Raw genomic sequence first — 57,671 nt, 5'->3', positions numbered from 1 at the left:
TGCCTATCACGAACAACGTTGGGAAGATATGATGCGTCAATCAGGAGTAGAAATGACTGATAAACGATATGAAATGAAGGCTTATGGCTATTTGAAGTTAGATAAAGTGAAGGAGGCCAAAGAAGAGGCAGCTCATATTCAAAACCAAGAATTGAATCAAAAAATAGAAACCTATGAAAAAACGAAAAATGAGGTAGAAGAAACAAAAAAACAAGTAGAGGAAGAGAACAAGAAGGACAAAAAAGATGAAAATAAAATTAAGTCGTTAACCGATCAGCAGAAGAAACAAGAAGAAGCTTTAAAGAATTTATGAGAAAGGATGGATAGGATGTATATGCAAACAAAAGTAAAAAACCAGAAGCAAGCCTTTGTCGTAGGGGTTGAGTACTATGAAGAAGATTTATTTTTGGAAATCGAATTAGGAACTTTTTACACGACTCAACTCCATGCCCAACGTATTGCAAACAGTGTTCATAATGTCATTCTTTTAGAAAATCAGATTGTACTTATCTTTAAAAATGCCGATTCAATCACTCTTACAGATGATTTGCTGAAATATGCGTTCAAGTTTCGATTATGCACGAAACCAACGATGCCTCCTCTTGATATCTCCAAGCTCACTCAACAAGAAAAAGACGACTTAGTTTGTAATGAAGCCTATATGGTGACAGAAGAGGATATGAAAGAGGTACAATGGAACATTAACACGGCTTTTCGTTACCTTCAGTATAAGTATGAGGCAAGAGATCAAACCTTCTCTTCTCTTTCATCTAGTGCCTATTATGTCATTCCTACTTCTGAAGAAATTGACCAGGAGGGAATGAGAAATGCAACCTAATAAATCCATCAAATATGTGTTCGCTGAAAAACAAGTACTTATTCCTTTAAGTGCTTGTTTTTTTGTGTCTATTCTTCTCATCTTGAACTTTTTTTTTAACATGATGCGAAACCTTGTTCAAACAACGTTTAGCGATGTATTTGAACCGCAGCCTTTTCATTTGGACAAATCTTTTTTGACAGAGATTCATCTTCAACAGTACTCGTCTTTATATGGAGCGATGTGTCTAGTAGCTGCCTTATTAACGGCAAAATTCGCTTACAACATTCGATCTAACTTTAAAGATTTAAACCACAATCAGAAAGGGTCGGGACGCTTTACAACAAGACGTGAACTAAAAAAGCAATATCGAAAAGTACCTGAAAAAACGACAACCTATCAAGGTGGAGGTGGGGTTCCTGTTTCTCGTATCCAAACGTATGACCTGATTCAAACCTGGAAAGAGTACAAAGCGTTAAAGGGAATACAGAAGCTGCTCCACACACATCGATTCTTTACAAAGAAAAGTTACATGCTGATTGATGACACACCCGTTAATAATTTAATCATTGGGATTACACGATCAGGAAAAGGGGAAACCTTTGTTTTTCCAACGATTGATATCTACTCACGAGCTGAAAAACAGCCTTCCCTAGTGTGCAATGATCCCAAAGGCGAGTTGCTTGCTGCTTCTAAAAACACGTTAGAGGAAAGAGGCTATCATGTTGAAGTTTTAAACTTACTCAATCCATTAGAATCGATGAGTTATAACCTTTTAGAAATGATAAAAGAAACGTATAAAGATGGTGATTATTCAACAGCTCAAGCGTTATGTAACACGCTATCGTATACGCTTTATTACAATCCAAATGCCAAAGATCCATTCTGGCAACAATGTGCCATGAGTTTATGTAACGCCATGATACTAGCTGTAACAGATAAGTGTATTAAGGAAAAGGAAGAAAATAAAATCACGATGTACACGGTGGCGAATATGTTGTCGGAGTTAGGATCGAAAGAGGTTGTGATTAATAAAAAAGGGGATACGCAAAATGCGTTAGACTTGTACTTTGATGGGCTTCCAACAGAGAGTGTCGCCAAAATGCAGTATGCGACTTCAAACTTCTCAAAAGGTACGACAAGAGGCGGGATCTTCACCCAAACGATGAATGGACTATCCATTTTTACGTTTGATGAAATCGCCAAGATGACCTCTAAAAATAGCGTCGATTTAAAGCGTGTGGGCTTTGGAAAAACGATCAAAGGAACAGCAGCACCTCTTACTCGCTTAGAGATGACCTTTCCAGATGGTCAAAAAGAAACGATTAAAACGGATGCCAAAGGGTTATTTGAGGTCAACTTTACAAGCGAAGTAAAGCAGAATGATGAAATTACGTTAACTGAAAAGCTGAGTGATAAAATTGTTACTTCATCGAGGCTTGAAACCGTTATATCGATTAATAAGATCACAAAAGAAACAGGAGCTACGACGTTTACGGTGGAGAAGCAACATCCAAGTATTCATGTAAAAGAAGTGACCTGTTTTAAAAAACCAATCGCTATTTTCATGGTCACACCGGATTATGATTCTAGTAATCACGTTATTGCCTCCATTTTTGTTCGTCAGTTGTATTATATACTCGCCAAAAATGCTTCATTAGCGAAAGGAAACAAGTGTCATCGAGAAGTCATTTTTTTACTCGATGAGTTCGGAAATATGCCGGCAATCGAGGGAATGTCCAACATTATCACGGTTTGTTTAGGACGAAATATACGTTTTAACTTAGTGATTCAAACCTTTGCACAACTAAAAAATAAATATGGTAATGATGCTGAAACGATTGAAGGAAACTGTGGGAATACGATCTATATTTTAAGCAATAACTACGAAACAGCGAAGACCATTTCACAAAAATTAGGGGACGGTACTATCAATTCTACCTCTCGAAGTGGGAAAGGGCTATCAACGGATAAAAGTAAAACAGAGGGAGTAGATGGAAAGCCTTTATTAACACCCAATGAATTAATGGAACTTAAAGAAGGAGAAAGTGTGGTTGTGCGTGTGGTAAAACGTCAAGATAAAGCACGTCAGAGAATTAAAGCACATCCGATTTATAATACTGGAAAAACAGCCTTGAAATACCGTTGGGAATACCTCGGAGAGGACTTTAATACGGATCGTTCGATTCTAGATATTGATATTTCGTCTTTACATGAACAAGTCAATCCAAGATCCTTGGTCATTCATAATTTCTTTCCTTTTCAATCACAAGCTCCATCAGTGGAAATTGAAGAGGAACTAACCGAAGATCCGTTTACTTCTCTAACGTATGAGAACTATAAAACTAAGACAGTCAAAGAGTTCTTCGGGGAAGATAAGAACGTTTCTACTGCTCTAAAAGTACACTTACCAAAAGCAATGAATAAAACGGTGGAAGAGATTGAACAACAGTCCATGAGTGAGTTTGAAGAGGAATTAAATATGCTAGGAGTTAGTGACCAACTAAGTAAAAATGTTCACCAACTTCTTCAAACGAAAATAAATACCATTATTAGGAATTTGAAACATGAGATGGAAGAACAAGAAGCTTAATATCAAAAGGAGGAGAAAGAATGACAAGTATTTCAAAGGAACTAGAGCGTATTTTAGAGGAATATGCACCGATTGTGAAGGAAGGGCATCAGGTGTTAATTGGCTTACTAGATGGCACTATACACTTGGAAAAAGGTCAGGAAGGAGAAGCACCTGTACAAATTCGTGTTTCTCCTCTGGATGAACGATTAGAAATAACGGTTGATACGTTGTTTCAAGGCATGTAATACGTGCATAAGGAGATGAGCAGATGAAAGATGAAGAAATTCTTGAAAAGCTCCATGAGTTTTCGGAGTACTTAGATGTTGGAAATATCCTTACTTATTTATTACGGAAATTGGGGTGGGGATGTATTCAAGTCCTCTCATTTCTAGTAGATGGACTAGAAGGGATTACAGACAGTGTATTAGGCGTTAAATCGTTTTTTAATTCTCCTGACATTCAAGATTTTATTACGAAGATTCAACCCTTTTTATATGTGTTACTGGCCTTTTCCTTTCTGTATATCGGCTATATGTTGATTATTCAGAAAAAAGTCAATCGTGAACAAATTATGATTAACATTTTTATCTCAATGGCAGTCTTACTTTTATTAAATACAAGTATGTTAAAAGCTGATAAGTTCACCGATCAAGCCATTGAAGCTGTTGATTTAAATGAAAAAGGAACCGTAAGTGAAAAGATTATTAAAAGTAATCTAACAGATGTAGCGCAATTTGATCTTACCAAGTGGAAGAGTCTAGAATTAAAAGAACCGAATAAAGTGCCTCAAAAAAATATTATGATGATCGATATTACCGAAAAGATGGATGAGGATTTTAAAGTGAGTGAGAAAGATAAGCTATCCGATGATGGACAAAAAATCATTACACATAAGGCAGCTCTTGCACCTAATGGAAAAGAAGGATTAGTAGAATTAGATAATGGATGGTTTGATTTCTTTCCCGAACTTTATTACCGATGGTCATGGAACTTCTGGACAATTGCCATCTCACTTTTTGTTATAGGCATGACCTTATTATTTACCTCTATTAAGTTAGCAAAACTATGTTACGAGCTAGGATTCAACGCGATTTTAGCTCAATTAGTTGCGCCTGCCGATGTAGCAGATGGGCAGAAATTAAAAGCTGTTCTAAAAAATATCCTGAATACATTTCTAGTGACAATTATGATCTTTATATCTATGAAGGTCTATTTAATGGGAACGGTCTTTATTAGCGATAAGCTAGAAGGTATTCCGTACCTTATCGCATTAATTGCCTTTAGTATTGCTGTCGTAGATGGCCCGATTATGTGTGAACGTCTCTTTGGGATTGATGCAGGATTAAAAAGTGGTTGGGGCGCTCTAGCAGGAGGGTTTGCGATGGCAAAAGGACTTGAAAGTGGCATCAACATGATGGGCAGAACAGCAAAAGGGGGAGCCAACCTTTCAAAAGGTATTGGTAATGTAGGAAAAGGACTTGGTAGTGGTGCTCTTCAGACAGCAGCAGGAGTTGGAGGTCTTGGTAAAGGGTTAGCTACACAAGGAAATAAAGAAAAACAGCCAGCTCTACATGAAGAAATGAAAAAGGCAGGAATGGCAGGTGAGAAAGGAAACGTTGCTTCTAAAGGTCAAAACGCAGGAAATGAGCAGAAAGCTCAACAACAAGGGTTATCTTCTACTGAAAAGCAAGAAGGGGGCAAAAATACTGAAGGAAATTCTTCGGAAGGAAAAGGAGCAGGTCAAGGTCAAGGAAGCTCTTTACAGGATGAGATGCAAGCAGCAGGTGTTTCTACTGATAGTCAGGGATCAACTTCCTCTGTAGAAGGTGGAAATATATCTCTCCATGATGAAATGCAAGCCTCTGGTTATGGTGAAAGTGCAAATGAAGGTATTGGATCTTCTGTAGAAGGTGGGAATGCTTCTCTCCATGATGAAATGCAAGCTTCTGGTCAAAGTGAAAGCACAAGTGAAGGTACTGGATCTTCTGTAGAAGGTGGAAGTGCTTCACTTCATGATGAAATGCAAGCTTCTGATCAAAGTGAAAGGGCAAGTGAAGGTACAGGATCTTCTGTAGAAAGTGGAAGTGCTTCTCTCCATGATGAAATGCAGGCTTCTGGTCATAGTGGAAACACAAATGGAGGCAGCTCCTCTGTAGGGAAGGCAAGTACTCCTCTACATGGTGAAATGCAGGCTTCCGGTCATAGTGGAAGTACAAATGGAGGCAGCTCTTCTGTAGGAAAGGCAAGTACCCCTCTACATGGTGAAATGCAAGCTTCCGGTCATAGTGGAAATACAAATGGAGGCAGCTCTTCTGTAGGAAAGGCAAGTACTCCTCTACATGGTGAAATGCAAGCTTCCGGTCATAGTGGAAGTACAAATGGAGGCAGCTCCTCTGTAGGAAGTGTGAGTACGCCTGTTCATGAAGAAATTCAAACTTCCGGTTACGGCGGAAGTACAAGTGAAGGCGGATCTTCTGTAGGAAATGTGAGTACACCTGTTCATGAAGAAATTCAAACTTCCGGTTACGGTGGAAGTACAAGTGAAGGTGGCTCTCCTGTAGAAAACGTAAGCTATCCTACACCAACAAGAGAACCGTCTGTTTCCATGCCGACAGGGATGGATCAAGCCCAAGCCCAAGTGGCAGCTACGCAGGAACCTCGCCAAGGAAAACAACCAATTGAAAAAGACACAGTTCCTGCTTCAACAAACGATATTCCAATGCCAGATCAGAACCGGATAGAAACACGCAATATTGCACAAGTGGTAAAAGATAACTTTAAGGGAGGGGTAGGAAAGGTAAAAGAACGTATTGATAATTCGCAAACAATCCATAAAACAAAACGTTCTTATCAAATTGGACGAAATACAGGGCGAGATTTACGAAACCTTGGATCAAAGAAACGAAATAAACCAGAAGAGAAGTAACAAGCGTTACTTCTCTTTTTTATAGGGAGGAGAAGAATCATGGCAAACTATAACATTCCGAAAGAAATCTCGACGGAATTAAAGATTAATAAATCACTTTATCTCTTCGATTTGTTGTTCATTATTGGCTTACTTATGGTCACGATGATGTTACGTTTTTTTATTCATCCTACACTTCAAATTCCCTTTTATATCTTCATGGGCATATTTGGGCTATTGATGATCGTTAGACCAAGTACGAACCCTAAAAAACGGATGTATGAAGCGTTATTACTTACATTGGTACGAAAGAAGAGCACGTATTGTGCGATAGATCGGGATCAAGAATAAAGGAGGGTAATAGATGGCATTATTTGATGAAAAAATCCTAGAAAAAGAGAAACCTATTTTAAAAGAAAAAAAGACAAGTAACTCCCTTCTCTTTGATGAAAAGGAACTGGATAAACAGATCGCTCGTACAAAGAAAAAGAATCCTTTTTCTCTGTTACAACTTCCAAAGGCTGAAAAGGAAAAAAAGAAAGAGAAATTACCGGAGGTGAAAAAAAGTGTCGCTGATATTATTCCCATTATCGATCAAACAGATAGTGGATTATTTCAGCTAAAAGATGATGGAGGCTTTTTTGGAATCTGGCAGCTTCAAAGTACAGATATCAATGCCATGCATGACCAAGAGGCAGGACGCAATATTTATACACTGGCTAAAACATACCAGGGCGACAAAGATCCATTTAAAATCATCTCATTAAACTTGCCTGTTTCAACACAAAAGCAACAACAGTATCTTGAAAAGAAGATTCGAGAGGCCAACAATGCGTTATCCCTTCGATTCTTACGAAAAAAGTTAAAAGAGCTTCAATATTTAGAATGGGGGCGAACCAATCGAGAATACTTTCTTTTCCTATATGGACCGACTGAACTCGCTGTAAAAGAGCGAAAAGACCAATTTATGCGAGATATTCAACTGGCTATCCCTCTGTTACCTGTTTCGGATGAAAAACAAATTAACCTTCTTTACAAACTCTACAATCAAAATGCCAAGCTTGGTAATAAACAATAAGAAAGGGTGAAAATAAAAGGTGATAAAATACGCTATCCGACTTCACAAAAATAAGCGTGACGCTGTTTTAATTTTTCATGCAGCACCCGATTCAGAGGGACATTTTCAGTGGTATATTACGGAACATAAAAATGTAGTAGGCCAACTAATTGAAGACGAACTGTATGAAAGTTACATTATAAATACTCAACGAATAAAAGAAGAAGGATATGAAGGGCTGTATCTATATTGTAAATTCACCTATCTAGAGGCCAATAAAGAAAATACAACAGAGTTTATAAAATTATCTTCTGATATTACTAAAATCATCGAGTCTGGTACAGTTTTTGACAAAATATCAACGTTTGATGAAAACGGTCAAATAACCTAATTTTTATAAAAATTCAATTTAAAAAGAAGAGAGGATGAAACATAGATGATGTCTTTACCTTTCCGTAAAAAAGAGAAAACACCTCAAGAGATTAAGCAGAAAAAAGGATACAATCCTTATTTTGTGGCGCAGATTCAACCACAAGGAGGCGTGAGCTTTAAAGAAAATCTTGTTCGAAATGGTGACGGGTATTCGACTTGTATTCATATTTATGAGTACCCAACGAACGTGAATGATTTTTGGCTGGAACCGATCATGAATATGCCAAATGCCATTACAACCTTAGATGTGGTAAGCGATGAGCGAAAACAAGTCGTAGAAGCCATCAATAAAAATATGTCGGAACAAAATGCACGGCATGTGAATGCCAAAGAAAACATTGATCGTATGGATGCACAAGAACAATATTTAGATATGAAAGAGCTATACCGTCAAGTCACAAATGGTGAAGTGATCAAACGAATACACCTTCGCATTTATATTGCAGAAAAAACGATTCCTGACTTAGAAAAGCGATTAAAAGAAGTCATTCATCACCTTGAAACGCATAACTTCAGAGGATCCATTTTCTTAAATGAACAAGAGTACGAGTGGGAATCGTTAGTGACGCACTTTGACATACAAAAGAAGTATCCCAATAAGCGAAAAGGAAAGGAAATCCCCGCATTAGCATTAGCCGGAGGGTTTCCTTTTCATTTTACCCACTTAGATGATCCATACGGTACGTATCAAGGGACAACTCGTACAGGTGGTAGCGTCATCTTTGATTTGTTTCACAAAGACCAACAACGTAAAAGTTATAATGCAGTGTTGATGGGCTTAATGGGCGCAGGTAAATCCACATTTTTAAAGAAAGTCACCACGGATAATGCCATTAAAGGCTATAAGATTCGAGGATTTGATATCGTAGGAGAGTTTGAAAGTCTCGTCAGAGAATTAGGAGGTAAACAGATTGCGCTAGATGGATCAGAAGGGCAAATTAATCCCTTACAGGTATTTAAAACACATGTACATGAGATTAATAGCTTTACGCAGCATTTATCCAAACTAACCGTTTTCTATCGCTATATTGCACCAGAAGCAAAAGATGATGAGTTAAAAGAGTATGAAAAGTTACTTCGCAAACTCTATATCCAAAAGAAGTTATGGAATGATGAAAAAGGCGCAAGCAATCATATTACAGGACTTTCACCAGAAGCCTATCCAACGTTTAGTGAGTTCCTACAGCTCATTCGGAAAGAGCTATATGCAAATGAGAAAACAAGAGAGCATCATCCGAACTTAGGAGAGTATCGGAAACGTCGTCTTGAACTCATTGAGCTTAACATTGAAAACTTGGTTGAAACGTACGCTCATTTGTTTGATGGCATTTCAACCATTGAAGATTTTAACGATGAACAAGTTGTATTCTTCTCCATCCGTCATTTATCCAAATTAAAAGATGAAATTGCACAAGCACAGCTTTTCAACGTCATGAGTTTATTGTGGGATGGGATGCTGCAGAATGGAGAAGCACAACTGGCAGCCTTTACGAAAGGGACATTGACCTTTGAAGATGCTGTTCGTTATCTCATTGTTATTGATGAGGCTCATCATTTAATTAACACGAAAAAAGGAAATGAACATACCTTAGATTTCTTAACTGAGTTTAGTCGAGAAGCACGAAAATACTTTGCTGGATTGATTTATGCGAGTCATTTAATCAGTGACTTTGTTCCAGATGGCTCCGAACAAACAGCGATTGAGAAAATTAAAAAACTCTTTGATTTAACGCAATATAAATTTATCATGCAGCAAGATGATAACAACTTAGATACCATTCAACGAGTCTTTAAAACAGGGATTACTGATAGTGAATTGGCTGAGATTCCGAAGTTGCCAATAGGAGATGTCCTTCTTTGTATTAAGTCCGTAAAAAACATTCTCTTTCATATTGAAATCGATGAGGAAGAAAAAGTGCTGTACGGTGGAGGTGCATAAGCCTTGCATATCGTTTTACAGCTCATTCCAAAGAAATATTTGATTGGAGGCACGTTGATCCTGTTAGGATTATCGGGCCTCTTAATCATGAGTACAATTGTAGCCATTACAGGTGAATTTGAAAAAGATAGTCAACAAAGTGAGGTAACAGAGATTGAAGGCGGAGGCATTGGTGTAGGAACGGCTAATGTGTCACCAGAGGTCATGAAGTATCAACCCTTGCTTGAAAAGTACGCACAAAAACATGGGTTAGATGCTTCGTATGTGCCAATTATGATGGCACTTATGATGCAAGAAAGTGGAGGAAAAGGCAACGATCCGATGCAAAGTAGTGAGTCTTATTGTGGATCAGTTGGGTGTATTTCTATCCCTGAATTATCGGTCGATAAAGGAGTTTTACATTTTAAAAGTGTCCTAGAAAAGGCTCATTATGATTTGAAACTTTGCCTTCAGTCGTACAATTTTGGCGGTGGATTTATCAATTATGTCATGAAAAATGGAGGCAAATATACACCAGAGCTAGCAATCTCTTTTTCACAATTGCAATATCAAAAGGTAAAGCATACAGGAAATTATCACTGTGTGCGTCCTGAAATGGTTCCTTATTCCGCCTGTTATGGCGACGCCTTGTACGTTAACGCGGTTTTAAAGTATTACACAGGAACAATCACAGCTGATGGGAAACCGGCAGCTCCTGCGAGTGGAGGAAGTGGTGGGAAATCGGGTGTGAAAGTGATTGACGCAGGCAAAACGTTGATTGGTAAAACACGATACGTCTTTGGTGGTGGACGCTCTCAATCTGATATTAACGCAGGACGTTTCGATTGTTCAAGTTTTGTCAGATGGGCATTCGAGCAAGTAGGAGTGAATGTCGGTCCGATGTCAGGAGTAACAACCGATACACTCAAAACACAAGGGCAAGCAATCAATCCAAAAGACATGAAGCCTGGAGATGTGGTGTTTTTTGATACCTATAAGATAGACGGCCACATTGGAATCTATGTTGGCAATAATCAGTTTTTAGGCTGCCAAGGAAAAACAGGTGTAGCCATCGCAAGTATGGCAAAAGGAACGTATTTTGGTGAACGATTTAATGGAAGAGTAAAACGATTTTAAAAGGAGAAAAGGCGATGAAAAATAAAGCAGCACTATTATTTGGAGCGCTTGCCGTTGTGGTGGCAGGCGTGACCATTTTCAATATCTACCTTAACCATAATATCTCCAACACAACAGCTTCGAAACAAATTCAAGTCACAAATGACAGCTTACAAGAAGAAAATAAAGAGCTAAAAAAACAACTAAGTGAAGTTCGCCCTTCTGCCCAAGAACAACAAAAACGAGATTACTTGAATACGGTGAATCAATTCATCGATGTGTCCTATCATCGTGAAAAAGATGGATTTGAGGAACGAAAAAAGGTTGCAAAATCCATCATGGACAAAGAGCTTTATGAGCAATTTTATCCTTCTGAAAAGTTCGTATATGGAGATAGTTACACCTCTACTCCAAACGATGTACAGCTTTATGTTCAACAATATGATGGAGGGCAAGAAGAGGTTGAAGTCATTGCAGAATTTACAAATCATCTTGTCATAAAAGATGAGAATGTCGACGATCAAACGCATGACATTATTAAAGTTTCTCTACGGAAAGAAGAGAATAAATGGGTGGTTTATAGTATTGAAGAATTGAAAACAGAAATCATGAAATGAGGTGGAGCAGATGGCATTTAAGAAGCAATTTGAAGATTATCGATTTAATTTAAATCGCAATCGGTCATGGAAGTATACAGCAATGTTGATCTTTTTCTTTATCGGTTTTTTATCCTTACTGACATCGAAATTCTATTTAAAAACAGAAGATCCTTTGTATCATACGAAAACCTATGAGGCCATTTCTTCTAACATAACAGGAACCGTAACTATTGAGAATCGTGTGTATCATCCGGCTAATGCCTCACTGGATATGGTCATCAAAATGGATCAAACAGATGAAGAAGAAGTAAGCTTTGTTGCACAAGAAAAAGCGAATCCAAACATCAAATTACCTGTTCATTTATTGTATGAAGATGATGGCTATTATGTGGTAAGAATCAGCAATCTATCTCCACATTGGGAAGCACTTGCCTTTGATCTATATCAAGAAAATGAAGAAAAAGAAACGATAAACGTGGATGATGTAACGAGTGATTCAGAAACAGATTCAACAGAAGAAATAGATGCTCATGGGTTAATTACGACGCTCTATTCTGACCAACGAAAAACGAAAAGTGAAGAAGGGAAAGAAACAAAAAACAAACAGGAATATGCGCTTTTGGTCAATGATTTAGAGAAACAGTTTGTCAAAAAGAAAATGAAAAACTATGAAAAAGCAATCACAGTAGAAGCCAAACATAAACGCCAAACGCAACAAGAAATGAACGAGTTACAACGTGATATGAAGTACCAAGTGAATGAGGAAAAAGCTGATACGGAATCAAAAATTGCGATGAAAAAGGATGCCATTCAGTCGAGTGATGCAAGCATTCAGCTCTATAAAGATGAACAAAAAAGTTTACAAGAAAAGCTCCAAAAATTGAATGAAAAGCAACAAGATTTAGCCATGAAGTGAAAAAAACAGGGGGACGCAAAGGGGACATGGCTCCAAAACAGGGGGACATAAAGGGGACATTGGGATTTTAAAAGGGGACGTAAAAGGGACGTACACCAAAAAAAGGGGACGCAAAGGGGACATTTAGCGATTTTCTTTGTACCCACGGTTTTGCTAGGCTCTGCCTAGCCCCACACCTATGGTGGGGGCAAAAACCCCTTATGCTCTTCTCTCTTTTTAGGGGGGAGAGCACTACTACAAAAGAGAGGTCGGATAAAATGGAAATTAAAATTCGATATATTGATCCAGTTGCACTAAAAAAAATTGATAAAATCGCAAAAGAAAAAAAGATTTCTCGACAGGAATTCTTAAAAGGTCAGATTGAAACACTCGCTGTTTTTCAAGAACAAAAAGATCGTGAAGCAGAGTTAGAACGTCTCATTGATCGAAACATAAAGATGATGGAAAGGTGTGCAGTTGCCATTGAAACCATCAATGGATTTATTCAAGATATGATGGGAGAAGATGAGGAGTGAGTACATCTTCTGTTATTCCAGGCGTGGTCTTGAAAACAAAATTTGTTACATCTGATAAAAAAGCTTTTCAAGATTATGTTGATTATGTAGATCGTGATGATGCGAAGAAAGATCAAGAAGCCCATGAGAAACTATTTACTCTTTATCAAGATTATATGGATAACCCTGATAAGACATCTTCTTTGTTCACCCAACAATCGAATCAATTGAATGACGAGGAGAAAAAGCAATTAAAAAAGTTGTTTGAAAAAGCGCAGAAAAATAACAGTACTATGTGGCAAGATGTTATCACATTTCATAATCCTTGGCTCCAAGAAAATGGTTTATACGATGCTGATACTCATACAGTGGATGAGAAAAAATTAATGGAGATTACCCGTCAGTCTATGAAGGAAATGCTTAAAAGGGAAAGGTTAAATGAGTCGGCTGTTTGGTCAGCTGCCATTCACTACAATACGGGAAACATTCATATTCATATTGCGACAGTAGAACCACAACCTACTCGTGAACGAGGCAAAAGAAAGCCTAAAACGTTGGATGCGATGAAGTCAACAGTCGTGAATCAAATTTTAAATCGAGGTGAGCAACACCAGAAAATAAATGAGTTGATTCGAAAGGATATGGTCGGAAAAAAGAAGCAGGATTCTTCATTAAGGTGGAAGAATCGTGACATTCAACCATTGTTTCTTCAAATTTATAATCATCTTCCAGAAGATAAAAGGCAGTGGCAATATAGTTACCGAACATTAAAACCAATGAAGCCATTTATTGATGTGTTAAGTCAAAAATATATTGAAAAGTATCATCGTAATGAGTACCAACAATTACTTGGAAAATTAGATAAGGAAGTAGAGGAATTAAAGAAAGCCTATGGAGAAGGAAAGGTTGATGAGAAACGATATAAGAACTATAAGCAAACGAAAATTGATGATCTTTATAAGCGAATGGGCAATGCTTTCTTAAAAGAAATGAAAGATTATGATAAGCAGCAGCAACAGATTAAAAGAATGATAGAAAGTAAGAAACAATCAAAACGTCCTGCAAGTTTTAACCAAAAGGTCTCTATGCATTTTGCATTAAAAAAGATGGAGCGAGCGTTTAAATCAGAATATGAAAGTTGGAAAAACCAACAACATTATGAACAATTACAAAAAGAAATTGAACATAATCGTCAGGAAGAGAGGAGTTATTAAATGAATAAACAACGTATGAAATTATCACTGGATGAGGAAACAAAACAATATATTCAAGCGTATATGAAAGAAAACAATATCGGATTTACGGGTGAAGCTATTGCTCAGATCTGTATGGAGCATAAAAAAACTAAAAGTAATGAATGGTCGTTGCAATATATTTCGGAAGTGGTCAGCAATAACTTACATCAGGTTTTAAAAGATGAATTAACAAGGATTCGTCTTGGTGCAAATAGTGCTGATAAAAACACACAAATTTTAATTGAATATATGAACGGTCTTTTCTTCCATCATGGTTTTGATGGATTAATGACAACAGATTTACAAGAGTTAGATAGCACAAAGGTTGCGAAGGAAGCTGTTGAGAAGCGTATTGCAAATCAACGTCAAAAACGGATTGATTGGGAAGAGTCCAAAGGGAAACAACCATCTTAATGATGGATTTATATAAAGGTAGTTTTAAACATGTAGAGGAGGAATCAGATATGTTTTTTAACAAGGATTTAGTGTTAGCTTCCATTAAAGCTGTAGGAGAGGATCATGCCATTGTACAGTATCAAGACAAAGAAGTAGAGGTGAATTTAAGTCCAGAAGAAGCGAAGGAGTTTCATCAATACGTGGTGCATCAAGAAAATATGTTGGTACCCATGAATATTAAAACACAGAAGCTTTTTGTGGATTTAGAGGAGCCTTGGTATGAACAGGAATTAGAAGAGCTTAAGGGGATCTCCTATCAAGAAGAGGAGGGAAAAGATGAGTAAAACCTATGCGAAAAAATCCGTCGAAGATAAGCGTAAAGAGGTTGAAGAGTTAACAAATGGGATGGAGAAGAAGGTCGAGCAGCATTTTCATTCTGCCGAAGAACTAAAAGACTATTTATCTTTTATGGGTAAGTTTTATCAATACTCGATGTCGAACACGGCTCTTATTCAAGAACAGTTTTTTGGTGCTCAAGCTGTTGGCTCATTTAAGTTTTGGAAAGATAAAGGGTTCTCTGTCAATAAAGGAGAGAAAGGCATTAAAATTCTTGTGCCAAACAAAACGGTTCCCAAATTCAAAGATGAAAATGGAAAATTAAAGTCCATTGCTAAAGCTACTCCTCAAGAAAAGAAGCTAATTCAAGAGGGGAAAAAAGAAGTCACTCAAGGCCGACTGTACTTTTCAGTCGGTCATGTTTTTGACGTGTCGCAGACAAACGCAAAAGCGAGTGATTTACCTAAGATATTTCCGAATCGTTGGTTAGAAGGCAATATAGAGGATTACAAGGCACTTTATAAAGGAATGGAAGCTATTGCAGAAAAGAACGGTATTTCCATCATTGCTCCTAAAGAAGAACTGGGCAGCGCAAAGGGCGTATCTTACACGTTAACAAAAGAAGTTGCGCTAAATCCTCGCAACTCTGAACGTCAAAATGTAAAAACTTTGGCACATGAATTAGCTCATGCGAAACTTCATACAAAGGAGACACATCTAAACTATACAGCTGCCGAAAAAGAATTTCAGGCAGAAATGACGGCTTACACCGTTTCTTCTTATTTTGGCATTGATACGAGTGAGTATTCTCTAGGATACCTGTCACACTGGACGAAAGGAAAGACCTTTGAAGATAAAACCAAGCTTTTAAAAGAAGTACATGAAACGTCCGTTGGCTTTATTGAAACAATAGAAGAAACGTTGGTAAAAGAACGAGAAAAAAATCAGTCACCAGAAAAAAACGATGAAAAACAGCAGCAAGCAGATCCTCTTTCTTCTGAAAATGTACAAGAGAAAATGAAAGAAGGATATGAAGATTATAAACAAAAGCAGCAACAGGAATCGGCACAAAATGTAGATAGCATTTTAAATCGTGTCACGGCTGAAGAGAAATATTATTCAACCAAAACACAAGCGATCAAAAATGGCTGGATGACAAAGGAGGAAGTCGTGAAACTTGAGCATCAGATCGATTCGAACATCACTAAAAATGAGAAGGGGATCATCAATGGTCAAGTTCAAGAGAAATCTCTTACTTTTCAAGACCGTATGGAAGTGGGTAACCACATGCAACTCCAAAAACGTACAGGCACCACCAAAAAGAAAAAAGAAGATCAGGAACTCGAAAGGTAAGGGAGCGTAAAAGCTCTTTTTTTTATGCCCAAATATGAATTAAACGGAGGAATCGACAATGAAAAAAGTGACATCTCTTTCAAATGATCAATTCAACACCCTTATTGCAGATAAACGTGAATTAAAGAAGTACATGAAACATCCACAAAATGAAAAAATCGAGGCAGGTTGGGCAAACATCAGTGGGGAACAGCTGCAAGACATACCTTCTGGTGCTGTTTACTTAACACAATCAGCTATAGGGGAGGAAAAACCGCAGGTTTTGCTTGTTTCCACTGATGAAAGAGGACAAAAACAAGCCTATGAAAGTGAAGCAACACTTGATTTTTTGAAGAGTCATGATGTGAATCCTGTTTTAGAGAAAGATCGAGAAACACAGCTCAAAACAAGCTATATTACGTTTTTACAGGCTTATGAAAAAGAAAAGCCTCAAGATATTGATAGTATGTTAGCCCGTGTGAACGCAGAAAACGATTATGTCATGTTGAAATCAAGTGCTTTAAAGGAAAATACGTTCACCCCTGACCAATTGAAAGGCATGGAGAACGAGCTTTCTCATCAGTTTCAAGCACGAAAACAGGCACAAGAGAAGGACCGATATCAAGAAGGTTACAAACAAGAAGTATTAGAAGCTTTGCAGCAGCCTAGTGAAGAAACACAGTATAAGCAGCTGTTTAAACAAAGCTTGTTAGCTCAATTAGGCATATCAGATGAAAAGGATTCTTCTAAAGAAGAGAAAAAGGAAGCTGAAGCAGAAAAAGCTCCTGTCGAAAAGCAGCTTAAGCAAGAAACACCTCAAGAGAAAGAGCAGCGTTTGGCCAAAATGAAGGAGTTTGAACAAAAGCATTCCTTTGATAAGGTGTACAAGCTAAAAAAAGAGGTGTTACAGGAATTAAAAGAGCTGAATTTGACTGATTCTCAACGTGAGAAATTAACCAAGCTTGAAAAGGCTTTGGATACAGAGAAAAAGGATCATGACAAGCAGAAAAAAGAAGAGAAATCACAGAATGGATTTACAAAGTTTTTTGCACGGAACAGTGGAGCATTTTCCTCAAAAAAACGGGACCAGACACAAGAAATGGAACGTTAAAAAAAGCAAAAGTTTAGACAGAATGGGAGGGCTGAAAAGCTCTCTTTTTTCATATCGTGGAGTAAAGGAGGGATTTAGGTGGGAGAACGAAAACATGTCAAGGAGGAGGAGGTTATGAAAGCGAGAGATATTGATTTGTTGTCGTATCTGGAGGCCAAAGGTGAAACCTTTGTGAAAGAAGGAAAGTATTATCGTCATACGGAACATGATAGCTTACTCATCAAAGGAAATATGTACGCTTGGAATAGCCGCAATGAAACAGGATACGGGGCAATCAGTTTCGCTCAAATGTATTATGGGATGTCATTCCCACAAGCTGTATTAGATATCAATAAAGGCGATTATAAAGAGCTTTCTCATTCTCATGAACAGCAGACTAATTCCAAATCCAACGAGCCTTTTCGCTATCCAAAAGAGTTAGAAGTGAAGGATCAAAGCAAAGTAAAAGACTATCTCATAAAAGAACGTAAAATAGATCCTCGATTAGTTGACTGGCTCCTTCAAAAAGATTTAATCGCCCAGGACAAACGGAACAATGTCGTGTTTAAATGGCGAGAACATGGAGGTAAGGGAAAGGTGATTGGGGCAGATCGACAAGGAACAGCTTCGATAAAAAATAAACGAGGTTCTTTTAAACAAGTCTTACCGAACGATAACCCACATACAGGCTTTTCAGTTGATGTTGGTCGCCCAAACAAGATTCATTTCTTTGAAAGCCCAATTGATCTACTTTCTTATTGGAGTATACAGGAAAATCAATTGCAGAATACACGCCTTATTAGTATGAATGGCTTAAAACCTAAAACTGTTGCTCAATCTTATATCGAAGCTCGAAGAGAAGGCTTAAGCATTCAAGAAATGGTGTTAGCTGTCGATAATGACCAAGGGGGAAAAGAATTTATTTACAAAATGAACCAAATCGTTAATGCTGATTTAATAAGAGCAGATATTCCAAAGGGAGCCAAAGATTGGAACGACGAGTTAAAGAAGAATGGAAAAAACATTCAACCTGTAGCATCACGTCTCCGGAATAAACAAACAGAACAGGAGCTTTCAATGAATGGATAAAGTGTTTCAAAGCGTGTTTTATCTTTTTCTTATTATCATTTTATTTAAGCTTTCTCAATTTGCTTACCGTGTCATTCGTGAACGGAGGTACATGAAAGAGTTAGCTCAATCTGGTATGCCTTATATTGATAAGATGGATGGGTATCAATTTGAGGTATATTTGCGAGCACTTTTTCAACAACTAGGATACAAACCACAGATAACACCAAAATCAGGTGATTTTGGGGCTGATCTAGTGATGAAAGGCAAGGACAGGATTGTGATTCAAGCTAAACGGTATAGTGCTAAAAATCGGGTGAGTCTTTCAGCTGTCCAAGAAGTTTATGGAGCAAAAGCTTATTATACAGCGAATCAAGCGTGGGTTGTGACCAATAGTTATTTCACGAAACAAGCAAAAGAGCTTGCAGCTGCATGTGATGTGACCTTAGTAGATCGTGCGGATCTTCAAAAGTTTATTAATGAAGTCAATCCTGTTTTCAAGGCACGAGAAATCTTTGAAAATATCACACCAGAACCTCGTAAATGTCCAAAGTGCGGGCAGGATCTAGTCGTACGAGATGGAAACGGCACTCGCTTTTTTGGCTGTTCCTCTTTCCCTTCTTGTCGTCATACGGAAAAAATTAATAAGGAACAAAAAATGTAAAATGAAGATAAAGTTGTTTGAGATTGTATATATTGCATCCGTACGCTTAGGAGGATTTATATTTAATGGAAGAAGTAAAAGTAGTCTATGCCCTCATTAAAAATAAGTACAATCAGATTTTAATGGTTGATAACCATGAAGGGCATTGGTCTTTTCCAGGTGGAAGAGTGGAATCTGGTGAGTCATTAGTAGAAGCTGTAATTCGGGAAGTATTTGAAGAAACTGGGCTGACAATTGAACCTGGTAAAATACTAGCCATCAACGAAGGAAAGTTTTTAAAAAGGAATCACCATGCTATCTTCTTTACTTTCGAAGGACATATTGTAGATGGAACTGAAGAAATTAAAATACCTGAAGAAATATTTCAAATTGAATGGGTCAATATTGAACAAGTAGAACAACGTGCTCCATATTATTTAGAAGGAATTAATAAACTCTTACAAGGACATGCATTTTACTACAACTAAGGAACAGTATAAAGAAGGTAAAAATAGTTCAGATCATCTTTAAACTAGTACTTTAATACAAAAAGACCTCTCTTCGATGAGTGGTCTTTTTTATATGTTTTTTGAGGTGCTGAAATTTGCATCGAATGAGCAGTTATACGCAAAACAAAAGTTAATTTCGTCAGAGAGCGTTTCTCTGCATGTCAAAATCGTCGATTATCTAGGTTTTTATTTATATATGATTGTGACGAGAAAGCATCTTTCTAATTGGAAGGTGCTTTTTTGTTTCTTAAAAAAATATAAAAAAGAGGAGAGTTTTTATGAAGAACATGTTTATGAAATCAATGACCGTTCTTACATTATTGATGGTCGCATTATGTGGAGTAGGGGTTCAGAGCCAAAAATGCGAATTTTGTACGCTAAGACCATTTCAACATAAAAATAGCCGATATTCTGTACACTAAGGAATACCGACTTCATTTATTTATTGATTCAGAGGGCGTAAGGAGTCTATGGTTGAAATCCGATTTAAATCAAACTTATATTCACCAAGAAAATTAATATGCTCCCATCCTAATGGGGAAATGTGCTGCAACAAATTCTCCTGAAGTATCCCTTTTTCTTTTAATATTTTTGTTGCTTCTGTAAGATAAACCGTGTTCCATACACTAATAGCATTAATCAAAATATTTAAAGCACTAGCACGTTGAAGCTGATCACGAAGTCCGCGTTCCCGTAATTCTCCTCGTTTTCCAAAGAACAACGCCCTGGCTAAACTATTCATAGATTCACCTTTGTTTAACCCCCGTTGAATTCTCCTGCGCAATGCTTCATTTGAAATGTAATCAAGAATAAAAATGGTTTTTTCAATTCTCCCCATTTCGCGAAGTGCAGTAGCTACCTTATTCTGACGTGCATATGAGCCTAATTTCCCCATAATAAGTGAACCAGATACTTTTCCTTCCCTAATCGAATGAGCTAACCTTAAAACATCATCGTAATTTTCTTGAATGATTTTTGTATTAATTTTTCCTCGTAAAATACCTTCTAATCTTGGAAAATCATTTGATTGACCGATGAAATAAAGCTTTGAATCTGCTAAATCACGCAATCGGGGTGCAAAACGAAACCCAAGTATATGACTTAATCCAAAGACTTGATCGGTATATCCAGCTGTATCAGTGTAATGTTCTTCAATACAAAGATCCGATTCGTGATGAAGCAAGCCATCAATCACATGTACTGCATCTCTAGCATTCGTATTAATCACTTTTGTGTAGAATGATGAAAATTGATCACTCGTAAAACGGTAGATGGTAGCTCCTTTACCGGTTCCATAATGTGGATTGGAATCGGCATGCAAAGAAGAAACACCGATCGGTACCCTCATCCCATCGGAAGAAGAAGTTGTTCCATCTCCCCAGTAAGATGCTAAACTTAGCCGATGCTGAAAATTAACAAGCGTTGCCTGTGCTCGAGTTAAAGCGTCTTCATGTAGTCTCCACTGCATGGCATTTATCATTTGAGAATAGGAAATATCAGGTGTTGCTTCAGCCATCTTAGTTAGACCGATATTTGTTCCCATTGCCATTAGAGTTGCCATAATTACAGCTTTTTCTTCTCCTTTTGGCGGCCTGTTTGTTGAAGCATGAATAAATTGATTATCAAAGCCTGTCCAATTAGCGACTTCAATTAATAAATCTGTAAGTTTAATACGGGGTAATAAATTGTAAAGAGATAAACTAAAGGTTCGGGCTTCTTCTGGAGTACTTTTATCTAATCGTTCCAATTGAATTCTAGATTTTTCAAGGTTCACACCTTCTAAAGAATCAAGGTTATTCGTAATCCAATGAAGGCGTTTATGTAGGGCTGAAGTTCGTTCACTAATATAATCTGTAGCCGATACGCTAACAGCTAATCTATTTCCCTCGATACGGGCTTTATTCCATTCTTCTTTAGGAACTAGATACTCCTCGAAATCCTTATGTAATCGGCTTCCCACTACCCAAACGTCCCCTGAACGGATATGATTTTTCAACTCATTTAACGCAGCTAACTCATAATACTTCCTATTTATACTTCCATCTTCATCATAAACATGCTTTTCCCAGCGTTTTGGAACAAAATCTAAAGGGGCGCCATCAGGTACTTTGCGTTTCCCTGTTTCATTCATTTCATTAATTGTATTTAAAGCTTGTAGTAAAGGCTGAGAGCCCTTTGATGAACGAAATTCTAAAACTTTAAGTAGTATAGGTGTATATTTTCTAAGATAAGAAAACCTAGTACTTAAAAGGTCCAGATAGTCATAATTCATAGGACGGGCTAAGCGCTTGGCTTCTTCTACAGATTCCACAATCTTTTCCCAAGGCATAACATTTTCTATTATTTCAAATGGATTCAGCCCATCTTCTTTTGCCTTTATTAAAGCAGATCCGATGTCTGCAAACTGAACTACTTTTTCATTAATTAATTTTCCGTTCTGTTTTTGAATTTCTTCCTGTTGTTTTCGACCTTTAGATTGTAGGATCAACATTTGTCGATCGTGAATTTCAATAGCTTGATCGATTAAATCCTGACTAAGTGTTAAAAGGAAGGCTACTAATATAGCATATCTTTTATTACTATCTTTGAAACTACGAAATGAATAGGCATCATATCGTGAACCAATCCTGGCCAATTGAAGAAGGCGATTGGGATGTATGTCTGTTATATTAATGGATAAATTTAAATCCCGGACGTATTCCAATCGCTTTATTACTTTTAAAAATGCATCTGGTGATGATTGTCCTGGAATCTCTTTAAGCCATGCAAGGAGTGTTTTTTTATTATGTTTTGATGAAGCAATTAGTTCGTCTAATCTTCTTTTTTGCCAGTCACATAAAGACTTTGTTAGTAACATAAATATTTTTTTCTCTGCCCGTTTACGGGTTTCCCATACTAGACGTTCTATGGTTGAAAGAGCAGGTAGAATAATTTTTCTTTTACGTAGAAGATTAATCGTACTTTGAACTAAATACAGGGTATTACCATTTTCTAAAGCATGTTGCAATAAAGTGTAGGAAATTTCCCGATAGTCATTTAACTGAAAGCTGCGATAGCCATACTCTTTTCGTATTTCTTCTAAATGTTCACGACGGGTCGGATCACGTTTGGCATACAGATTAAAAACAGTAGGGTCTACTCCAATTTGTTTTGCAACAAATCGTACAAGTTCTTCTGGAACTTTTTCTGGTAAATCAACTAATGAACATCCTGGTTGCCTTAAAATGCATAACTGAATAGCAAAACCTAATCGATTATGATCCCTACGATGGCGATTAATGACTTCAATATCATATTCGGAAAGCGTATAATACATTGCTAGTTCTTCTTCAGTTGTGAATACCAGTCGTAATAACTCATTCCGTTGTTCCACCGAAAGTAATTCTCTTCCCCTCAAGAATTCTCCCACCTTAACTATCTCTAATGATTTTTATCTGCTATAAATATAACGATAAAGGGTAGTCTTACTGAGACCCGTTGCTTCTGTAATTTCTTTAATGCCGTATTCCTTACTGTCATACATCTTTAATGCCATTTGAACCTTGTCTGATTTTTTTCTTGGTCTTCCACCTATTCTTCCCCTTGCTCTGGCTGCGTCTAATCCGGACTTTGTTCGTTCACTGATAATATCTCGTTCCAGTTCTGCAATGCTTGCCATTGTTCGAAAGAAGAATTTCCCCATTGCAGTTGAGGTATCAATGCTATCTCTAATGGAAACGAAATCGACTCCGATTTCAGTAAAATGTTCACTCAACTCAATAAGGTGTTTGGTTGAGCGAGATATCCGATCCAATTTGTATACAACAACCTTATCTCCCTTACGTAATCCTTTGAGCATTTCTTCAAGTTGCGGACGGTCCTTTTTTGTTCCTGTAAGCTTTTCCTGGTATATCTTGTCTACTCCATATTGTTTTAAAGCATCAAACTGCATATTTAAATTTTGATCCTCTGTACTTACACGAGCATATCCAAAATTCATTTATCTAACCTCCAAAACCTTACTAATCAACTTTAATAGTACCATAAACGGATGATTTAACGAATAAAGGACCTTTGTTTTTGGACATGGCTTTTGGTACTTAAATTTAGTAGATTTTATGTAGTCTTTTAAGTCATAATTTCAAGTTCCAAAAACGTTCGTTTTAGGGGAAATCTTATTTATTGAATTTTATACTAATGTGGAAATGTGATAAATGGTTGAGCTACCCCCTTATATAAGGGGAACGCCTAAGTTTAATATTACATAAATATATATACTATGTGTGGTTATTTTATGGAGGTGAGTGTATGCACCAATGCCGTTGTTGTCACGGTGCAGGCTGTTGTCGTTATTGTGGTGGTGCTGGTATGTGCTGTTGTTGTAGTGGGCGTGGATGTCACCACTGTCAGGGAAGTGGATGTTGCCCTTGTTGTCACGGTGGAAAAAGATGTGGTTGTTGTGGTGGATCGGGTGTTCAACCAATGTAAAGCTTACTAATCCTATTCAGACGGGAGCTTTTTATCCTAAGCTCTCGTTTCTTATGTTTGTAGTGTTAGAAATCTAGTGAGTGTTAATTAGCGGTATAGTATAATACCATTGGACACATCAATCATTTTTACATAAGGGGGAAAAGGGATGAGAAAAGTAATATTTTCTTTAGCATTTTTAGTAGTGATGGCATTTAGTGGTTCTGTTTATGCAGCACAATCGGAAGAGATGGATTGTTGTCAATCAAAAAAAGAATGTATGGAAATGTGTGAGGAAATGAACTGTCAAATGGATTGTTGCGAAATGGCGAAAAATGGAAAAATGAAAATAAAAGATTGTAAGAAAATGATGAAAAAGTCAAATATGGATTGCTGTTAAGTTAGTATAAAGGATCTTCCAATAGAAACCACCTATTGATTTTACTACATTTTAAACATGGTACACTCAGAATGAACACAAAAAATAAAAAAAACCTAATTTGGATTAGGGTCTTAGGCTGTCGACAAAGTCGGCAGCCATTTTCTTTATCTTGATAATGTTCATTATATAGTATGTTGATCCAAGTTTTTTTCAAGAGTAATTAGGGAAAAGTTACAAAGAATAAAATTATCACTAATAAAATGGAGATGAATGATATGTCAGATACAAATCAAATGCCTCGTGAAGAAGGAATAGATCATAGCTTGACCCTTATGAGAGAAGGATATATGTACATTTTAAACAGACGTAAAAGTTTTAATTCTAATATTTTCGAGACCCGATTGCTTGGAAAGAAAGCAATCTGTATGGTAGGAAACGAAGCTGCGGAAGTTTTTTATGATTCAGAGAAATTTAAAAGGAAGGATGCAGCACCGAACCGGGCAGTTCAAACATTGTTCGGGAAGAATGGTGTTCAGGGGTTGGATGGACAAGATCACAGACATCGGAAGGAAATGTTTATGTCTATCATGTCTCCCGAGGGACCTCAAAGCCTAACAGACATTACAAAAAAACAGTGGAAGACAGCACTACATAAATGGGAACAGATGGATGAAGTTATTCTTTATGAAGAAGTAAAAGAAGTCCTGTGCAGAATAGCCTGCCAGTGGGCAGGCGTCCCGTTGGAAGAAGACGATGTTAAGGAAATGACAAAAGACTTGGCGGCGATGTTCGAGTCTCCGGCTGCAGTTGGCCCAAACCATTGGCTAGGGAGAAATGCACGGAATAAAGTAGAAAATTGGATTGGTGAGTTGGTTGATAAAGTGCGTAATGGGGAAGTGAATCCCCCAGAAGATACGGCTTTACATAGATTTGCCTGGCACCGTGATCTGAAAGGGAATCTATTGGCTACTGACACAGCTTCTGTGGAAGTAATTAATATCCTGAGGCCGATTGTGGCGATTGCTATATTCATCAATTTCATTGCGCTGGCAGTGCACCATTATCCGGAAGAAAGGGAGAAACTTAAATCCGGCGATGAAAAGTATGCTCAGATGTTTGTACAGGAAGTTCGCCGTTTTTATCCGTTTTTTCCGTTTGTTGTAGCACTGGTAAAAAAAGATTTCACCTGGAACGGCTATAAATTTGAAGAAGGAACATTAACTTTACTGGATCTTTATGGCACCAATCATGACCCTGAAATTTGGAAAAATCCTGATATGTTCAGTCCTGATCGGTTTGCCAAATGGGAAGGAAGCCCTTTTAGCTTTATTCCGCAGGGTGGTGGTGATTACTTTATGGGTCATCGCTGTGCTGGAGAGTGGGTCACCATTGAAGTCATGAAAGTAAGTCTCGATTATCTGGCCAACCGAATGGAATATGAAGTTCCTAACCAGGATTTAAGTTACAGCATGGTGAGCATGCCAAGTATTCCCCATAGCAAAGTAGTGCTAAAGAATGTTAAACGAAAGTTATAATTACAGATAATTAGATTATTAAGTTCGCTTTTAGCCGAACAAGATAAATGGACAATGTTGATTCCTCAATCACGGAAGTAGGTTTTATAAGTTGATCCCCTGATATTAATGGAGAGTCAAAAAAGCAAAGGCCCGTTTTTTCTCTAATAAAGAGAGAAATCGGGCTTTTTATAGTGAAAAACTCTTACTGTTTTGAAAATTGCATCCTGACGATATTCCCTCTAGTGTATCCAACATAAAAAGGAAATTAAATTCAGTTATAAGAATAATTAATTACTGCAAACTAAAGAAAACCTGCTTTTTATGTGAATTATATTCAAACATATATTTGACTATTTGTTTTTGTTAAATTATAATAATAATCAAATGAATATTTGAATGATATGAGGTGGAAAATTTGCAAAATGATGCATGTGAAGTTACGTGTATAGATGAAGAAAAAGTCAAAAGAGGTAAAAATGAACTACTCCAACAAAATCCTTTGGAAGTAGCCAAAATTTTTAAAGCTTTATCGGATGATACTAGGATTAAGATTGCGTATGCTCTCTCTTTAGAAGATGAATTGTGTGTATGTGATGTAGCGAATATTGTTGGTGCTACAACTGCCACAACATCTCATCATTTGAGGTTACTTAAAAATCTTGGATTAGCTAAATATCGAAAAGAAGGTAAGTTAGTCTACTATTCATTAGATGATGATCATGTAAAGCAACTAATACAGGTTGCATTTGCACACCAGAAGGAGGTTGTTAAAATTGTCTGAAGCAAAAGCATTAGAGACTGAAAAAAATGTTTACCGCGTTCAGGGGTTTACATGTGCAAATTGTGCAGGGAAGTTTGAAAATAATGTTAAAAAACTTCCAGGAGTTCAGGATGCAAAAGTAAATTTTGGTGCATCTAAGATATCTGTTTACGGTGATGCAACGGTTGAAGAACTAGAAAAAGCAGGTGCATTTGAGAATCTTAAAGTGGCTCCTGAAAAACCAAGGCGGGAAGCTAAACAAAAGGTTGAAGAGGACAAAAACGTATACCGTGTTGAAGGATTTACATGCGCAAACTGTGCAGGGAAATTTGAAACTAACGTAAAACAGATTCCAGGAGTTCAGGATGCAAAAGTAAATTTTGGTGCATCTAAAATTGCTGTTTATGGTAATGCAACAATTGAAGAACTAGAAAAAGCCGGTGCATTCGAAAATCTTAAAGTGACTCCTGAAAAATCGGCTCGCCAAGTTTCACAAGAGGTAAAAGAAGATACGAAAGAAGAAAAAGTGCCGTTTTATAAAAAGCATAGTACTCTACTTTATGCTTCCTTATTGATTGCTTTTGGTTACCTTTCCTCGTCTGTGAACGGAGAAGAGAACATTGTTACTACCTTATTGTTTTTAGCATCCATGGTTATTGGAGGGTTGTCACTTTTTAAAGTCGGTTTGAAAAATTTACTACGCTTTGAATTTGACATGAAAACCCTTATGACAGTAGCTGTTATAGGTGGTGCTATTATTGGAGAATGGGCAGAAGTTGCCATTGTTGTTATTCTCTTTGCAATCAGTGAAGCACTTGAGCGATTCTCTATGGACAGAGCAAGACAATCGATTCGTTCATTAATGGATATCGCTCCTAAAGAGGCACTCGTTAGACGTAATGGACAAGAAATAATGATTCATGTCGATGATATTGTTGTTGGGGATATTATGATTGTAAAACCTGGTCAAAAGATTGCGATGGATGGTGTAGTCGTAAATGGCTACTCTGCAGTCAACCAAGCAGCTATTACCGGTGAATCAGTCCCTGTTGAGAAAACAGTTGATGATGAGGTATTTGCAGGTACATTAAATGAAGAAGGATTACTTGAAGTAAAAATAACGAAACTTGTAGAAGATACAACGATTTCTAAAATTATTCATCTTGTAGAGGAAGCACAAGGAGAACGTGCTCCTTCGCAAGCATTTGTCGATAAATTTGCAAAATATTATACACCGATCATTATGATTATTGCAGCATTAGTTGCGATAGTCCCTCCTTTATTCTTTGATGGCAGTTGGGAAACATGGATTTATCAAGGATTAGCTGTTCTTGTTGTTGGTTGTCCTTGTGCGTTGGTCATATCGACTCCGATTTCGATTGTTTCAGCGATTGGGAATGCTGCGAAAAAAGGTGTTCTTGTAAAAGGCGGAGTTTATTTAGAAGAAATGGGTGCCTTAAAGGCCATAGCATTCGATAAAACAGGTACATTAACAAAAGGTGTACCAGCTGTAACTGATTTTAATGTGTTGAACAAACAGATGATAAATGAAAAAGAATTACTATCCATCATTACTGCATTAGAGTATCGTTCTCAGCATCCACTTGCATCTGCGATTATGAAAAAAGCAGAAGAGGAGAACATTTCTTATTCTGACGTACAGGTAGAGGACTTCTCTTCTATTACAGGTAAGGGTATCAAAGGTATTGTAAACGGGACGACTTATTATATCGGTAGCCCGAAACTCTTTAAAGAATTAGCAATTTCTAATTTCGATAAAGACTTAGAACAAAATGTTACTACTCTTCAAAATCAAGGTAAGACAGCCATGATTATTGGAACCGAAAAAGAAATACTTGCAGTTATTGCAGTTGCTGATGAAGTTCGTGAATCAAGTAAGGAAATTATTCAAAAGTTACATCAACTTGGAATCAAAAAAACAATTATGCTTACAGGTGATAACAAAGGTACTGCTAATGCTATCGGAGGGCAGGTTGGAGTATCTGATATTGAGGCAGAACTAATGCCACAGGACAAATTAAACTTTATTAAACAGTTGAGATCTGAGTATGGCAACGTAGCTATGGTAGGAGATGGTGTCAATGATGCACCTGCATTGGCGGCCTCAACAGTTGGTATTGCAATGGGTGGAGCTGGTACAGATACAGCCCTGGAAACGGCAGACGTCGCTCTAATGGGTGACGATCTAAGAAAACTTCCATTCACTGTAAAACTTAGCCGAAAAACTCTAAATATAATCAAAGCTAACATTACTTTTGCAATTGCTATTAAATTTATTGCCTTACTATTGGTTATCCCAGGTTGGTTAACGCTCTGGATTGCTATCCTTTCTGATATGGGTGCAACCCTTCTGGTAGCACTAAATGGTTTGCGACTAATGAGAGTGAAAGAATAAAGGGAAAAGGGCTAAAAAGGGCTTTCCAGACAGATTGGAAAGCCCTTTTCTAAAAATGATCTCATTAATAGTATAACTTCTAAATATCCAGCCTAATTAAAAATGGAAAGATTGGGTATAAGTAAAACAGCAGCTTTTATATTACATATTGGTATCCACATGGGACAAAAACGCTTTCATCCTTAATTTAAAATAATTCTTTTCATTCTTTATAAAATCGAAGGAGGAAACTGAAATGACTGTTGAAGGAAAAAATGATGTAGATCTGTTAGTTATAGGCGCAGGATCAGGAGGTTATGTAGCTGCCATACGTGCTGCTCAGTTAGGGAAAAAAGTGGTTTTGGTGGATAAAGCAGAACTAGGAGGGGTTTGCCTTAACCGTGGTTGTATACCTTCAAAGGCTCTTATTAGTGCTTCTGAACGAGTAAAACACATAAAACATGCCAACTCAATGGGAATAAAGGTTTCTGGTGAAGTTGAAGTAGAGATGCCAGAAGTAGTGAAGTGGAAGGACGGTATAGTAAATAAACTAACGAATGGAGTTCGGACTTTACTGAAAGGCAATGGAGTGGAAGTCATTAGTGGGGAAGCTTATCTTACTGAACCCTATGTTGCCAAAATCAAAATTGGTAACGAAGAAAAATTCTTTTCATACAAAGACTTAATCCTTGCGATAGGATCATTACCTACTGAGTTAAAAAGTATGCCATTTGATAGAAAAAGAATTATCTCTTCAACTGAGGCATTGATGCTTCAAGAAGTACCAAAACATTTAGTTGTAGTAGGTGGTGGTTATATCGGTTTGGAATTGGGTACTGCTTATGCTAAATTCGGAGCTAAAGTGACCATCCTTGAAGGATCAGATACAATTCTTCCAGGTACGGACCCTATGCTTACAAATGTAGTAAAACGTCATTTAAAGGAACTTGGAATCACAGTTATAACGAATGCTTTAGTCCAAGGTGGAGAAAATACAGGCGATGAAGTAAATGTTCAAGTTCAGGTTAATGGGAAGGAAGAGATAATTAAAGGGGATTATTGCTTAGTTTCCATTGGAAGAAAACCGAACACAGGAAAAGTTGGATTGGAAAATATCGGGGTTGAATTAGATCAACGCGGTTTTATTAAGATAAATAATACATGTCAAACAAATGTTGAACATGTATATGCGATCGGGGACTGTGCTGGTGGTTACCTCCTTGCTCATAAAGCTAGTTATGAAGGTAAGATAGCTGCAGAGGTAATAAGTGGGCTAAAAAGTGTAATTGATTTTCAGGCAATGCCTTTTGTTATTTTTAGCGATCCTGAAGTAGCCTATACAGGTTTAACGGAGAAGGAAGCAAAGGAAGAAGGATATGAAACGGTTTCTAGCCGTTTTCCATTCCAAGCTAACGGCAGAGCTTTATCTGTTTCGGATGCCGATGGTTTTGTACAAGTTGTGGCGGATAAAGAATCTAATCGGGTTTTAGGTGTACAAATGGTAGGGCCAGAAGTATCATCTCTTATTGCTGAAGCAGTTTTTGCAATTGAGTCAGGGGCAACGGCAGAAGATCTCAGCCTTACAATTCATGCACACCCAACTTTACCTGAACCACTCATGGAAGCAGCTGAAGGCGTTATGGGACATGCTATTCATATGCTGAATAAAAAATAATTCAAACAGTTAGAGCATATTTAATTTAACTAGGCCTGCACAATCATACGTGCAGGTCGAATTATTTATTTTGGAGTGACGATTAATGGAAATCATTTTTTATGTAATAACGGCAGCTTTAGCTAATGTTTTGGGCGGTTTTGTTATTTTTCTTAAGAAAAATTGGTCCAGAAGAAGTTTATATGCTCTAATGGCTCTAAGTTCCGGATTACTTTTCTCAATTGCAATTATGGATCTAGTACCAGAAGCTTTAGAAATAATGGAATCAAGTTCAATTTATATAATTTTAGGTTTTGGTATCATATTTTTATTTCAACAGCTGGTAGCACCTCATTTTCATTTTGGAGAAGAAACACATCAATCTCAAACCCATACTACAATGTATGGTGCATTAATAGGCATGATAATACACACTTTTTTTGATGGGTTATCAATTGTAGCTAGTTTTGCAATAAACAGCGGATTAGGTTTTGTCGTATTAATCGCTGTCCTACTACATAAGATACCTGATGGTTTAACTATATCTTCCATTGTATTTGCAAGCTTGAAAAGCAAAAAGAAAGCTATAGGTGCAGCTGTTTTATTAGGTTTATCTACCATAGTGGGAGCTACAGCAGCTTTGTTTCTAACAGAACTCGTTTCTTTACAAAGTAGCATACTTGCCATTTCGCTTTCATTAACTGCAGGTATATTTTTATACATAGCTTTAACAGATTTATTACCTGTTGTAAATGCGACAGAGGATAGGCCTATTATTCTTTTCTTTTTCGGGGGGATCTTTTTAAATTTCGGGCTTCATTGGATGTTTGAGCAATTAGCTCCTCATATACACTAGAATGAAAAGACGTAAATATTGTTTAAGGATATAGGTGTGGCTTTGAAATAAAGTCTGATAATTTGTAAAAAAGCTTGATAAAAAGCACCAGATATATATGACTGGGTAGGTGCAGGTATATGTTTAATTGGTGTCTCGGTAATGCTATTTGCACCTCGCCAATAAAAAGGAGAGCGTAAAATATGTCTGATTGTTGTTCTACAAAAGGGCAGGTTTCTGAAAGTAGTAGTAATGAGTTGTGTCCTTCTTGTAATGTAAAAGGGAAAAAAGTAAAAATAATTACGTTAAAATCAATGTTAAAACCAACAATTTTAGGTACATTGAATGCAGGCTTAACTCATTATTTTTGTTCGTCAAAAGATTGTAATGTAGTTTATTATGATACAGATAAAAAAACTTATTTAAAGTCAGAAATTAAGGTTTCTGTTTATCAAAAAGATAATGCCACAGTTGTTCCTGTCTGCTATTGTTTTGGTTGGACAAAAGAAAAAATTAAACAATATGTTGAAAATGGAATTAATCCTAATCCAGTAGAACATATTCGTGAAAATATAAATGAAAACCGATGTGGTTGTGAAGTAAACAATCCTCAAGGTAGTTGCTGTTTGGGGAATGTAACGATCTATATCAAAGAACTAACATAAATAAAGATCCATCTTCAACGAAATGATCAAACTTTTTTATGGAAAATTGAACTAAGTATTGATATGAGAATCCATTTTGATCTTTTTTCAAAATGGATTCTTTTTTTGTGCCGTAGAATATGGGTTTGTTGAACGTTTTTGATTAAACTTTTAAAGCTACAATAGGAAACTGTTTTGGTTTTGAGGAGAATCTATTTTTTATTTCTAAACAAAGAAAGAGCTTGGACATTTATTTGTAGCCCATGCTCTTTCTTTTTTGTTGTTTATTTCCTATCAACAATCGTCATACATAGAATGGTTTTGGTTCTGGTGGTTATTCGTGGTACTATCATTTGAATTAGTCTGTTCTATATTTAAATTCTTTGATGTTGAGGTTTCATGCTGGATATTGTTTTGATGATTATTCATGAAAGAATTCATCATTTCAGAACAATAATCCATCATTTGTTGCCAATTTCCGTTCCCTTGACTAGGAGTGCTGTTTGAATGTGCAAAAGCAGCAGTACCAATACCTAGAAATAAAGCAACAGCTACTATAGACGTAAGTAATTTTTTCAATACTTCCACCCTCCTTTGTCCCCATTATACCCATATATATAAAATACGAAAACAATGAAGATTCTTTTTAAGATTGATTACTTTCTAATTTTGACTCTTTATAAGTGCTAATAAGGAATAAAATAACTCCACTAACTAAAAATACATCCGCAGTATTAAAAATTGGATAATTAATAAATGTAACTTCGAACATATCTGTTACTTCACCAAAAATTAAACGGTCTACAACGTTTCCCATTGCACCTCCTATAAATAAGCCAAAGGCTATACGCGTTAGCTTATCAGTTACTCTACGAGAATAAATAAGACCAACGACTATAACAATAATTGCAATGCTAATTAAGAATATTTTTTGTCCTGAAAAAATTCCCCAAGCAGCACCTGTATTTCGATGAGATGTCAATTGGATAAAACCATTGATAATTGGAATGGATTGCCCATAGTCCATAAAATTTCTAACTAAATATTTAAAAAGCTGATCAATACCTAATGTGAGTATAATGATCCAATACAAAGTCGTCACCTCATACTTTATTTTCTATAAAGATTTGTACACAATACTTTAAAAGGAAAGGGGGATAACAAAAATAATTCATTGCGTTTAATTAGGAATTTAAATTTACGAAGTGATCCCATAGGTTAGAAAATATATTACTTTCTGCCATGATATAAAGGCCTAATCCTATAAAAACAATTGGAATAACCCATCGGCCGTATTTCTCGAGTGTTTCAGAAACATATCTGAATCTTGCTAGACGATAGCCGATTAAACACCAGACCGCAACCATTATAAAGAAAGTAATAACTGTAATGACCAGTTGGTTATTATTTAAAGTAGAAAAGAACGGAACATAAATTCCAATATTGTCTCCACCATTGGCAAATGTGATGAAGGCTATACTCATAAAGAGTTTGTTAAATCTTCCTGAATTTAAACTAGAAAGAATTGCACCTTCATCTTCATCTTCACCTTTTATAAACAGTTTAACTCCCAAATAGATCGGGATAAATCCTAGAAAACCTACCCATTGATCAGGAATGAGTGTTACTCCAAATGTTGCTAAGAGACTGATTAAAACTAAAAGTGCAAAACCAAGATATTGGCCAATGACTATATCTCTAGGGTAAATGCGGTTTCCCTTTGGCTGCATGTTAACCATACCGTCGTTACTCGCTTTAGCTTGTGTTCTTGCCTGAGAGAACAGCAACATCAAGACAAAAATATCATCGATATTGGTTACTATAAAAGACCCTAAAGCAGAGAGAATTGTTAAAATTAAATTCATAAAAAAACTCCTTTTTAAAATACTCCATAAACGGAATAAAAGATATTTAGTTGTGTTAGTTTGTTACACCTTATATTATTTCACCTTCATGTAATGATTTAGAATTTCACTTTGCACGATCCTAAAATTAATAGATAGTATTTTAGGTGAAAATATTGGAAGTTATTATTCAAATATTTGTTTGAATATATTGTGCTTTTAGATTAAAATTATTAACGTAAAATGTCAACATTAAAATGTTGGTTTGAATGAAAATAAAAAGGGAGAGTAAAATGAAAAACAAAAGAACCAGATCAATTGTACGTATTAGTCTTCTACTTCTTATGGCTTTAGCAGTAGCCTATACTCTTTATCAAAACTTTTTTACTGAAAAATTACGAGTTCAGGCAGGGGACCAAGCACCTGATTTTGTTCTTGAAGATATGAACGGTAACAACGTTCAACTTTCTGATTTAAAAGGAAAAGGAGTTTTTCTTAACTTTTGGGGTACTTGGTGCAAGCCTTGTGAAAAGGAAATGCCTTATATGGAAAGACAGTATAGCCATTTTAAGAATCTTGGTGTAGAGATATTGGCGGTTAATATTGCAGAAAGTGATATTGCTATTGAATCGTTTGTAAATAGGCATGGGCTTACATTCCCTATACTTAAAGATAAAGATAGAGCTGTGACGGAAGCATATGACATAACCCCGATTCCTACAACATTTTTGATCGATAAGAACGGAAAAGTGTTAAAAGTGATCACAGGAAGTATGACCGAAAGGGATATAGCAAATTACATGGAACTCATTAAGCCATAGAATTAATAAACAGTTAGGTGGTATCTTTTTGGAACAACTAAGCTTATTTCTTGCATTTGGTGCAGGTCTTTTATCATTTATTTCACCTTGTTCACTTCCTTTATATCCAGCTTTTCTTTCCTATATTACAGGAGTGTCCGTAAATGATCTAAAAAAAGAAAAAGGTATTTTACGAAGGAAAGCTTTTATACACACTATCTTGTTTTTGGTAGGATTTTCAATTATTTTTTTAGCTTTGGGGCTTTCTACTTCTTTTATCGGTACATTTTTTATGGATTATCAAGATTTGTTAAGACAACTTGGAGCTATTGTGATGGTGTTTTTTGGTTTAGTTCTAACAGGGGTTCTTAAATTTGATTTCCTACTTTCTGATAAGAAAATTTATTTTCAAAAGAGACCTTCAGGTTATATAGGATCAATTTTGATTGGAATTGGTTTTGCTGCTGGATGGACTCCTTGTACAGGTCCCATCCTTGCAGGAGTCATTGCGTTAGGTGTATCAGACCCAGGAAAAGGACTACTATACATGGTTTTCTATGTCTTAGGTTTTTCTATTCCATTTTTATTAATGTCTTTATTTATTGATAAGATGACTTTTCTAAAGAAACACAGTGCAATCTTTATGTCTATCGGAGGCATTTTGATGATTGTGATGGGAGTATTATTGTACTTTAATATGATGACAAAAATTATTGCAGTCTTAACAAGTTTGTTCGGAGGATTTACTGGATTTTAAGGAGATATTACCTTTTTAAAAGATTAATAAGCAAATCTGAAAAGTTAAAAGTTTTTGTTAAATATATTTTAAGAATTAAATCGTAAGGAGTTTTAGAATGGAACATGTCAAATGCGAATGTGGTCACTCTATTCCATATGGAACGGTTCTTTGTGAATCTTGTGGACGAACTATCGGTAATAAGAAGGATGAAGTTTCTGAAAAACTATTGGATATGAGATACGATGGAGGCGCAAGACGCTCACAAACATATAAAAAGTCACTTATCGATAAGATTTGGAACTTTTTTTCATCCGTTAAAGTAGGAATTTCGATAATTGTTCTTCTTTTAATTGCTTCTGCGATTGGAACAATTTTCCCCCAAGAGATGTATATTCCTCCAACCGTTGTCCCACAAGAGTTTTATAAAGATGAATATGGATTTCTTGGACAAATGTATTATGAATTAGGTTTTCACAATCTGTACAGTTCATGGTGGTATTTTTTATTAATTGCAGCTCTTGGAATATCACTTGTTATTGCAAGTTTGGATCGGTTTATTCCATTGTATCGCGCTTTGAAAAAACAAGGGATTACACGTCATGAAAGCTTCATGCGGAGACAACGACTTTTTAGTGAAACAAATGTGTTAGAGAACATGGATGAACAACTGGATTTGATAATATCCAACTTGAAGAGGAAGCGTTATCAAGTGCGTGAGGAAAATGGTCATTTTCTAGCTGAGAAAAATAGATTTTCACGATGGGGCCCTTATGTAAACCATGTTGGACTTATTATCTTCCTTATAGGAGGGATGCTGCGATTTGTCCCAGGGATGTACGTAGACGAAATGCTTTGGATTCGTGACGGTGAAACAAGTGTTATCCCAGGAACCGATGGAAAATACTATTTAAGCAGTGACAAGTTCATTATGGATACCTATCAAAAAGATCAAGAGGATGAAGTTTTTGCTAATACTCTATCACGAGTCGGAGATGGAAATGTCGTTAAAAACTTTCAAACAAACGTGACCTTGTATGAACGGAAAGGTGAAATCGTTCACGGGGCAGAACCTGAACTTGAAAAGATAAAAGATGAACAAATTAGAGTTAATTACCCCTTAAAACACGATTCATATGCTCTTTATCAAACCTCTTATAAATTAAATGAACTAAATAAGTTTAATTTTAGTTTAGTAGACAAAGAGACAGAAGAAAGTTTTGGCAAGATTACAGTTGATTTGTTAGAGCCAAAGAAGGAGTATGATTTAGGCAATGGGTATAAAGTTGAAATTGTGACTTATTTGCCAAACTTCTATTTCAATAGTGAAGGTGTACCTGATACAAAAAACCGTGTTCCCGACAATCCAGCATTTGTATTTAACATGATATCTCCTGAAAAACCAGAAGGTGAAAGAAGCTTTGTTGCCATTCAAAAAACGATTGAACCAGAGAAAGATAATCAATTAAAAATGAAATTTGAAGGCGTAGAGACAAAAAATCTGTCAGCTCTTACGGTTCGGAAAGATCATACGCTATGGTTTCTTGGTTTAGGCGGAGCTATTTTCATGATTGGTGTTATTCAAGGAATGTATTGGAATCATAGACGTATATGGATTAGACGCGATGGTGAACGTATATTAATTGCAGGCCATACAAATAAAAATTGGTACGGTATTCGAAATGAAGTGAACCGTATTTTAAAAGAAACAAGCATTCAAGAACTAACCGATCGAACAAACGAAAAAAGCAAAAATTCGTAGAGGAGGTAAAGATGTGGTAGCTCTAAGCAGTAACTTACTATACGCAGCATTCTTACTATATCTAATTGCAACATTTCTATTTGGAGGAGCCATTCGAGATAAAAGAAAGCAATACGAAAAGCCAAGCAAATGGGCAACAGTCGCAATAACTGTCACCATTTTAGGTTTTGTTGCCCATCTCGGTTATTTTGTCACAAGATGGATCGCTTCTGGACATGCACCAGTGAGCAACATGTTTGAGTTTATAACAGCATTTTCTATGATGTTTGTATTGGCATTCGTCATCCTTTACTTTTTATACAAAGTTGCCATTTTAGGTTTATTTACCTTACCAATTACATTATTAATTATTGCCTATGCAAGCATGTTCCCAACAGATATTTCTCCATTAATACCTGCATTACAAACGGATTGGCTTGCTATTCACGTAACAACAACTGCACTAGGTTCAGCTATTTTAGCCAGTAGTTTCATTGCAGGGGTCATTTATTTACTTCGTTCTGTTGATCAGACGAAACGCTCAAAAGGGACTTTCTGGCTTGAGATTGTCATGTACACGATTGTGGCGACACTTGCTTTTGTAGTAATTACAAGTATTTTCAGAGGGATGGAGTATGAAGCCGTCTACAAATGGGTTGATAAAAATGATCAAGAGGTTGAAATGACATATAATCTACCTTCCATTGTAGGTCCAAATCAAGGTGAATTACTTACAAAAGGTAAAATGGAAGCCTTTGTTGAAGTACCAGCTATCATTGCAGCAGGCAAACTAAACACAGTTATCTGGTCATCTGTTACAGGTTTATTTTTATACGGGGTGCTAAGACTGATTTTAAGAAAAAGAATTGCTGCAGCGCTTCAGCCATTAACGAAAAATATCAAACTTGATTTGGTCGATGAAATTGGATACAGATCGGTTGCAATAGGTTTTCCAATATTCACTTTGGGTGCTCTTATTTTTGCGATGATCTGGGCTCAAATTGCGTGGACGCGTTTCTGGGGATGGGATCCTAAGGAGGTATGGGCCTTAATTACATGGTTATTTTATGCTGCCTATTTACACCTCCGCCTATCGAAAGGTTGGCATGGTGAAAAATCAGCATGGCTCGGAGTAATAGGTTTTGGAATTATTATTTTCAACCTAATTTTCGTTAATCTAATTATTGCTGGTCTACACTCTTATGCATAAAGAAATAAATTCTTTTAAAGCTAACTAAAAGTTTATGTGATAAATCTAAATTCATTTTTATCTATGTTATTGGAGGGGAATAATCTTGTAGATCCCCTCCACTTATGTAAATTGAAAGTATTTTTGAAAATGTATTTTAAACATATCCGAATTTCTATTCTTATTCAACTCTCCTTATGATGAAAAGAAAGTAGAACCATCGATTTAAAAATTTCATCATCGATATAGTAAAATGCTAATTTACCTTCCTTTCTATAGTTAGCTACACCTGAGCGTTTTAAAAACCTCAAATGATACGAAGCTGTAGCTATAGAGGACTGAATAATATTAGCCACATCACATACACAAAGTTCCCCTTCTATAGCTAATGAAAGAATAATCTTTAATCGTGTCTCATCAGCAAGAAGTTTAAATTTTTTTGATAGATTAAGTGTACTTTTAGAACTTAACAAATCTTGTAACCTTGTTACTTTTATAGGGTCATAACAATAGATCTCACATTCATCTTTTAGAGTATCTTTTATATTTTTATCAACTAATGACAATTTTCCCACCTCATTAAAAATATGTGATTAGCTTATAATGAGCAAGCTTTAATGTCAACATTCAAATATTTACTTGAATAAAGAAGCGAAACGTTTCATATTCTTTTATGTCACAAATCGTAAGATTCACGTATTACTTTATATTAGCTCTTAACAAAAGTCGGGTATGAGTAATCCAAAAATCATCATAAGTTATTTATTATAAATGAAGGGATGCATGTTTAATGGATAAAAACAAGAAAGGTGATTATATCCCTGCACTAAAATACCATTGGATGACTCGATTTTATGATCCGTTAATTCAATGGGGAATGCAAGAAAAAAAGTTTAAAACGCATTTAGTTAAGCAAGCAAACCTCCAACCAAAGGAAACGATAATGGATTTAGCCTGTGGTACCGGCACACTTGCACTATTAATACACCAATCACAACCTGGTGTACAAGTAATTGGGGTTGATGCTGATCCTAAAATATTATCAATTGCTATGGAGAAAATTAAAGAAACTCAAGTTAATAATATCACCTTTGAGGAAGGGTTTTCTGATAAACTTCCCTTTTCCAATAATCTATTTCATCACATATTTACAAGTTTATTTATTCATCATTTAACTCTAGAAATGAAAAAGAAAACATTTGAAGAAGTTTATCGAACACTCAAATCTGGTGGCCAATTCCATATTATTGATTTTGAAAAGCCACAAAATTGGTTGATGCGTGTTGCATTTTTTCCTATTCAATTTTTAGATGGGTTTGAAACAACTTCAAATCATGTTAAAGGGGTTATCCCTAACCTATTAAAAGAAACAGGATTTGTTTTAATTGAAGAAACTGGACAATTTTCAACTATCACGGGCACACTAAGAGCATATAAAGCTTTTAAGCCATAAGCTGTTTGATTTTTGTCAGATTTCTTTTTTAGTACCTGTATTTTTTATATATCCATTTTATTGTAAAAAAGTAAATAGTACTGACACAATAAAATTTTAAAAACAGAGAGATGGGAATGACATATATGGAGAATATATCACCTTTAAAAGCAGTTATGGATATCTGGAAGGTTAAAAGAGGTAAACCAGAAGACATTCTCTCTCGGCAACAATCACGTTTAGCTGACCTTATTATTTTTGCAAGATCAAACTCACAATATTACGCACAAAAATACTGCCAGTTGCCCGAACAGATTACAAGCTTACAGCAAATCCCACCAGTCACGAAATCAGAACTCATGGCCAATTTTAATGATTGGGTGACTGACCCAGAAGTAACCATCGAAAGTGTGAAAGAATTTGTGTCAGATATGTCATTAGTTGGACAACTTTATTTAGGACGCTATATGGTTTCGACCACTTCAGGGTCAACCGGGGTACCCGGAATCTTTATTCAGGATAAAGGTTCAGATACGGTCATGAAAACATTGATGGCGATTCGCGGAACAACAAAATTGAAATGGAGTGACATATTGAAAGTGGCAGCAAAAGGCGGACGAAATGCGGCGGTATGCTCTACAGCTGGACATTTTACAGCATTCTCCACTGCTGAACGCCTACGTTTAAAACATCTAAACGGAAAAATAAGAGCTTTTTCTATCCAATCTCCCCTATCCACGCTTGTCAAAGAATTGAATGAGTATCAACCACCTTTAATTGGAGGGTATGCCACAGCGATGGAAATTCTAGCAGAAGAGCAAAAAGCAGGTCGGTTAAATATTCAGCCTGTAGCGATCCTTTTGGGGGGAGAAAAGTTATATCCAAATGTTCGTGAGAAACTAGGATCCGTTTTCCAAGCTCGCGTTCTAGATCTGTACGGCGGTACAGAAGCAACAGCCATGACTTTCGAATGTGAAGAAGGTCAGTTTCATGTAAATACCGATTGGATTATATTTGAACCAGTAGATGAATATTACCAACTTGTGCCACCAGGGAAGCAATCTCATTCGGTTCTAATTACAAATCTGGCCAACAGAATTCAGCCCCTTATTCGTTATGAACTAACTGACCGTGTCATCATGTCTCCAGAACCATGCAAATGCGGGAGGCCATTCCCAGTTGTACAAGTTGAAGGGCGAACAGATGACATTTTAAAATTCTCTGCCTCCAATGGACAAATCGTACATACCCTGCCATTAGCTCTTAAAACCATTGTGGAGGAGATACAAGGAGTAAGGCGTTTTCAACTGATTCAAACGGCGCCGGATCAATTAACTGTACGTTTAGAAGTAGACGAGGGTCCAAGAGATCAAGTTTGGGAAAATGTTAGAGAAGCCCTATTAGATTACTTTGCTACACAGGGACTAACTAACCTTTCAATAGAAAAATCGGACGAATTGCCACAAAGGCACCCTAAAAGTGGAAAGTACCAGCATGTTCGGATTGATTATCGTGAGCAACATTAAGCTCATTATAAAACTAGCCGATATTCTCTTAGTGTACAGAATATCGACTAGTTTTATAATGATATTTGCTTTAGCGTACAAAATTCGCGTTTTTTGCTCTGGACCCCATATAAAACATTAAATTATCATAATTGAAATCTTCAAATAGTTGTGAAAATATTTTATCTTGATCTGATAAAAATCTTGCTATTGTATTAGCTTTCTTCCACCAAGATGGAGTTCTAATTGCTTGATGAGCTATAAATTTACTTAGACTTTCCTTCTCTTTATCGTCCAGAAACGGTTTAGGATATGCATTTTTCTCTTTGGCGTCTTTATATCTATCATGTATTACTTTAAAAACAGATGACCATTCACCTTCTAAAACACCGAAAGTGTTTTCTAGTTCTTGCTCCTGGTAACCTTCATGCACAGATAAACCGAATTTTTCTTTAAACATTTGTGCAGAAACATTATAAAGCTTATGTTCTTCTGCTACATTTTTAACATTGTCTGTCCATTCCTTTGATAAGATCTTGTCATAATAATGTACAAAGTGATTCTTTCCTTTTTTCTTAAAAGCGAATTGTCGTAAATAGAACTGAGGTACATAATGCTGACGCCTTTTTATTTGATTCGACATATAACTTCCATCCCCTACCTATATCACCGTTGAGAGTACAATACTTTTATAGTATTTCTTTAGTATATTTTTACACAAAGTGTCAAATTTGTAATTAAAATTATTCAATTAGACCATAAAATATATAAAAAAGAGGCTGGGACAAAACCCTCCTCTGAACCGAAAAAGCCGGTGAAATTTTACGACGAGTAAAATTTCACCGGCTTTGTTTATTTTTACATTAAAATAAGGACCACTTCTGATAAAATAAAGTTACCACACAAAATCTTATCGGAAAGAAGGGTCCTTATGTTTAAAGATTATAACATGAATCAAGTGGTTTTGCCTTTAGAATTATATAAGTTTTACTTAATAATCCGGCATATGAACACCGGCTATTCTTTTTAAAATTTGCTCAGATGCCCCCTCCAAAAAAGCTAGAAAAGAAGAAACAGACTCTTGAATAGCTGCTTTGTTAGGATGGAATCGATTTTGGATGACGGTTTCTTTCAGCCATTTCCAAATCCGTTCAACGGGGTTCAAATTGGGCGAGTACTTCGGCAGAAAGAAACGAATGAGTCGATCCTCATGCTGTTCAAAAAAGGGCTGTAACTCTTTTGCATCATGAATACGAGCACGATCCAACACCATAATGATGACTTTATTTGGGTAATAGTCGAGCACATACTTCATAAAGGAATGAAAAGCTGGGGCTTTACAATTGTCAGCTACTTGGCAGAGAAAGTCGCCATTTAAGACATTGACAGCTCCAAATAGACTAACAGCTGCATGGTGCCCAAAAGTAGGGACTTGTTTTTGTTTCCCTTTTTGAAACCATGTGGATCGTAAAGCTTGATAGGCGTGGATTCGACTTTCATCTTCATAAAGTAAAATCATATCGCCCGAGAGGTTTTTTTTACCATCTCCATGTCTTGCAGGAATTGCTTTTGTTCGTTTTGATCCGCCTTTGCTAAGGTATAAGTAGGTCTAGTGTAACTCAATCCCATGCCCGTCAACATTCGATAAATGCCACTTCGACTCATGGTGACTGAAAATTTTTCGTAGATGACATGTTGAATCACACGTGTATCCCAGTTAGCGTCAATCCCAAATCCTTCTTTTTCCGGTGTACTTTCTAAGATCATGCGTCGAAGTTCTTCTTTTTCTTCTTGGGTTAAATAAGCAGGTTTACCGGTAGAATACTGACGGGTGACTAAACCATCCATCCCATATTGATTAAAGGTTTTGACATAGATAGACACGGTTTCACGGTGAAGATTCAAAAGCTGAGATACTTCTTTTCCTGTATAGCGTTCCATGATGAGCCGAATCGTCATGACGCGTTGTCTCATTTTCACGTTTTGAATGGTTTTTTCGTATTGACGTAAGTCAGCAGGTGTCCATCCATGGTCATTTGTAATACGTAGAACTTTCATCATCCATCTACTCCCTTATGATTATCTTAGGAACAGTATGGACGCATTTTTTTAAAAATAAGCACGTCGGAAATTAAAATCAAACTTATATATATATCAGGTATTTAATAAAAAAAAAGAAATGCTACAATACATTTCTTTTTTTTTATCCTACGGATACAGATACAGGAGTAAAGAAAGAGGTAATCTCCATAAGCAAAGTATACCAGTGCCACTTAAAATAGCCGTTATCAAATAAACAAAAAGTTTAAGGTTTTTTAATCAATAATTAAGAATTTGCTTTGTATAAGTAGTAAAGTCATCTAAATGTTTATCTAAGATCTTTTGTAAGATGTCTTGATTGATTGCTTGATAATCATGCACTGCAATATTACGAAAACCTACCATTGCTTTCATCCTGTAAGAAATTTCACTTGTTATAATAGATTGTGACTCTAACATATCAAAAGCTTCTCTGCTCGTTTGAGGTAGGCCTAAACGTTCTTCAGCAACAATGTGCATGGCTAGATCAATACAAGCTTCACATGCACGTTGAATATTTAAAATAATGGAGTCTTGTTTTGTATAATCCAGTAAGTTTTTAGGGTCCTGTTGGTATACTTCCAGAATACGCTTGTTACATCTTTCAATTACACTAATTTTGTTTAAAATAACATCATTTCTCATAAATACTCCCACTTTCATCTACTTTCTTTAATATATCTTTTCGTTCCTCATTTAATTTTGCGTACATTTTTAAGGCTTTCATTTGTTCACTCATACGCAACCTATCATCATTTGAATAAATAACTGTTCCAGTCATATAAATTTGAGCTTGAAAAACCGTAGAAGCTTCTGCGATATTCACTAAATCAACTTCTCTTTTTAATATAGTTGCTAACTCTTGAGCTAACATAAAAATTTCGTATTTCTCTAATTTTTTATGCTTTACATAAAAACCAATATCAATATCACTTTCTTGATGGGTTGTTCCTTTTGCAAACGACCCAAATACGATGATAAAGGAAGGGTCTATGTGGGTATGTAAAAAGTCAGTAATAGATTGAACAATCTGGCGATCCATGAAATCACTCCCTTAGTTACCTATATCTATTGTAGCAAATTTTATTTCAATGACTGAGAGTAGATGCTGCTTTTTAATTTAATCTGTGGCAACTCATTAAATATGTTGTATGAAAGGTTTTTTATCTTACTTCTCTCTCATTATAATCGACTTGTGAATTTCCTATTCTTTATAGATATATTATATCACCTTTTAGTGAATGTACATAAGTTCAACTAAATGAATTTTTTCGTTGATATAGTAATATTTTTTTATTTTATAAGTTCAACTAATGTATTGATAATCTACTGGTGTTCTTGTATAATTAGTTCAACAGAAGTTCAACTTAAAAAAGAGGTGTATAGAGATGAAAATAGCACGTTTTAATAAAGACTGTGGAAATTCCGTTGATATGAATATTATAGACGGGTACTTATTTGACTTTCCGACGAATGTTGTAGAACTCCAAAAAGAAGCAGCTGATTCCTTCTTTACAGATGCTGTGACGGCACCAGAAGAATTTAAAAAGCGCATCTTACTTTCTACAACGCTTGAAAATGAAGAGAAAGAGCGTTATTTCTTAGTAGGAAATATTGCTGCAAGTCAACAATTAGCAAATAATCATATTAATCGTTTACATAATAAAATCACAAGCCATATTCCCTACATCACATTTTTAGCTGCAATTGCGTATTATCACGCATTACATGCCAAAGATCAAAAAGATAATAGTATTGAAATTGACTATTTCTCTACTATGCTGCCAATCTGGTTGTTAAAAAAGGAAAATACATTTGGTGCAGCTCAAAAAGCAATGGCTAATCGTTTTGTAGGTGATCATACTTTCCATATTCATACACCAGGTTTTGAAAAGACATTAAATGTCTCTGTTCAAGAAAGTGCATGCTTAAAAGAAGGTGAAATAGCTCGTTTTGCTTTAAAGAAAGATTTAACCCTTCAAGATCGTGAGGATGCGAAAGAATATGTAGAGTGCGAAACTGTTATGGTTGATATTGGTGGTGGATCCATTGATGTGGTCATATTGCCAGAAGGGTTAAAGGCTGCAAATAGCCGTGAATCGTTTCAAAGTATTGAGGGAATTCCGTATTTAGCACATATTGATAAATTACGTAAAGAGAAATTCCCAGAGTTGTTTACCGATTTACGTGCGTTTGACCAATTTATTTTAGATAACTACACGAAACAAAAATTCGAGTTAAAAAATGAAAATACGGGTGAGTCTATTGATTTAACAGCTCAAATCACCTCTTCTTTAAAAGACTACGTAGAAATCTTACTAGCGAAGTTAAATGATGTGGCACCACCACCAGCAAATAAAATTCGTAAGTATGTATACAGTGGTGGTGTTGCTCCAACACTAGAAGTAGCCATTATGGCAAGTATGAGTGAAAAAATTGGTGAAGAACGTACAGAGAAATATCATAAAGTACCAGAAGATAGCCGATACTTAAATCTATTTGGTTTAGAGATTCGAAGCATTGGTTATCTTCAAAAGAAACAAGCTGAAAAGAAAGTTGTACAATCCTAACAGCGTAGGTGATAACCATGTCAGAGCGTCAGAACGCCTTTACGATAAAAACTAACCAATTAAGTGATGAAGTCTATGACGTACTCGCGAAACATGCTAAGTCTCGAAAATTAGGAGATTATATTTCATCTTTAATTCTCCAAGATATTCATCGAACACCTGCAAAACAAATCGTAACAGGGCGTAGAGCAGAGGAACTGCTTGAACATATCAACAATGAGTTAAAAGAGCTTAAACAATTAGCTCAAACGAACGTATTGCAACGTGAACAGACAATTATGGACGATAAACTTATAGAAAATCGTCAAGTTAAAGAAGGAAAAGTAGCAGATTTAGAAAAAGTATCTGGTTCGTTAGATGATGATGATTTAGAAGAATATAATGACTTTTAAATAAAAAGTATCGGCCTATAAATCCCTAGATGGAATGCAAAGGTCGATACTTTTTATCTTTATATCCTTTATCAAAAATGATATGAATACCCGTAGCAAAGACCGCCCAATATGCTTAGTATACAAGGCGGTCTTATCTGTATTCATGCTATATATCTATTCGTAAAATCTCGACAATATTCTGATTGACGTCAAGTAAAAAAAGCAATGGCTAGAATAATGACAAAACAACTTAAATAAACGTTTCCACTCCAATCCCTCTGTTTCTTTTCATCTATGGTGTAACTGTTATAAGACCCTTTAATCGGTTTTAATACAATATGACGTACGTCTACTTCTTTATCTAAGGTCGAGCTTAATTCCTCCGTTGGATAATCGTATGGGAGGAACCTTCCTTTCAGATCTCGATCTCTGTTGCTGACGTCTATGCTGCTCCTTTGCACTGGATGTGATGTACTTTGATTCATTTGGTACAAAATTTGATTGTGATATTGATTCGCTAATTCCTGGTGTTCCAAATACTTCACTATCATTTGAAGACGCTCTTGCTCCTTTTGGGTTATCATTTCCTCTTCTTCCCTCCTCTTCAATTTCTACATCAGTCTCTAGCCATAAACCATCCATAAAGTGGCTCCATTGAGGGGAGGGGAGAGGGACGTCTTTACGTTTGTATTCTTTTAATAACGTAATAAAATCTGGATTATGTGCTGCTGTAAATAATGCTAGCCGGAAAATTTGATTTCTGTCTAATGTAGTTGCCTTAAATAAGGAATCTACATATCTACGGTAAATGTCATGATAACGTACTGTAGGACGATACATATACATACACCCCCTATTTTAACTTTCCTTACTTTCTAACCTAGTAAAATAAACATCATCTTTTTTCCTTTTTGATATAAGATAGACGTCTGCATTGACGTCTTTAATAGAGTATATGAGATACAGGTTACGATTAATCCTAAATTTGAAATCTTTTTTTAGAATTGAAAACTATGTTTAAATTTAAAAGAATTTGAACACAATAGGACTATTCAGTAAATTCGTTATAGGAGCTGATTGCAATGCTTTGGCAAGAGAAAGCTAAAACAAAACTAGGTAAATTCCTTCACAAATATGATATTCCTCAATCGGAATTGCATAAATGGACAAATAAATACGTAAGCCAAACAATGATTAGTAGAATGTGTGTAGAAAAGGAATATACACCTACAACAGATAAAGTGAATGCCATTCTAAAAGCATTACGTAAATATGTAGATAACGATGTGACATACGAAGATTTTTGGATGTAGATAAGAAGACTGCGAAACGCTTTTTTATAAAGCTTTGCGGTCTCTTTATATCACAGTAGAAAAGAATTCAGCCTATCCTATGGTGATTGAAGAATGAAAGAACGAAAAAAAGATGCCTGAAGGCATCCAATTAAAGCAAGTTAAATTCTTGAATAACATCACCGATATATAAAAAGCTGAGCTCAATCTATGTTAGGATTAAAATCTTTTAGCACAGTTATGTTTGAAGTACTCCTTGCATCAAAACCGAATGATAACAATAACAACTTATAAAGCTTGCTCTTCTTATCTTATTAATTGGTTTACTAAAAGGATTAGTATGCAGAAAGATATTAATATTATCATTACGTTCAAAAGAAAATGCTGATTATGCTTCTGTTTTCTTTTTAGACATGTACGAGTTACCTCTTGCTTTTGACGAGTAATTTTTCCCACTTCTCATATGCTCCATTATATCTTTAAATTAACTGATAATGAGTAAATTCAGTTCAAAATATTTCCATCTTATAAAATAAAAAAGACAAATACGCAAACCTGGTTTAGAATGAAAGCTCTGACCCAATCATCCATCCAGAGGAGCGTTATTTGTCCAATGAATAGACTATCACATCAAGAAGAAATCTACAATGGCTTAATAAAATGGAAGCTGCCCTTTTATTTCTCAAAACCTGTCATCAACCATTTAACCCACTTTATAGATGGGATGTTGAGTGTGGGGTTTACAGGTAAACTAACGGAAATTCATTCGTTTAGTCATCAAAAGAAACATCGTACGACTCTTGGCCATTTCTTGAAAAAAGGTTCATGGAATGAAGGCTACCTGCTTCGACAGACCCAAGAACAGATTCTTCAAAAAATGGATCAAGATGAACCGGTTTTTCTACTACTGGATGACACGATTTGTGAAAAGACCAAGCCTTCGTCACAGGCAAGCCCCCCGACAGAATCATGCGGGTACCACTTTTCACACACAGACGGTAAAAGCGTTTGGGGTCATCAAGTCGTCCAACTGATGTTGAAAAACGGTGACCAAGCATATCCATACGAGTTTCAGCTATTCCATAAAGAAACAACGGAAAGTAAAATTAAACTCTCCATAGAGATGATTAAACGTGTTCCAGCGCTTCAGCCATCTGTTTACTTACTTTGTGATAGTTGGTACACCTCTGGTTCCATTATTGACGTTGCGTTGTCAAAAGGGATTCATGTGATTGGTGCCTTAAAAACAAACCGTATTCTTTATCCGCAAGGGATTCGAATTCAAGCGAAAGAATTCGCCCGTTATATTAGAGAAGAAGAGACTGATTTAGTGACAATCGGTCATGAATCTTATCGAGTCTACCGGTACGAAGGTGCCTTAAACGATCTTGATATGGGTGTCGTATTAATGTGCTGGAAGGAAGAACATCCCATGGAACCTAAGCATATGCGTTGTTTTTTAAGCACCGATACAGAACTGACAACAGAACAAATTTTATCGTATTACAGTCAACGCTGGAGCATCGAGACCTACTTTAAACAGGTCAAAGGCATGGTTGGCTTTAACGGTTATCAAGTCCGGAGTGAACGAGCGATTAAGCGTTTTTGGACCATTGTCCAGTTCACCTATGTTTTTGCGATGTACCTTAGAAAGGCTGTCTTTAACCTAGCCATTCAGTGCATAAGAAAACAAAAAATCGGCAGTATCATTGAGTTTGTGTATCGTGAAACCACAAATGGAACGTCACTTGAGCAAATTAAAAATGAGCTCCAAGTGGCATAGGGTACCTATCATTTCTAATCTGATGGAAATATTTGTATCGAAAAATGCTCATTATCAGTAAGTTAATAAATATTGGAGGAGAAGTGGCTATGTTAACTAAATTAATCTATTTATAATCTTTGTACAGCGTACAAGAGCAATTCCTCAATGTTTCTTTTACCTAGTTCTTTAGCTTTATGTTCTAAGTCTTTTTTTAGATCACCAGATACTTTTACACGTATCACTTCTACATCACTATCAATGTAAATCCCACGATTACGTTTATTCACTTTCCCTGAAACAAGAACCGACTCTAATAACTCAACAAGCTCTTGTGATGATTCCATTAGTAATACAGGTTTAATTTCAACGATAAATTGCTCGTTCTCCTCTTGTGGCGTAATTCTCATATTCGTTGGGCTTAGGTACTGATAGAATACATCCATCAGTTTATAGAGCTGTGATTTGGCGTATGCAGTTTGCTTAAAGGCAAATGTAGCATAGCCTTCTTTGGTAATCGCTTTTTTCGATTCGATTTCATAGGCTGCTTCGAACCCTCGGTGAAGTAACTCTTCTAAGGTGACCTCTTCATGTTGGTCTGTAATCGCCATAATGGGGTCTTCTACCGAGATGATGCGAGCAAATTGTTCTTTTTCTTCCCTTTTCTTGACAAAAAGTTGAAATAAGGCAATGTTTTGCTCAGCATCATAGAAATGACGCTTACTTGGCTTGCGCCCTACTTCATGGGTGCGCTTAAATTCGTCCACATCTTCCTCATGTACAAAATAACAATTGATTCCCCGATACTCTTCTTGAAAGGCTGGCAACCATCCTTGTTTAATATATTTATTGACCGTTGTGACCGAGATGTCGAGTTGCTGCGCGACCTCTTTTGTCGTAAGTCCGGGCTTTTTTAACTCTTCTTGTAAACGAACCACATCTTCGCTATCAAATTCATACCGTCCTTCAATATGCCAGTCATCTTTATTGATAGGATTCAATTTTCCTTGTTGAATATATGTATAAATCGTTTTCTTCGATGAAATAGACAACATCTCCATCACATCTTCAATGGTAATAATTTTAGTGAGATTATCAATCATGCTATACACTCCTTTTCTATTTCTTCTATATCATAATAGATTATATCATATTTATATAAAGTTATAGATTAAAAGTTAGTATAGTAGATACGTAAATAGTAAAACTAATGTATAAAAATATGTGTTTTATCATTTACCCTAAGTGACGACAAATGGATCATTTTTCTACAAACAATATATAAAGTAAACTATTTTTATAGAAAATAAGTTTATACATTTACTTTTGAATAAGATAAACTTAATAAGTAATACATATAATAAGTAAATTAATAAAAAAATTGAATTAAAATTAAATTTACTATTTAACTAATATAGTGGATAGTTTTAATATTGTTATAAATACATCTATTACGTTTTAAAGAGTTTTTACCACTTACATACATGAAGATAGATATTTGATCTTATATAGAGGAGTAAACACGTCAATACCAAAAAGAAGAGAAAAATAAAAAGACAGGTTTGATGAAAGGAGAGGTTGTATGAAAGATTTCTCATTAGTACACATAGGAACAGAAATAAGGGAAAGAAAAAGGGGTCTCCATCAAATTGTTTCATTAATGCTAGATAGTACGTATTATGATGCTTTAGAAGAAAGAAATGAACACCACCAGCGAAAAAACGAAGATCTGTTCAATAGTTTTACGGATGAAGAAATGATGTACTACTACGTACATCAACGAAAGCATATTCGAAAGGACCGAGAACGAAAAGAAACGACCAAAACGGAATACTTACGGATTTTGCTGCAGTTTTATCAGTATGCGGTGGAAAGTGAGTCGTTCTTACGCCAAGATCTTGATTATTATATAGAAGAAACAATTTTAAAAAACCTACGTCCTTGGCATATACGAAACTTCCAGGAGTATTTAAGCACCGCATTGTTAGGGAAAGGGGGGAAACCTTATTCACCTGCGACCTTAGACGCTAAAATGACCATTTTAAAAAGTTTTATGAAATGGCTATATGAAACGAAGTATATTCAGCATCCATTACATAAAGAAATCTTAAGCACGTCACTATCTGAGCAAGAAATTCCAAATCGAGATTTGTATTACCATGAAGTCAAACAGCTTCTTGACTACTACAAAGACCATCCTATTAATTATGGATTATTAACGATGTTGGCGATGACAGGATTGCGTATACAGGAAATTGCTAAAGCTTCGTGGGGAGATGTCTATCTAGACAGTTTAAGTGGCCATTATCGACTAAGAGGAGCAGGGAAGGGTGGAAAGAGATTTGATAAGTTACTTCATCCATCGCTATATGAACGCATTCTTGCTTTTCGAGAACGACGCCATGTCAGTACAGTCTTAAACCCAAGTGATCAAGGACCATTATTTCCAACTAAAAATGGAGACTATTATCAATATAAAAACTTAAGTAATTATATTGTTCGTATCATTGAACGAACGGATTTACCTTTTGTGAAGGAACGGACTGACAAAATTACGCCTCATTATTTTCGACATTTTTATGCGATTTATAGTCGACAGCAGGGTGCAGATATTTTCTTAATTCAAAAGGAGCTTGGCCATAGTGACCGTAAAACAACGGAGCGTTATCTAGAAAAGGTTTTGCAGCGCGAACAAGAAATTGGGCTAATGTGGGAGGAACAAGATTTCTAATTACTGTATGTATGGAATTACCCAAGTGTGCTTGAATGGGCTATATAAAGATTTAAATAGAACCTTTTGTTGTTAGTTTTTCTATTGTAGCAAATTTTATTTCTTTAGATAAGAACGGGTTTTTTGTGTTCCTTTTTTCTTTTTAGATGTATGAAAATACTTGATGTGATGGTTATGTAGTCAACACATAGTATTTTTCATTATAAGCCACTTAGTACCTTCTTATTAACATGATTCCTCTTATCCTAATTTAATTTACGTCTCAAGGTAAGATCAACTAAATAAACATGATTGTTGATATATGTAAGTTTTTGATGATAAATAAGTTCACCTAAAAAGATTGTATAACCTCTTTTTTTTATGTATTGGATCGGCTACACTTAGTTAGACAGAAATTTTAAGGTCAAGTAGAATTAACTATACTAATCAGTTATGAGGAGAATCTACATGACAAAAAAAGTACGTCGAACGTTTACCGAAGAATTTAAGCAACAGATCGTGCAGCTATATCAGAATGGAAAGCCTCGTAAAGACATCATTCGAGAATATGAGTTAACACCATCTTCGCTTGATAAGTGGATTAATCAAAGTAAGTCCTCTGGTTCCTTCAAAGAAAAGGATAACCTCAGCCCCGAACAGAAAGAGCTGCAGGAACTTAGGAAACGTAATAAGCAATTAGAGATGGAGAATGATATTTTAAAGCAAGCCGCGCTGATACTAGGACGAAAGTAAATGTGATTAAGAACAACCAGCATAAATACTCGATATCAGCAATGTGTAAGGTCCTACAACTCCCTAGAAGTACGTATTATTATGAAGCAAAAGAACGAAAGAATGAAGATGATATAACTTCAGACATCATAGAAATTTTCCATCAAAGCCGCCAAAATTATGGTGCGAGAAAGATAAAGCATGAGCTAAAGAAAAGAGGGAAATTGGTTTCTCGTCGTCGAATCGGCAGAATTATGAACGAACAAGGACTTGTTTCAGCTTATACTGTAGCTCAATTTAAACCCCATAAGGATAAACCAAATGAAAGTGATCAAGCGAATGAGTTAAATCGTGAATTTACACAAGAGGAAGAATTGACTGTCGTGGTCAGCGACCTAACTTATGTAAGAGTCAACAGAAAATGGTATTACATATGTGTATTTGTTGACCTCTTTAATCGGGAGATCGTTGGATTTAGTACAGGTGAGAACAAAGATGCTTTACTAGTTTATCGAGCTCTATCGTCAATAAAAGGTAATTTACATACGGTTCAAATGTTCCATACTGACCGAGGAAGAGAATATAAGAACCAAGTCATTGATGAGGCCCTAGAAACGTTTAACATCAAGCGATCTCTAAGTTTGAAAGGCTGTCCGTATGATAATGCAGTAGCAGAAGCAACATTCAAAATCATCAAAACAGAGTTCGTAAAGAAACGTCATTTTGATAGCTTAGAAGAGTTACAAAGAGAGTTTACAGATTATGTGCACTGGTTTAACCATCTACGCATCCACGGTACTTTAGATTATTTAAGTCCAGTGGAATACAAATTTACGCACCTTAAGAAAACTGTCTAGTTTAGTGTTGACAATCCATTGTTTAGCTTTATTCTAAAGGTGATTTAATAAATAAAGCTATTGAAAGAGTAAATCTTTATTGTACTAGAAGTATAAATCTTAGCTTTGAGCTTTAAACTTTAGATATAGATTATACATTATACACTAAATAGGGAATGTCTAAAGGTTTATTTATAATAAACATAAGAAAAGCATTTAAAAGAAACTTTGCTCTAATTGAGCAAAGTTTCTTTTTGAATTAATAAAATAAATCTTCACTTTAACCCTGACCAATAATAGAATGTAATTGATTTTTATGATCACTCGAGCTTAAAACACCTATTTTCATCTCATAATGAATGATATATGCAGCTTCTTTTACATTTGGTATTGAATCGTTTCTTCTTTATTATTCTAATTGTTTAATTTAGATGAACATAATATTTGTTCTTTTCATAATAATTAACGTGGAAGTAATAACATTAAATGTTGAATAAATAATATATGTATGTTTATATAAGATATTAATGATTTTAATTCTGAATAATAAATAATTATATATTTTATATTATATAAAAGAGTAATTGTTAATATATTTTACTAAAAATAGTTATACTTTTTACACGACTTGTAGAAAAACTCCATATTTGTCGTCATTAACAGTAAAAGATAAAACTATAATTTTTAGAAGTTAGTTTATATATTTACTTCCTTAAATAAAAGAATTCACTTTTGTTTTTTTAGTTAAATTCATTTTATTAAAAGTATATTAATATTAAATACCTATATATTTTATTTTTAGATATTGTTAATATATAAATTTCTTAAAAGAGAAGTAGAAGGAAGATAGTTATATAATAAGAAGTAAAAACAGTTATTTATCGTCAGTAATTGTAAATATTAAAATATATTTATTAACAAGTGGATTTATTTACTGATAAAACATTATTTTAAATTTATATATAAATTAAGTAATGACTAATTTTATTTATAAATCTAATATGCGTGTGTAAATGTATAGACGGCGAAGAAAAGAATTGCCTTGTATGTTATTAAGAAGGAATAGATTCAAACTGCTACGTATTAGGTGATAGGTAAGAATTTTTTCAGTAGTTAAATAAGAAAAAGGATACCTCTTTCTAGGGTGTGATATCCTTTTATTGAAATTGACAAGTATAAAAGTAAGAAAATGGGTAGTTCTTATAATAAGTATCACCAATTAGAAATATTCATTACACTTGTATATCTATTTAGTTATGATCAGGGCTCTGATTGTTTCATTCCAATAATACTTAAAATCTTTCTTATTATCTTTAACCTTTTTAAGTTTCTCTATTTTAGTTTTAGTATCTTCACTCTTTTTTTTTATTTTCTTCAATTATTAAACTCCTTTAAGATGAATTCATATAACAAAATTCAAACAATGTGATACATGGAAAAAAGTAAATATTAATATGCGAATTTTAATTTTTTAATAATCCAATACCTTTTAAATAAAATACTTGCAAATTACAACTAAATAATCTATAAGTAAATATGAGGGGAGAGATAACATGGAATCAGAAAATATTAGAGAACTTTTTCAAATTATGACTAGAAGGTTTGGACTTTTAAATAAAAATTGTTGTAGTACTGACAACTACAAAATTTCATTGGCGCAAAGTCATATTCTTTATGAAATTAATCACCAGTCCAAACCTTCAATGCAAATGGTATCAGAGACATTAGGTATTGATATTACTACTTTTAGCAGGCAAATACAGAATTTAATTAAAATGGGGCTAGTAAGAAAAATAGCAGACCCTTCAGATAAACGTGTATTTATTCTTTACTTAACTGCTGAAGGAAAAAAAGTGAATCAATCTATTGATAATAGAATGAACAATTATTTAAAAGACGTATTTTCCCATATGAATGAATTTGAACAAGAAACTGTAATTCGTTCAGTCAAATTACTTAATGCTTCTATGAATAAAACTAATAACAGTTGTAAAGAACCAATAAGTTAATCTGGTATGAAATAATTGATGCTTAACATTAAGTATTGAGATATTTATAGGCTCTTGCTGCTAGTAAAGCCCCCAATGTAGTGGCTAAGAGATAAACCCAAAGATATTCAATGTGAGTAGAAATTACAGCTGGACCAAAAGATCTTGCTGGATTCATTGAAGCCCCACTAATTGGACCACCAAACATCGCTTCTAAGCAAACTGTTGAACCAATAGCTATTCCTGCAAAAGACTTGGTCTGATTGTCTTCTGTAGAAGAATTTAGTATAACGATCAATAAAATAAAAGTTAATAAAACTTCCAAAATGAAGCTCTGTGGCCATGAATAAACGGGCACTGTTGATCCAAGCTTTGCAACGTTTCCAAATAACAATCTAAGAATTATACTGGCACAGGTAGCACTGCTAAACTGGATTAAAATATAAAGAAGAGCTTCATTTAACTTTATTCTCTTTAAATACCAAAAGGCTAATGTAACAGCAGGATTAAAGTGCGCTCCGGAAACATATCCAAATGAATATATCAATGCTAAAACAATTAACCCAAATGTTATGGCTATACCTACATGAGTTAAACTTTTTGTAGTGGAATTAACAACAATAGCACCAGTACCTGCAAAAACGAGCGAAAAAGTTCCTATAAACTCAGCTAAAATTTTTTTCTTTAATTCTTTTACATAAACTAAATTTTGAGGATGACTATCAAAGTAATTTATGGGATATACTTTTTTCTCCACAAAAAATCCTCCATTATATTAAGAATTGAATTAAATGTGTATTTAAGAAGCTTATAGAACTAAACTTAGAATGTAATAGAAGCACAATGCAATAATTCCTGCACCTGGTAAAGTAACAATCCATGATAAAACAATGTCTTTAATTACTCCTAAGTTTATTCCTTTTCTTCCATGTTTTAATCCAGCTCCTATGATAGATGATGTACTGACATGAGTTGTAGAAGCTGGCAATCCAAATTGACTTGAGGCCATCACTAATGAAGTTGTTGTCAATACTGCTGATAAAGAGCTATTTTCATCTAACTTAGTGACCTTACGGGCTAACAGTTCTGTTACAGGTAACCCCTTAATTAAACTTCCTAGACTCATCGCTACAGTAATTAAAACAAAAAATGAAAAAGGTAGGATATTTCCTTGTTCTTGTGAACCATTCAATGCAGAAATCAGTAGGACGATAGCTACAATCTTTGGAGTGTCATTAACGGATCTAACAAAACAAATTAATCCACTAGAAGCCCAAGCGATCCCTCTTCCTACTTTAGAATTTATGTTTAGTTTATCTATAAACAAATTAATGAACCAGGCTATCCAGAGACCTAATACTGGACTAAGAAGTAAGGGTAAAACTATTTTACTTGCAAGATTTCCCCACAAGACGCTTGATACTCCATGTGAAATACATGCCACTAAAATTACGGCTCCAATAATGGCATGAGTTGTAGAAACTGGTAATGAGAATTTAGTAGCTAATGCTACCCAAAGAGTTGCTCCTAGAGCCATAGATAAGGCCATAATGCCTGAGAGGTGATATTCTGAATTCATTAACCCCTCTGTGAATAAATGAACTAATTTAGATGCAAGGAAAAAAGAACATACTCCTCCAATTACAGTCATCACCACTCCATATATGATAGCTGTAAATGGATTAGCATATCCGGAAGCAACAAGCGACGAAACTCCTTTGGAAACGTCATTTCCTCCATTTTCCACAGCTAGCCAAGCAACAATACATAATCCTATAAAAGTTAGAAAGGAACCTGATGGGACGACATCGGTTATTACAAAGAAAGCTACTGTAAGAATTGCAATGATTAACCCTGTTAAAGGATTAGTTCCTATATTTAACTTCTTTTTTAAAACCGTTTTCACTTCTATATTTTCACTTACTTTTTGATTTTGCACCTCAATGTTCATATCTGTCAACAACGATTCAAATTTCCCCAATTTCAACGAAATGAAATTCCCCATTATGA

General features: G+C 35.5%; 57 protein-coding genes and 3 pseudogenes (1 of these 60 running past the window's edge). 45 read left to right on the top strand and 15 right to left on the bottom strand.

Translation table 11 applies throughout. The features are described from left to right. The 22 genes and pseudogenes from DIS06_RS12855 to DIS06_RS20175 all read left to right on the top strand — a co-directional run. Positions 1 to 313 carry the end of a hypothetical protein gene (locus DIS06_RS12855; RefSeq protein WP_110113659.1) on the top strand. 812 nt of this gene lie to the left of the window's left edge, so 313 of the gene's 1,125 nt are visible here — the last part of the coding sequence; the start codon falls outside the window, past its left edge; its stop codon occupies positions 311 to 313. 15 nt (positions 314 to 328) lie between these two features. Continuing rightward, on the top strand, positions 329 to 838 hold the full coding sequence (locus tag DIS06_RS12850) for a hypothetical protein (RefSeq protein WP_110113658.1): 510 nt from the start codon (positions 329 to 331) through the stop codon (positions 836 to 838). Beyond that, entirely contained in the window at positions 828 to 3,410 is a 2,583-nt protein-coding gene (locus tag DIS06_RS12845) for a VirD4-like conjugal transfer protein, CD1115 family (RefSeq protein ID WP_110113657.1), read from the top strand. The genes DIS06_RS12850 and DIS06_RS12845 overlap by 11 nt, the downstream gene beginning before the upstream one ends. A 20-nt stretch (positions 3,411 to 3,430) precedes the next feature. Beyond that, a complete protein-coding gene (locus tag DIS06_RS12840) occupies positions 3,431 to 3,637 on the top strand; it encodes a hypothetical protein (RefSeq protein ID WP_098804920.1) in 207 nt (68 codons plus the stop codon). Positions 3,638 to 3,660: 23 nt separating this feature from the next. Further along, complete coding sequence (locus DIS06_RS12835) at positions 3,661 to 6,318, top strand: pLS20_p028 family conjugation system transmembrane protein (RefSeq protein ID WP_110113656.1); 2,658 nt, start codon at positions 3,661 to 3,663, stop codon at positions 6,316 to 6,318. Positions 6,319 to 6,357: 39 nt separating this feature from the next. Continuing rightward, complete coding sequence (locus tag DIS06_RS12830; protein ID WP_097813629.1) at positions 6,358 to 6,648, top strand: DUF5592 family protein; 291 nt, start codon at positions 6,358 to 6,360, stop codon at positions 6,646 to 6,648. Between the two features lie 13 nt (positions 6,649 to 6,661). Continuing rightward, positions 6,662 to 7,375, top strand: coding sequence for a hypothetical protein (locus DIS06_RS12825; RefSeq protein ID WP_110113655.1), 714 nt, complete (start codon positions 6,662 to 6,664; stop codon positions 7,373 to 7,375). Between the two features lie 19 nt (positions 7,376 to 7,394). After that, positions 7,395 to 7,745, top strand: coding sequence for a hypothetical protein (locus DIS06_RS12820; protein ID WP_110113654.1), 351 nt, complete (start codon positions 7,395 to 7,397; stop codon positions 7,743 to 7,745). Between the two features lie 45 nt (positions 7,746 to 7,790). Beyond that, positions 7,791 to 9,725, top strand: coding sequence for a VirB4 family type IV secretion system protein (locus DIS06_RS12815; protein WP_481746864.1), 1,935 nt, complete (start codon positions 7,791 to 7,793; stop codon positions 9,723 to 9,725). Between the two features lie 3 nt (positions 9,726 to 9,728). Continuing rightward, a complete protein-coding gene (locus DIS06_RS12810) occupies positions 9,729 to 10,841 on the top strand; it encodes a bifunctional lytic transglycosylase/C40 family peptidase (RefSeq protein ID WP_110113653.1) in 1,113 nt (370 codons plus the stop codon). Between the two features lie 14 nt (positions 10,842 to 10,855). Then, the gene (locus DIS06_RS12805) at positions 10,856 to 11,437 is read left to right on the top strand and encodes a MerR family transcriptional regulator (RefSeq protein WP_110113652.1); all 582 of its coding nucleotides are present in this window, start codon (positions 10,856 to 10,858) and stop codon (positions 11,435 to 11,437) included. Between the two features lie 10 nt (positions 11,438 to 11,447). After that, positions 11,448 to 12,335 carry a hypothetical protein gene (locus tag DIS06_RS12800; RefSeq protein ID WP_110113651.1) on the top strand — a complete coding sequence of 296 codons (888 nt, stop codon included), beginning with the start codon at positions 11,448 to 11,450 and terminating at the stop codon, positions 12,333 to 12,335. A gap of 257 nt (positions 12,336 to 12,592) precedes the next feature. Continuing rightward, a complete protein-coding gene (locus DIS06_RS12795) occupies positions 12,593 to 12,850 on the top strand; it encodes a hypothetical protein (protein ID WP_110113650.1) in 258 nt (85 codons plus the stop codon). Then, positions 12,847 to 14,043 carry a MobP2 family relaxase gene (gene mobP2, locus DIS06_RS12790; RefSeq protein ID WP_110113649.1) on the top strand — a complete coding sequence of 399 codons (1,197 nt, stop codon included), beginning with the start codon at positions 12,847 to 12,849 and terminating at the stop codon, positions 14,041 to 14,043. The genes DIS06_RS12795 and mobP2 overlap by 4 nt, the downstream gene beginning before the upstream one ends. Further along, positions 14,044 to 14,478 (top strand): hypothetical protein, encoded by a 435-nt coding sequence (locus tag DIS06_RS12785; protein ID WP_110113648.1) that lies wholly within the window; start codon positions 14,044 to 14,046, stop codon positions 14,476 to 14,478. Positions 14,479 to 14,528: 50 nt separating this feature from the next. After that, positions 14,529 to 14,804 carry a hypothetical protein gene (locus DIS06_RS12780; RefSeq protein WP_098622513.1) on the top strand — a complete coding sequence of 92 codons (276 nt, stop codon included), beginning with the start codon at positions 14,529 to 14,531 and terminating at the stop codon, positions 14,802 to 14,804. Further along, positions 14,797 to 15,798, top strand: a pseudogene (locus DIS06_RS12775) (ArdC-like ssDNA-binding domain-containing protein); the annotation flags it as partial. The gene DIS06_RS12780 and the pseudogene DIS06_RS12775, both read left to right, overlap by 8 nt. A gap of 409 nt (positions 15,799 to 16,207) precedes the next feature. Continuing rightward, positions 16,208 to 17,239, top strand: coding sequence for a guided entry of tail-anchored proteins factor 1 (locus tag DIS06_RS12770; protein ID WP_110113646.1), 1,032 nt, complete (start codon positions 16,208 to 16,210; stop codon positions 17,237 to 17,239). A gap of 114 nt (positions 17,240 to 17,353) precedes the next feature. Then, entirely contained in the window at positions 17,354 to 18,307 is a 954-nt protein-coding gene (locus DIS06_RS12765; RefSeq protein WP_110113692.1) for a DUF3991 and TOPRIM domain-containing protein, read from the top strand. Continuing rightward, positions 18,300 to 18,950 (top strand): restriction endonuclease, encoded by a 651-nt coding sequence (locus DIS06_RS12760; RefSeq protein ID WP_110113645.1) that lies wholly within the window; start codon positions 18,300 to 18,302, stop codon positions 18,948 to 18,950. The genes DIS06_RS12765 and DIS06_RS12760 overlap by 8 nt, the downstream gene beginning before the upstream one ends. Before the next feature lie 65 nt (positions 18,951 to 19,015). Further along, a complete protein-coding gene (locus DIS06_RS12755) occupies positions 19,016 to 19,417 on the top strand; it encodes an NUDIX hydrolase (protein WP_110113644.1) in 402 nt (133 codons plus the stop codon). 299 nt (positions 19,418 to 19,716) lie between these two features. Then, positions 19,717 to 19,860 carry a hypothetical protein gene (locus DIS06_RS20175; protein ID WP_162595971.1) on the top strand — a complete coding sequence of 48 codons (144 nt, stop codon included), beginning with the start codon at positions 19,717 to 19,719 and terminating at the stop codon, positions 19,858 to 19,860. 20 nt (positions 19,861 to 19,880) lie between these two features. On the opposite strand, the gene DIS06_RS12745 is transcribed toward DIS06_RS20175, so the two are convergent. Continuing rightward, entirely contained in the window at positions 19,881 to 22,784 is a 2,904-nt protein-coding gene (locus tag DIS06_RS12745; protein WP_420917307.1) for a Tn3 family transposase, read from the bottom strand. Between the two features lie 84 nt (positions 22,785 to 22,868). Then, complete coding sequence (locus tag DIS06_RS12740; RefSeq protein ID WP_110113642.1) at positions 22,869 to 23,417, bottom strand: recombinase family protein; 549 nt, start codon at positions 23,415 to 23,417, stop codon at positions 22,869 to 22,871. A gap of 294 nt (positions 23,418 to 23,711) precedes the next feature. On the opposite strand from DIS06_RS12740, the gene DIS06_RS12735 reads away from it, so the two are divergent. The 9 genes and pseudogenes from DIS06_RS12735 to DIS06_RS12695 all read left to right on the top strand — a co-directional run bounded on the left by DIS06_RS12735 (position 23,712) and on the right by DIS06_RS12695 (position 32,092). Beyond that, the gene (locus DIS06_RS12735; protein WP_061786336.1) at positions 23,712 to 23,915 is read left to right on the top strand and encodes a hypothetical protein; all 204 of its coding nucleotides are present in this window, start codon (positions 23,712 to 23,714) and stop codon (positions 23,913 to 23,915) included. A 138-nt stretch (positions 23,916 to 24,053) separates the two neighbouring features. Then, positions 24,054 to 24,284, top strand: coding sequence for a hypothetical protein (locus DIS06_RS12730; protein WP_061786335.1), 231 nt, complete (start codon positions 24,054 to 24,056; stop codon positions 24,282 to 24,284). Between the two features lie 257 nt (positions 24,285 to 24,541). Further along, positions 24,542 to 25,801 carry a CYP152 family fatty-acid peroxygenase CypC gene (cypC, locus tag DIS06_RS12725; RefSeq protein WP_061786334.1) on the top strand — a complete coding sequence of 420 codons (1,260 nt, stop codon included), beginning with the start codon at positions 24,542 to 24,544 and terminating at the stop codon, positions 25,799 to 25,801. 397 nt (positions 25,802 to 26,198) lie between these two features. After that, positions 26,199 to 26,564: an ArsR/SmtB family transcription factor gene (locus tag DIS06_RS12720; protein ID WP_061786333.1), complete on the top strand. Its 366-nt coding sequence runs from the start codon at positions 26,199 to 26,201 to the stop codon at positions 26,562 to 26,564. After that, a complete protein-coding gene (locus tag DIS06_RS12715) occupies positions 26,557 to 28,959 on the top strand; it encodes a heavy metal translocating P-type ATPase (RefSeq protein WP_061786332.1) in 2,403 nt (800 codons plus the stop codon). The genes DIS06_RS12720 and DIS06_RS12715 overlap by 8 nt, the downstream gene beginning before the upstream one ends. 235 nt (positions 28,960 to 29,194) lie before the next feature. Further along, entirely contained in the window at positions 29,195 to 30,613 is a 1,419-nt protein-coding gene (lpdA, locus tag DIS06_RS12710) for a dihydrolipoyl dehydrogenase (RefSeq protein ID WP_047943208.1), read from the top strand. An 85-nt stretch (positions 30,614 to 30,698) separates the two neighbouring features. Next, positions 30,699 to 31,448: a ZIP family metal transporter gene (locus DIS06_RS12705; protein ID WP_061785998.1), complete on the top strand. Its 750-nt coding sequence runs from the start codon at positions 30,699 to 30,701 to the stop codon at positions 31,446 to 31,448. 81 nt (positions 31,449 to 31,529) lie between these two features. Continuing rightward, positions 31,530 to 31,613 (top strand): annotated as a pseudogene (locus DIS06_RS12700) (YnfA family protein); the annotation flags it as partial. 17 nt (positions 31,614 to 31,630) lie between these two features. Then, positions 31,631 to 32,092: a putative iron-sulfur cluster-binding metallochaperone gene (locus tag DIS06_RS12695; protein WP_061785997.1), complete on the top strand. Its 462-nt coding sequence runs from the start codon at positions 31,631 to 31,633 to the stop codon at positions 32,090 to 32,092. A 273-nt stretch (positions 32,093 to 32,365) separates the two neighbouring features. On the opposite strand, the gene DIS06_RS12690 is transcribed toward DIS06_RS12695, so the two are convergent. The 3 genes from DIS06_RS12690 to DIS06_RS12680 form a co-directional block, all read right to left on the bottom strand. After that, on the bottom strand, positions 32,366 to 32,659 hold the full coding sequence (locus tag DIS06_RS12690; RefSeq protein WP_225002293.1) for a hypothetical protein: 294 nt from the start codon (positions 32,657 to 32,659) through the stop codon (positions 32,366 to 32,368). 58 nt (positions 32,660 to 32,717) lie between these two features. Continuing rightward, positions 32,718 to 33,173 carry a signal peptidase II gene (gene lspA, locus DIS06_RS12685; RefSeq protein WP_225002292.1) on the bottom strand — a complete coding sequence of 152 codons (456 nt, stop codon included), beginning with the start codon at positions 33,171 to 33,173 and terminating at the stop codon, positions 32,718 to 32,720. 82 nt (positions 33,174 to 33,255) lie between these two features. Beyond that, entirely contained in the window at positions 33,256 to 33,936 is a 681-nt protein-coding gene (locus DIS06_RS12680; RefSeq protein ID WP_061785994.1) for a CadD family cadmium resistance transporter, read from the bottom strand. 272 nt (positions 33,937 to 34,208) lie between these two features. Here DIS06_RS12680 and resA point away from each other — a divergent pair, with 272 nt between their 5' ends. The 4 genes from resA to ccsB all read left to right on the top strand — a co-directional run bounded on the left by resA (position 34,209) and on the right by ccsB (position 38,402). Continuing rightward, positions 34,209 to 34,736, top strand: coding sequence for a thiol-disulfide oxidoreductase ResA (resA, locus tag DIS06_RS12675; RefSeq protein ID WP_061785993.1), 528 nt, complete (start codon positions 34,209 to 34,211; stop codon positions 34,734 to 34,736). 28 nt (positions 34,737 to 34,764) lie between these two features. Then, on the top strand, positions 34,765 to 35,472 hold the full coding sequence (locus DIS06_RS12670; protein ID WP_061785992.1) for a cytochrome c biogenesis CcdA family protein: 708 nt from the start codon (positions 34,765 to 34,767) through the stop codon (positions 35,470 to 35,472). Positions 35,473 to 35,569: 97 nt separating this feature from the next. After that, positions 35,570 to 37,213: a cytochrome c biogenesis protein ResB gene (resB, locus tag DIS06_RS12665; protein ID WP_061785991.1), complete on the top strand. Its 1,644-nt coding sequence runs from the start codon at positions 35,570 to 35,572 to the stop codon at positions 37,211 to 37,213. A gap of 13 nt (positions 37,214 to 37,226) precedes the next feature. After that, positions 37,227 to 38,402 carry a c-type cytochrome biogenesis protein CcsB gene (gene ccsB, locus DIS06_RS12660; protein ID WP_061785990.1) on the top strand — a complete coding sequence of 392 codons (1,176 nt, stop codon included), beginning with the start codon at positions 37,227 to 37,229 and terminating at the stop codon, positions 38,400 to 38,402. 164 nt (positions 38,403 to 38,566) lie between these two features. On the opposite strand, the gene DIS06_RS12655 is transcribed toward ccsB, so the two are convergent. Continuing rightward, positions 38,567 to 38,947 carry an ArsR/SmtB family transcription factor gene (locus DIS06_RS12655; protein ID WP_082802752.1) on the bottom strand — a complete coding sequence of 127 codons (381 nt, stop codon included), beginning with the start codon at positions 38,945 to 38,947 and terminating at the stop codon, positions 38,567 to 38,569. Positions 38,948 to 39,171: 224 nt separating this feature from the next. Here DIS06_RS12655 and DIS06_RS12650 point away from each other — a divergent pair, with 224 nt between their 5' ends. After that, positions 39,172 to 39,834, top strand: coding sequence for a class I SAM-dependent methyltransferase (locus tag DIS06_RS12650; RefSeq protein WP_061785989.1), 663 nt, complete (start codon positions 39,172 to 39,174; stop codon positions 39,832 to 39,834). 125 nt (positions 39,835 to 39,959) lie between these two features. Further along, positions 39,960 to 41,339: a phenylacetate--CoA ligase family protein gene (locus DIS06_RS12645; protein ID WP_162595970.1), complete on the top strand. Its 1,380-nt coding sequence runs from the start codon at positions 39,960 to 39,962 to the stop codon at positions 41,337 to 41,339. A 70-nt stretch (positions 41,340 to 41,409) separates the two neighbouring features. Here DIS06_RS12645 and DIS06_RS12640 read toward each other — a convergent pair whose 3' ends face one another. The 5 genes from DIS06_RS12640 to mntA all read right to left on the bottom strand — a co-directional run bounded on the left by DIS06_RS12640 (position 41,410) and on the right by mntA (position 44,439). Continuing rightward, positions 41,410 to 41,961 (bottom strand): DUF4238 domain-containing protein, encoded by a 552-nt coding sequence (locus DIS06_RS12640; protein WP_110113640.1) that lies wholly within the window; start codon positions 41,959 to 41,961, stop codon positions 41,410 to 41,412. A 348-nt stretch (positions 41,962 to 42,309) separates the two neighbouring features. Then, positions 42,310 to 42,837 (bottom strand): IS630 family transposase, encoded by a 528-nt coding sequence (locus DIS06_RS20625; protein WP_100346442.1) that lies wholly within the window; start codon positions 42,835 to 42,837, stop codon positions 42,310 to 42,312. Further along, on the bottom strand, positions 42,834 to 43,379 hold the full coding sequence (locus tag DIS06_RS20620) for a helix-turn-helix domain-containing protein (protein ID WP_239422052.1): 546 nt from the start codon (positions 43,377 to 43,379) through the stop codon (positions 42,834 to 42,836). The genes DIS06_RS20625 and DIS06_RS20620 overlap by 4 nt, the downstream gene beginning before the upstream one ends. A gap of 258 nt (positions 43,380 to 43,637) precedes the next feature. Beyond that, complete coding sequence (hepT, locus tag DIS06_RS12630) at positions 43,638 to 44,042, bottom strand: type VII toxin-antitoxin system HepT family RNase toxin (protein ID WP_061786716.1); 405 nt, start codon at positions 44,040 to 44,042, stop codon at positions 43,638 to 43,640. Beyond that, positions 44,032 to 44,439 (bottom strand): type VII toxin-antitoxin system MntA family adenylyltransferase antitoxin, encoded by a 408-nt coding sequence (gene mntA, locus DIS06_RS12625; protein ID WP_061786715.1) that lies wholly within the window; start codon positions 44,437 to 44,439, stop codon positions 44,032 to 44,034. Before mntA ends, hepT begins: the two co-directional genes overlap by 11 nt. 346 nt (positions 44,440 to 44,785) lie before the next feature. Here mntA and DIS06_RS12620 point away from each other — a divergent pair, with 346 nt between their 5' ends. Continuing rightward, positions 44,786 to 45,967, top strand: a complete 1,182-nt coding sequence (locus tag DIS06_RS12620; RefSeq protein WP_025909645.1) for an Alp7A family actin-like protein — start codon at positions 44,786 to 44,788, stop codon at positions 45,965 to 45,967. A 17-nt stretch (positions 45,968 to 45,984) separates the two neighbouring features. Beyond that, the gene (locus DIS06_RS12615) at positions 45,985 to 46,359 is read left to right on the top strand and encodes a hypothetical protein (protein WP_094912994.1); all 375 of its coding nucleotides are present in this window, start codon (positions 45,985 to 45,987) and stop codon (positions 46,357 to 46,359) included. Positions 46,360 to 46,698: 339 nt separating this feature from the next. On the opposite strand, the gene DIS06_RS12610 is transcribed toward DIS06_RS12615, so the two are convergent. Beyond that, positions 46,699 to 47,181 carry a hypothetical protein gene (locus DIS06_RS12610; protein ID WP_110113639.1) on the bottom strand — a complete coding sequence of 161 codons (483 nt, stop codon included), beginning with the start codon at positions 47,179 to 47,181 and terminating at the stop codon, positions 46,699 to 46,701. A gap of 242 nt (positions 47,182 to 47,423) precedes the next feature. Between DIS06_RS12610 and DIS06_RS12605 the strand changes: the two genes are divergently transcribed. From DIS06_RS12605 to DIS06_RS12600, 3 genes and pseudogenes are all read left to right on the top strand, one after another. After that, positions 47,424 to 47,654, top strand: coding sequence for a hypothetical protein (locus DIS06_RS12605; RefSeq protein ID WP_025909648.1), 231 nt, complete (start codon positions 47,424 to 47,426; stop codon positions 47,652 to 47,654). Between the two features lie 5 nt (positions 47,655 to 47,659). Then, positions 47,660 to 47,831: pseudogene (locus DIS06_RS20615) on the top strand (IS6 family transposase); the annotation flags it as partial. 415 nt (positions 47,832 to 48,246) lie between these two features. Further along, positions 48,247 to 49,416: an IS701 family transposase gene (locus DIS06_RS12600; RefSeq protein WP_110113638.1), complete on the top strand. Its 1,170-nt coding sequence runs from the start codon at positions 48,247 to 48,249 to the stop codon at positions 49,414 to 49,416. A gap of 110 nt (positions 49,417 to 49,526) precedes the next feature. On the opposite strand, the gene DIS06_RS12595 is transcribed toward DIS06_RS12600, so the two are convergent. After that, on the bottom strand, positions 49,527 to 50,498 hold the full coding sequence (locus DIS06_RS12595; protein ID WP_110113637.1) for a helix-turn-helix domain-containing protein: 972 nt from the start codon (positions 50,496 to 50,498) through the stop codon (positions 49,527 to 49,529). Positions 50,499 to 50,977: 479 nt separating this feature from the next. Between DIS06_RS12595 and DIS06_RS12590 the strand changes: the two genes are divergently transcribed. The 3 genes from DIS06_RS12590 (at position 50,978) to DIS06_RS12580 (ending at position 55,682) form a co-directional block, all read left to right on the top strand. After that, positions 50,978 to 52,126, top strand: coding sequence for a tyrosine-type recombinase/integrase (locus DIS06_RS12590; protein ID WP_110113636.1), 1,149 nt, complete (start codon positions 50,978 to 50,980; stop codon positions 52,124 to 52,126). Positions 52,127 to 52,573: 447 nt separating this feature from the next. After that, positions 52,574 to 53,694, top strand: a protein-coding gene (locus DIS06_RS12585; protein WP_197473406.1) for an IS3 family transposase whose coding sequence is annotated in 2 segments (ribosomal slippage) — positions 52,574 to 52,823 and positions 52,823 to 53,694 — 1,122 coding nt in all. Because the reading frame shifts where the segments join, the coding sequence is not laid out codon by codon here. Positions 53,695 to 55,226: 1,532 nt separating this feature from the next. Beyond that, positions 55,227 to 55,682 (top strand): MarR family winged helix-turn-helix transcriptional regulator, encoded by a 456-nt coding sequence (locus DIS06_RS12580; RefSeq protein ID WP_094913330.1) that lies wholly within the window; start codon positions 55,227 to 55,229, stop codon positions 55,680 to 55,682. A gap of 28 nt (positions 55,683 to 55,710) precedes the next feature. On the opposite strand, the gene DIS06_RS12575 is transcribed toward DIS06_RS12580, so the two are convergent. Next, complete coding sequence (locus DIS06_RS12575; RefSeq protein WP_204166798.1) at positions 55,711 to 56,418, bottom strand: MIP/aquaporin family protein; 708 nt, start codon at positions 56,416 to 56,418, stop codon at positions 55,711 to 55,713. A 51-nt stretch (positions 56,419 to 56,469) separates the two neighbouring features. Further along, on the bottom strand, positions 56,470 to 57,671 hold a 1,202-nt coding region (locus DIS06_RS12570), incomplete at its 5' end, for an inorganic phosphate transporter (RefSeq protein WP_481746863.1).

This window comes from Bacillus sp. CGMCC 1.16541 (assembly GCF_003184905.1).
Classification (GTDB): Bacteria; Bacillota; Bacilli; order Bacillales; family Bacillaceae_H; genus Priestia.
Note: the sequence above shows the minus strand (reverse complement) of the source record. Positions and strands in the feature narration are given on the sequence as shown.

Excerpts from the sequence above, each read along its gene's own strand:
- DIS06_RS12680 (WP_061785994.1), bottom strand. The coding sequence starts at position 33,936 with ATGAATTTAATTTTAACAATTCTCTCTGCTTTAGGGTCTTTTATAGTA.
- DIS06_RS12705 (WP_061785998.1), top strand. The coding sequence starts at position 30,699 with ATGGAAATCATTTTTTATGTAATAACGGCAGCTTTAGCTAATGTTTTG.
- DIS06_RS12785 (WP_110113648.1), top strand. The coding sequence starts at position 14,044 with ATGAATAAACAACGTATGAAATTATCACTGGATGAGGAAACAAAACAA.
- DIS06_RS12830 (WP_097813629.1), top strand. The coding sequence starts at position 6,358 with ATGGCAAACTATAACATTCCGAAAGAAATCTCGACGGAATTAAAGATT.
- DIS06_RS12805 (WP_110113652.1), top strand. The coding sequence starts at position 10,856 with ATGAAAAATAAAGCAGCACTATTATTTGGAGCGCTTGCCGTTGTGGTG.
- DIS06_RS12735 (WP_061786336.1), top strand. The coding sequence starts at position 23,712 with ATGGAGGTGAGTGTATGCACCAATGCCGTTGTTGTCACGGTGCAGGCT.
- DIS06_RS12590 (WP_110113636.1), top strand. The coding sequence starts at position 50,978 with ATGAAAGATTTCTCATTAGTACACATAGGAACAGAAATAAGGGAAAGA.
- DIS06_RS12620 (WP_025909645.1), top strand. The coding sequence starts at position 44,786 with ATGAAAATAGCACGTTTTAATAAAGACTGTGGAAATTCCGTTGATATG.
- DIS06_RS12640 (WP_110113640.1), bottom strand. The coding sequence starts at position 41,961 with ATGTCGAATCAAATAAAAAGGCGTCAGCATTATGTACCTCAGTTCTAT.
- DIS06_RS12780 (WP_098622513.1), top strand. The coding sequence starts at position 14,529 with ATGTTTTTTAACAAGGATTTAGTGTTAGCTTCCATTAAAGCTGTAGGA.
- hepT (WP_061786716.1), bottom strand. The coding sequence starts at position 44,042 with ATGAGAAATGATGTTATTTTAAACAAAATTAGTGTAATTGAAAGATGT.
- DIS06_RS20175 (WP_162595971.1), top strand. The coding sequence starts at position 19,717 with ATGAAGAACATGTTTATGAAATCAATGACCGTTCTTACATTATTGATG.
- DIS06_RS12770 (WP_110113646.1), top strand. The coding sequence starts at position 16,208 with ATGAAAAAAGTGACATCTCTTTCAAATGATCAATTCAACACCCTTATT.
- DIS06_RS12650 (WP_061785989.1), top strand. The coding sequence starts at position 39,172 with ATGGATAAAAACAAGAAAGGTGATTATATCCCTGCACTAAAATACCAT.
- DIS06_RS12605 (WP_025909648.1), top strand. The coding sequence starts at position 47,424 with ATGCTTTGGCAAGAGAAAGCTAAAACAAAACTAGGTAAATTCCTTCAC.
- DIS06_RS12800 (WP_110113651.1), top strand. The coding sequence starts at position 11,448 with ATGGCATTTAAGAAGCAATTTGAAGATTATCGATTTAATTTAAATCGC.
- resA (WP_061785993.1), top strand. The coding sequence starts at position 34,209 with ATGAAAAACAAAAGAACCAGATCAATTGTACGTATTAGTCTTCTACTT.
- DIS06_RS12615 (WP_094912994.1), top strand. The coding sequence starts at position 45,985 with ATGTCAGAGCGTCAGAACGCCTTTACGATAAAAACTAACCAATTAAGT.
- lpdA (WP_047943208.1), top strand. The coding sequence starts at position 29,195 with ATGACTGTTGAAGGAAAAAATGATGTAGATCTGTTAGTTATAGGCGCA.
- DIS06_RS12595 (WP_110113637.1), bottom strand. The coding sequence starts at position 50,498 with ATGATTGATAATCTCACTAAAATTATTACCATTGAAGATGTGATGGAG.
- DIS06_RS12580 (WP_094913330.1), top strand. The coding sequence starts at position 55,227 with ATGGAATCAGAAAATATTAGAGAACTTTTTCAAATTATGACTAGAAGG.
- DIS06_RS12730 (WP_061786335.1), top strand. The coding sequence starts at position 24,054 with ATGAGAAAAGTAATATTTTCTTTAGCATTTTTAGTAGTGATGGCATTT.
- DIS06_RS12765 (WP_110113692.1), top strand. The coding sequence starts at position 17,354 with ATGAAAGCGAGAGATATTGATTTGTTGTCGTATCTGGAGGCCAAAGGT.
- resB (WP_061785991.1), top strand. The coding sequence starts at position 35,570 with ATGGAACATGTCAAATGCGAATGTGGTCACTCTATTCCATATGGAACG.
- DIS06_RS12845 (WP_110113657.1), top strand. The coding sequence starts at position 828 with ATGCAACCTAATAAATCCATCAAATATGTGTTCGCTGAAAAACAAGTA.
- DIS06_RS12815 (WP_481746864.1), top strand. The coding sequence starts at position 7,791 with ATGATGTCTTTACCTTTCCGTAAAAAAGAGAAAACACCTCAAGAGATT.
- DIS06_RS12795 (WP_110113650.1), top strand. The coding sequence starts at position 12,593 with ATGGAAATTAAAATTCGATATATTGATCCAGTTGCACTAAAAAAAATT.
- DIS06_RS12600 (WP_110113638.1), top strand. The coding sequence starts at position 48,247 with ATGAATAGACTATCACATCAAGAAGAAATCTACAATGGCTTAATAAAA.
- DIS06_RS12825 (WP_110113655.1), top strand. The coding sequence starts at position 6,662 with ATGGCATTATTTGATGAAAAAATCCTAGAAAAAGAGAAACCTATTTTA.
- DIS06_RS12835 (WP_110113656.1), top strand. The coding sequence starts at position 3,661 with ATGAAAGATGAAGAAATTCTTGAAAAGCTCCATGAGTTTTCGGAGTAC.
- DIS06_RS12760 (WP_110113645.1), top strand. The coding sequence starts at position 18,300 with ATGGATAAAGTGTTTCAAAGCGTGTTTTATCTTTTTCTTATTATCATT.
- DIS06_RS12740 (WP_110113642.1), bottom strand. The coding sequence starts at position 23,417 with ATGAATTTTGGATATGCTCGTGTAAGTACAGAGGATCAAAATTTAAAT.
- mntA (WP_061786715.1), bottom strand. The coding sequence starts at position 44,439 with ATGGATCGCCAGATTGTTCAATCTATTACTGACTTTTTACATACCCAC.
- cypC (WP_061786334.1), top strand. The coding sequence starts at position 24,542 with ATGTCAGATACAAATCAAATGCCTCGTGAAGAAGGAATAGATCATAGC.
- DIS06_RS12645 (WP_162595970.1), top strand. The coding sequence starts at position 39,960 with ATGGAGAATATATCACCTTTAAAAGCAGTTATGGATATCTGGAAGGTT.
- DIS06_RS12610 (WP_110113639.1), bottom strand. The coding sequence starts at position 47,181 with ATGTATCGTCCTACAGTACGTTATCATGACATTTACCGTAGATATGTA.
- DIS06_RS12850 (WP_110113658.1), top strand. The coding sequence starts at position 329 with ATGTATATGCAAACAAAAGTAAAAAACCAGAAGCAAGCCTTTGTCGTA.
- DIS06_RS12755 (WP_110113644.1), top strand. The coding sequence starts at position 19,016 with ATGGAAGAAGTAAAAGTAGTCTATGCCCTCATTAAAAATAAGTACAAT.
- DIS06_RS20620 (WP_239422052.1), bottom strand. The coding sequence starts at position 43,379 with ATGATGAAAGTTCTACGTATTACAAATGACCATGGATGGACACCTGCT.
- DIS06_RS12840 (WP_098804920.1), top strand. The coding sequence starts at position 3,431 with ATGACAAGTATTTCAAAGGAACTAGAGCGTATTTTAGAGGAATATGCA.
- DIS06_RS12695 (WP_061785997.1), top strand. The coding sequence starts at position 31,631 with ATGTCTGATTGTTGTTCTACAAAAGGGCAGGTTTCTGAAAGTAGTAGT.
- DIS06_RS20625 (WP_100346442.1), bottom strand. The coding sequence starts at position 42,837 with ATGATTTTACTTTATGAAGATGAAAGTCGAATCCACGCCTATCAAGCT.